The sequence below is a fragment of the Acidisoma sp. S159 genome, assembly GCF_009766125.1.
GTDB lineage: Bacteria > Pseudomonadota > Alphaproteobacteria > Acetobacterales > Acetobacteraceae > Acidisoma.
Map to the genome: position 1 here is coordinate 1 of NZ_LMUG01000007.1, position 55803 is coordinate 55803.

Here is a 55803-nt window from a genome sequence, read left to right on the forward strand (position 1 = left end):
CCATGCGACAGCGGAAAATGCGGCGATATCCGCGCCATTTGCCGGTTGCTGAGCAGAAACAGTTTGTCCATGACGGTACCCTCCCGCCATCTCCAGAATCACAATGCGCCGAGCCGAAGCAAGCAATTAATGGGTCCTGGCCCTAGTCTTTCACCTCGACCAACCCGGCACCCCGCATCTGAGACTCCGCAGCCGCGTCGGTTCACTCAAGTCAGTATGACAATCTTACCCTCGGCCCGGTTCTCATCCATGCAGCGATGCGCTTCAACGATATCGTCGAGTTTGAAGACTGGCCCTTGCTGGAACCGAAGAACGCCACTCTCGATCTTGCTGAGCAGATCTTCCCATGGCATGTCCAGCATGACATCGACGCGACTGCCATAGGTGGTGAGATAGGTGCCAGCGGGGATAGTGCTCATCGGCGAGAAGTGTTCTATCTCCCAGCTATCGCCCAGTCCACCGGCCAAGCATACGATACCGTGCAGCGCGGCGCAGGCCAGGCTATCCGCGAGACTGCTGGTGCCCACCAGGTCCAGCACCCCGCCGACACCGTCCGGGAAGATCTTCTTCAGCTCGGTGCTGATCGTTTCGTTATCGATCAACGCGTGATCAGCCCCATTTTTTCGCAGCAATGCAAGCCGCTGCTCGTTGCGTGTCGTGGCGACAACCGTCAAGCCTTCGTGCTTGGCCAGCGTGGCCGCGGCGAGCCCGATTGAGCTCGTGCCTCCCCGGATCAGTAGGGTGCCCCCTCGCGCGACCCGCAGCGAGCGGTGAAGTGCCCCCCAGACCGTCTGCAACATCTCCGGCAAGGCGCCAAGCGTCGTCCAATCGAGCTTTGTGCGAAGTCCGCGGATCTGCCCAGCCGGAACACAGACGAACTCGGCATAGCCACCATCAAAGTCCCGCCCCATGCCCCCCATCACCGTGGCTACGGTCTCGCCAATTGCGAATCCACTATCCGGCGCGGCGTCGACTGTGCCGGTCGCCTCGATACCGAGTATGCGGGGAAATCTTACGCCAGGAGAATCGCCTCGTCGCGTGTAGACCTCCGATCGATTCAAACCAAAGGCGTGAACGCGGATGCGAACCCAGCCTGGAGCAGGCTGAGGAACCGGTCGCTCCTCGATCCGGATTGCGTCGGGGCCGCCCGGAGTGTGAACGACCGCTGCCTTCATTCCGACCATTGCATCACCTTTTGGATCCGGCCGAAGCTGCCGCCTGTCGGGGAAGGAAGCCCGAACACTTAGAGCAAGGCAAGTCCGGCTCGCGTGGTCACAGCTTCGAGCCGCCGTCGACGCGGATCGTGTCGCCGGTAATCCAGCGGGCCGCGTCTGAGGCGAGAAAGGCGATCACATCGCCGATATCGTCCGGCTGCGCGATGCGCTTCAGGGCTTGCAGGCTGAGCGTGAAATCCCGGCCCGCATCCGTCTTCGCGAAGGACGACATGTCGGTCGCGACGACACCGGGTGCGACAGCGTTGACACGGATTCCCCGCTCGCCGAGTGCCGTGGCGAAGTGCTTTACCAGGGTGTCCACGGCTCCCTTGGTCGCAGCATAGGCCGAAAGCGTGCCGACAGACGCATGCGCCGCGAGCGAGGAAAGCAGCACGATGCTGCTCCCGGTACCAAGTATCGGCAGTAGTTGCTGCACCAGGAAGAACGGCGCTCGAACATTGACGGCGAATAGCCTGTCAAATTCCTCGACTGTGGCGTCCTCAATCGTCACCGATGCGGTGACGCCCGCATTGGCGACGAGAATGTCCAGCCGGTCACCGATGATTTTGCGGACCTGAACGGCGAGCTTGTGCGGCGCGTCCGCGACCGCGAGATCAGCGCCCACCGCGTCGGCGCGGCCTCCGCCGGCCCGGATTTGTCGCACAACTTCGTCTGCGTCAGTGGCGGAACTTCCATAATGGACGAGCACCTGAGCACCAGCCTTGGCGAGGGCGAGCGCGGTCGAGCGGCCTATGCCGCGAGAGGCGCCGGTGACGAGAGCGGTCTTTCCTGAGAGCCTAGTCATGATTGGGCCTCTTTCTGGCGATGTTTGCCGGACGTCAACGCGGCTTGGTTAAGCGTCCATACCTCGTGTCGTCCCGGTCGTTCCTTAGCGGAGACACCAGGGAGCCGATCCGCTACGTCGCGTGGACCAGCCCCTCGCGATGTCTGGACATAGGTTCCACTGGCGGTCTGGAAAAAGACTTTCTAAGGTGCCCCTCCGATACCTGACAGGCATGGGGCCGACCGGTGGAGCTTCGCCATCTTCGCTACTTTATTGCAGTCGCCGAGGAAGGCAGTCTGACGGTCGCGGCGGCACGCCGGCTGCACACGGCGCAACCGTCGCTTAGCCGCCAAATCAGGGACCTGGAATACGAGGTAGGCGCCCAGCTCCTGACCCGCAGCGCCCGCGGCGTCGAGCTGACTGCGGCCGGCCGGGCGTTTCTGGAGCATGCAAAGCTGGCCCTGGCGCAAACGGAAGCGGCGGTTGACGCGGCGCGGCGGGCGGAAAAACCTGCCAGGCCACTCTTCGCTCTTGGCTTTCTCACCGGTCAGGAGATGGAATGGCTGCCGAGGACGATGAACATCCTTAAGGACGAACTGCCAAACATCGACGTTACCATCTCGAGCCAGTATTCGCCCGACCTCGCCGACAGCCTGATGCGGGGCAGGATCGACCTCGCGTTCCTGAGGCCCGAGCCCCAGATGCCCGACCTGGAATATCGGATCGTTGCGAAGGAACCTCTCCTCGTCGTCCTGCCGAGCGACCACCGCCTTGCCTCACGCGCAGCCATTTCCATCCAGGACATCGCGCAAGAGACGTTCATCGGCATGTCCAAGACGGCGCCGACCCTGCAGGTGATCATCGACGACTACTTGAAGCGCTCAGGCGTCGACATCCATGCTGCGCATCAGATCGACAATCTCGGCATGGCGATGTCGCTGGTCGCTTCGACACGGGGTGTCACGCTGCTGCCAGCCTATGCGCGGAATTTCCTGCCTTGGTCCGTCATCAGCCGTCCCTTGGAAGGCGAGGCACCGACGATCGACCTCGTGATGGGCTATAGGAAGTCCAATACATCTCGGATCCTGAAACTGTTCCTAGCGCGAAGTGACGAGTTGATTTCGCGTGCGGCGCACGAGCTACCTCGCCCGAGCGAGAGCACCAGGATGACGGCCTGATTCTTTGGCTGCTCCGAATGGTGCAGCCAGCCTGCTGCCGACGGACGCGCAATTTACGATCCTCCGTCTTTCTCTCCATCATACATGGCATGCGCTGCCTCGATCTCAGGCAGATGGTGATACGCTCATAGCCCGAGAGCCTGGACCGGTTTGGCCAGTGAATGCCCTAGCTCAGTCAGCTTGTAATCCACAGGCGGCGGGATCGATGGCGTGACAGTTCGCCTGATCAATCCGTCAGGCTCCAAATTGCGCAGAGTAAACATCAGCATTCGTTGCGAAATATCCTCAACGACGCGCTTATCGCAAGACTCTTCAGTAGCAGTTACATTCGGTTACGTCTAATATCAACGCCTAAACGGCGAACTGCCTCACTGCGTGCGGGCCCGTCGCGTCCATGCGGCGAGCGAGTGGTGGACCCACCGAGGGCGGTTCATACTACTCGGTCTCGACAAGTCGTGCGAAGCACATTCGGCCGTGGCTGCCTAACCCAACGATGAACCTTCAGCAGGGAGCCGGCGGTATGGGGACGGACAAGTCTGGACACTACCCACTTGAGCACCGGGAAGGCGAGATTGAGCGTCTGCACGTCCAGGGGCTTGCTCTTATCCATGAGACGGAGGCGATGCTGGACCGCATTGGCGTCGGGCCGGGCTGGGCATGTCTTGATCTGGGCTGCGGCCCCGGCGGCATCACCCATCTCCTTAGCGCCCGCGTCGGTAGTGCCGGCCGCGTCGTCGGCCTGGACGCCGACGCTATCTTCCTCGACCATGCGCGTGCGCATCGGGCCGCTAATGTCGAATATATGCTGGCGGACGCCTATCGCTCGAGCCTCCCGGATGGCTCGTTCGACTTGGTTCATGTGCGCCTTGTCGCTGGCACGGCCGGCCTGCCAGAAGCGCTGATCAGCGACGCCATGCGTCTCGCTCGTGCAGGCGGCACGGTCGCGTTGCAGGAACCCGACATGACGACGCTCGATTGCTATCCCCCGCACACGGCCTTCGCCCAGTTGAAGGACGCCCTAATCAGGGCGTTCGCCATTTCCGGAGCCGACATCAACATCGCCCGGCGCCTGTTTGGTCTGGCTCGTGCCGCCGGCCTTCATGATGTTCATTACCGCCCCTTCCTCCTCGGCTTCCGCTCGGCGGATCCAATGAGCGATTACCTGCCTCTCACTGCGGAATCCCTACGGGGGACGATCGCGCGAGCAGGGCTGATGTCAGCCTCCGAGATGGACGAAGCGCTGGCGGGCTGCCGGCGTCACTTGCGCGACCCGGGCACGGTTTCGACTCTATTCACAGTTGCTCAGGTCTGGGGATCTACCCCGATCGCCTAGTAAAGCACCAGCAATCACCAACCATCGCGAGAGCGGGTTTCTATTGGCAAGTTGAGATCAGAACGTCGCGCGATGTGACGCAAGACTTTACTGGGTGGCGACAGCGCCGGGACCGGCTAACTTGGCAATATGCATCGATGCGCGGTTCCGCGAGTGTGGCCTGCCGTTCCACCCAAATGCAGCCACTCATCCCAACGAGGCCAAGTCCCTTGAAAATTCGTACGATGGCTACGTGACATCTCTCGCAAGGCGAAGGCCAGAGAACTGCCAACGAGCATTGGGCGGGAAGAAGTTGCGATAGGTGAGCCGATCATGTCCCGCCGGTGTCGCGCAGGACCGCCCGCGGAGAACCATCTGATTTATCATGAACTTGCCATTGTATTCCCCTAGCGCTCCGGGGGCCGCATGATACCCCGGATAGGGAAGATAGGCGCTTGCCGTCCATTCCCAGACATCCTGCCGAACACCGGCATGCAGCGGACGAGGATGTGGCCGCACGGTCTTTTGCTCTTCCGCGCCGCCGCCATACAACTTTCCAGCAACCTCCCACTCAAACTCGGTCGGCAGACGGTGCCCTGCCCACTCGGCATAGGCCGCAGCCTCGAAATAGCTCACATGGCAGACGGGTTCGTCCAGTCGAACGTCCTGCAATCCATGGAGTGTGAAGACCTGCCAAGCCTGGCCATTTCTGTACCAGTAGGCTGGTGCTTCCCATTGGCCCGCCTGCACCGCCGCCCATCCTTCGGACAACCAGAGTCCCGTATGACGGTAGCCGCCGTCCGCCATGAAGGCCAAGAATTCGCGATTGCTGACAGGCCGCTCGGCGATAGCAAAATCGCGCAATAGAACGTCATGCGCTGGCGTCTCGTTGTCAAATGCAAACGCACCGGCGGTTTCAGGCGACTGGTAGCCAACCTTGTAGATACCGCCCTCAATCCTCCACCACTCCACCGATGGCGACACCTCCGAAACGGAAGCGGGGGGCGCGGGCCTGTAGGCGGGATACAGGGGCGAACAGGAAAAAGCGTGCTTGATGTCCGTCAGCAGCAATTCCTGGTGCTGCTGCTCATGATGCAGACCTATGACGACGAGATTGGCGACCTCGGAGCTGCAGTTCGCAAGAAGTCGCGTCATTGCCGCATCGACATGCGCTCTGTAGTCTGACACCGCCTGTATACCTGGCCTGCTGAGAACGCCGCGTGATCCCCGCGGCGGGCGGGGGCCGACGGCCTCATAATAGGAATTGAAAACGTATCCGAATGCCGGATCGAAGACCTCGTAGCCCGGCAGATTCGGAAGCAGCACGAAGGTTTCGAAAAACCAGGTCGTATGCGCGCGGTGCCATTTGGTTGGGCTAGCATCCGGCATAGACTGGATAGTCTGGTCCTCGGGCGACAACGGCGCCGCCAGCGCCTCCGTCTCAGACCGCACGCGGAGATAGTGGCACTGCAGCCATTCAATGGGTTGCGCTTCATCACGCGCAAATGGCGGTAGCGTTTCGTCGCAAATGGCGGGCATCACTCGTCTCCTGATTCGCATGGCCAGATCATCACGCATGTCCTGCTGGGTGACAGGCTCTGTCCACCTAAATCATGCTTTGCTTCATTGTGGAATTCTAAATGCTGTTAGCTGTTCTATGCGAACAAGGGGACATCCTGAAACCCAAGGCCGAGCGTAGATTGATGAGCAGCAAGAAGCCAGCGCGCCGGCGATCACAAGAAAGCTTCAGAGCGTAGGCGGTATACAACGCCGGCAGTCATTGTGTCGATTGGGCCCTCAGCGCTGAACCCAAACCTTTATGCCTCCCAGAGGGCGTCGCAAATACGTCGAGAGACCCGAAATATGTCAACACACTCCGCCCGCCCGAGGGTACTAGATGCTGGCTTATGACTTCCGTCAGGTGCGTGTTTTTGCAGCCAGCTAGATCACGATTTCGTCATCAAAGAAGGTCCTGAGCGGCGGCTAGAGGTGCCCGCCGGCGTTCCTGCTGACCGGGCTTAGTATCAACGCCGCACATCGTCAGATCCAGGATGCGGCTCCCAACAATCCCACCTAGCGCATCCGCCGATGGAAGAGTCTGCTTAGCCCGGTCGCTGTCGGCGCCGCGAAGTCATCGAGCGCTTTTCAGAAGCGTCACTCGCGCTTTCGCCACGCGGGGAGCGCTCTCCTCGACCAGCCCGGCACCGCCGACCGCTTCCCGAAAGCGCTTGGCGGCGCAGCGCGGCACATCGCGTATTACGAAGACGGCGCCATCCGGAATAGACGTCGACCACGTGCTCGGCGACGTGAGGCATCGTGGCTTCCCAGCTAGAAACTGAATGCCCCGACCTGGGCGAGCGCCACGCAGATTCCTGAGCGATGCTGCGATCTCGCGCCCTACGAGATAGATCGGCGTCTCATGTGCTTCGAACACAGAACGAAAGGGCACGACCTCCCCGACCGTGATTTGAAGATCAATCACGTCTCCCTTGGCTGCGATCGTGCCGTCAACCGCCCATATGTCTAGACACACTGCGCGCAATGCCTGTTCCTGTTCGAGCGGAAAGACCCAACCGATTGCCGCGCCGAGCCACACCCCACCGATCTGCCTTGCGCGAAATGGCAACGTCGGATGATAGGGTGCCTTGAGTTCTAGTCGCGCCGACGCGGCGCTAATGACAACCATGTCAGGCTCTCCCCCGAACTGGGCGAATCCTAAGCGACGGCGAATCGCGTGCCAAACCCGAACTCGAAGCAATCTGATGAATTCGATGAATCAGCCGCGGCCGAGAAATCAGCAAAACGAATCAATGGGGACAACCCGATCGCAACGGCACCCGCTAGACAAAGCTTGACTCGATATTGTATATGCAACACAAGGTGGCTCATGAGAGAGAATAGCAGTCCTGTTGAGGGCGAGATCATCGCTGATATGAACAGCGGCTGCGTGCTCATGCGCGCCCGCCTGATCTCGAGAGTACTTACAGCCATGTATGACGAAGAATTGCGGCCCTTCGGGATTGGTTCACCTCAGTTCGCGTTACTCGTAATCATATTCGGGATACAGCCCGCGACCCGTGCGGCAATAGGCCGGTACCACCACCAAGATCGATCGACGCTGACGCGCAACCTCAAGATTCTAATTTCCGAAGGCTGGGCAGCGGAAGTTGAGGACGAAGGTGGGGGTCGAGGTCGACCAATCATTCTGACGAAGGCAGGCAAAACCCTTTTAGTGCGAGCGGCGCCAGCATGGCGGATGGCGCAGGCGCGAGGCAAGGCTTTGCTGACGGAAAACGGAACGACCGCCATCACGGAGATCGCCAATGGCATCATGAATTCGCCGCGCTAAGCATTTGCCTTGAATATTGCGTACGCAAAAGAGACAGCCCGAAACAGAAGGCCGTAACGAAATGGGTATCGAGCCGAGCTTCGACGAACACCTTGTCCCACGCGAGCAAGGAGAAGTCTATGCGCGAGACTATGCCGGCGCCGCCCCCGCCTTCGTATTGTTGCACGGATTTCCCGACAACCTCCATATCTATGACCAGCTGGTTCCGCATCTGGTTGCCGGTGGGCGGCGCGTTGTCACATTCGACTTCCTCGGATACGGCGCTTCCGATAAGCCGGCCGGCAATCGCTATGGTTTCAAGCAACAACTGGGGGATCTCGAGGCCGTTGTCGAAGCATTGGGTATCGATAAGATCGTTCCCGTCGCACACGATGCCGGCGGTCCCGCAGCGATCAACTTCGCCATCGACCACCCGGACCGCGTCGCCTCGCTATGTATTCTGAATACTTTCTACGCCGCGGCTCCGAGCCTTCGGCTGCCGGAACTGATCGAGCTCTTCGCGACCCCTGGCCTCAAGGCGCTTGCCGACGCGATTCTGCAAAGTCCCGAACAATTTGCCTGGCTGCTCAGGTTTCAGCAGAGAATATTCCTTGAGACCTTGCCGGAAGAGCACAAGGCGGCCTTCGAGGCTTTTCTTGCTCCTATCATCAACAATAATTTCAATTTCGGGCGAGCGGCCGGTTCCGGCCCGGCCTTCGCGCAGATGACAGCGCAGATTTTCGAGGAAGTCGCGCGAAACACGCTGCGCCTTGCCGAGATGGAGGCGCTTGATATTCCGGTCAAGCTGATCTGGGGAGGCGCCGATCTAGCCCTCAACACGGGTGTCGCCGACGATTTTAAGTCTCATTTCAAGCATGCCTCCCTCAGCGTATTGCCGGCAGGACATTGGCTGCAAGTCGACATGCCCGAAGCCGTCGCGAGGGAAATGCTATCGTGAAACGTGACATGAAGAGCTTAATCTGGCTGGGCAACTTCGCAGCTTTCGCAGGGGTTCTCGCGCTGGCAGGCCCCGCCGCCTCGTTCGCCCAGGCGGCAGCGCCGGTTGAGCCGCCGGCGTCCTCCGTCCCCTCGGTGCCCACCACCAAGATCCTTGCAATCGGCAACTTCACTGCCAAGGCGACACCGAAATTGTGGATGCCGATCCTGCCCTTGGAAGTCCGCGCGACCGTGCACCTATACCTCGATGGAAAGATCGACCAATGGTACATCAAGCAAGACCATAGCGGGGTCGTGTTCGTCATGAACCTCACTGACCCTCAAGAAGCCCTCGCGGTTCTTGACAAACTGCCGCTAGGCCAAGCTGGGTTGATGGCATTCCAGCTCATACCGCTCGGCCCGATCAGCCCGCTTCGCCTGTTGCTCTCCGGACCAGCCAGGTAATACCGACCGCGAGGGCCGCCACTACTGCCTCGCCCAAGCCTTGCTGCCGCCGCTGAGCAAGGCCGGCTGCCGCGCAGGTCAATCCAATTGCTCAACCGTGGTCTTCAGCGAGGAGATGAGACCATTGCCGGTGCGGATGCCATCGTCTGTTCTCCTACGACGCTATCGGGATTGGCTGCTTCGGCGCGCAGCCGGTTGCCCGTGCGGTCGGCCCTCAAGAAATCTCCCGGTCGGCGCCGTATTGGGCGTCGGTCACTTTCTCCATCCAATCGACCGCCCTGCCGTCAAGCGTTTCCGCGATTGCGACATGACTCATGGCCACCGTCGGTGACGCGCCGTGCCAATGCTTCTCACCTGGCTCGAACCAGATGATGTCGCCGGGGCGAATCACCTCAATCGCTCCGCCCTCACGCTGGGCCCGGCCCAGACCCGAAATCACCAGCAGCGTCTGACCCAATGGATGGGTATGCCAAGCCGTGCGTGCGCCGGGCTCAAAAGTGACCGTCACGCCGGTTACTCGTGCGGGCTCCGTCCCCTGGAACCGTGCATCGATCCGAACCGTGCCCGTGAAGTAGTCGCTTGGCCCCCTCGCTGAAGGGATCGACCCGCTACGCTTGATGTCCATAGTCATTCTCCTGGCTGGCCAGCCCACTCACCGATCGCTCTTACCAGAGCAGCTCTGCCGGTCCAATCACCGAGGTGTCCCTGTGTCGAGGCCAGCCGCGGCTATCCGAAGGAACAAGGGGCATACATCGAGGCTGACCGTTCAGTGGCCGGAAAGATGCCCGCGGTTTTTGGCACGCCCGGGTCGGGTGGGGCGGGCGCCAAGCTATGCATGCGTGATGAGAACCGTGAACTGACATTTTATCCAGTGCCGCGAAACTAGGGGTCCAGCCGAATAGAATTACGACTATTGTAAGAGAGCTCGATATTTCGTCGATAAATGCGGAGCTGGCTGGCACGAACGGCGTTGATGCGCATAGCGTCAGCGGCTACCTCGGGTGGTGCGACAATGCCGCGCCAACCCACGAAACGAACATCCTGTTGTCGCCACAACGATCTATGTGCCGAAGCGCTACTTCTCAATCGAAGAAGGCGCTCGCGGCTTGGAGCCATAGCATGAGCACGAGCGAGCCTTCGGCTTGGAAAACCCTTGGCCTGGGAATATCGGCGACATTGCTCTTCATTGGCTATGCTCGCGCGCAAGATACGACCTCCGGCGCGGCGCATGCCTCAGCGTCGGCGGCCTCTCCGGCGCTAGGGTCTTGGGAAAACACGATCAAGCTTTCGGCTCAGTTCGAAGCGTGCATCGCTGGCAACCCCGCGGGACCTTCCAACGGCCTAAACCTTGGTCAGCTCTATACCGACAAGGCCAATAAGTTCGAGCTTAACTCAACTACATTCGCGACGACGCCTTTCAGGCGGACGGCTACGGTGCCGCGCAATACGCATCTTACGCCCTCAACGACCATCTCACCTTGAATGGGTGGATCGAGGTGTAGCGGGACGACAAGGGATTCTTTGTCGCAGGCTTCCCAGGCAACCACAGTTTTGTCTATTCGGAACCCGGTATTCCCACAACGACGATCGCAGCCACGCCGACCACATACAGCGAATTCACCGTCGGCGTCACATACAAGCCTGGGCTACCAAGCGCGATCCAGACATTGATGCTTCGCCCCGAGTTTACGATACGATCGGTCATTGACCGGCACCACACCGTTCAATGACGGCCGCGACAGCGGTGCCATTACCCTAGCCGCCGATGCGATAGTCGGCTTCTGACAAGGAAGTAGCGAGTACTGATGCCATCATATCGACCGGCAGCTTGCCACCGTTAAGCGGCCATCTGCCTTACGGTTCTAACGATTTCGCTCGTTCGGTAAGGTTTGCGGAAGAAGAGGGGCGGAGGAGCGAGGCTGTTGAGGCGCTCTGTCAATTGCGGAGCATATCCAGACACGACGATCACAACAATTGTGGGATGAAGTTCGCGGGCACGCACCGCGACATCTATGCCGTCCATTTTGCCAGGCATCCGCACATCGGTGAGAACCACATCGATTTCGTCTGCGTCTACGAGTAGCAATGCCGCCGCATCACCAGTTTCGGCCTCTATAACATCAAAGCCCTCGTCCTTGAGAGCCTCCGCGGCCATTTCCCGGACTATAGGTTCGTCCTCGACCAACAGTACTCGCAACAAACCCATCGACGGCCTCCTATCAAGTAGCTCTCTCTCTACGTTCCTATCAAATGGCCATAATTGGACCGGCAAAACACGATAGCGACAGAGGAGCACGAATTGCCGTGAGGCTACCGTCAGGCTCCCCTCCGCTCGTGCCACGCGCCGGTTCCTACGGTCAACTTCGCGTGACCCTGTGCCGCAGTAACGCCGATTGCCGCTCGGACGCAGAGTCCGAAGGGACTTCGTATGCAAACGCTTCTGTATGACGATTCGGCTTTGAGGCATGAATAGCGGCAGACGCCAGAGGAACAGGCACGTGTCATCCGCGGTCGATACTTACGAACTGCTCGTCCAAAGCGTTGTGGACTATGCGATCTACATGCTTGATCCCAATGGACGAGTGGTGAGTTGGAATGCCGGTGCGGAGCGGATCAAGGGTTTTAGCGCTCAGGAGATCATCGGCGAACACTTCTCACGCTTCTATACGGACGAGGATAGAGCCGCAGGTGTCCCCGCGCAGGCGCTGAAGATTGCCGCCGAGAGCGGTCGCTTCGCCACTGAGGCCTGGCGGCGCCGTAAGGATGGCAGCCGCTTCTGGGCGATGGTGGTCATCGACCCTATCCGAAAGGGCGGCGAGCTAGTGGGCTTCGCCAAGATCACCCGCGACATGACCGAGCAGCGAACCGCACAGCTCGCAATGCTGGAAACTGAACGCGGTTTTCGTCTGCTCGTTCAGGGGGTGACGGACTATGCCATCTACATGCTGGACCCTGATGGCAAGGTCACCAACTGGAATGCAGGGGCCGAGCGCATCAAGGGTTATGCAGCTTCCGAGGTTTTAGGGCAGCATTTTTCCCGATTTTACACGCCCGAGGATTTCGACAGCGGCCTGCCATCGACGGCGCTGGAAACGGCGCGGCGTGTGGGCCGTTACGAAGCAGAAGGGTGGCGGCTCCGGAAGGACGGCAGCCGCTTCTGGGCCAGCGTTGTGATCGATGCCATTCATGACAAGGGGAGGCTCATCGGCTTCGCCAAGATAACCCGGGACCTCACCGAACGGCAGGAGGCGCAGCTTCAGTTGGAACGATCGCGCGAGCAGCTGTTCCAGTCGCAGAAGATGGAGGCCATCGGCCAGCTCACGGGGGGCCTAGCGCATGACTTCAATAACCTATTGACCGGAATCACGGGCAGCCTCGAACTGATGAAGGCCCGGCTGGCTCAGGGCCGGATTGGCGATCTCGACCGCTACATCACGGCCGCGCAGGGTGCCGCCAGCCGCGCGGCGGCACTGACGCATCGGCTCCTCGCCTTCGCGCGGCGACAGCCACTTGATCCTAAGCCGACCAGTCCGAACCGGCTGATTGCCGACATGGAGGAACTGGTCCGGCGCACGGTCGGGCCGGAAATCGTGGTGGAGACGGTGCTTTCGATCGGACTCTGGCCAACCTTGTGTGACCCGAACCAGCTCGAGAATGCGATTCTCAACCTTTGTATCAATGCCCGGGACGCCATGCCGAACGGCGGCCGGCTCACAATCGAAACCGCCAATACTTGGCTCGACGAGCGCGGCGCAGGCGAGCGTGACATGCAGCCCGGTCAGTATGTGGCGATTTGCGTGACCGATACGGGAACAGGAATGCTGCCTGAGGTCATCGCGCGAGCCTTCGATCCTTTCTTCACCACCAAGCCGCTCGGCCAGGGTACCGGCCTAGGCCTGTCGATGATCTACGGCTTCGCCAAGCAGTCCGGCGGACAGGTTCGGATTTATTCGGAGGAAGGCGCGGGCACCACGATGCGCATCTACCTCCCCCGGCATCGTGGTGAGGTGGACGAGGAAGTGATCCCACCCAGGCTCTCCGACGCGCCCCGAGCGCAGGCTGGGGAGACAGTGTTGATCGTCGATGACGAGCCGACCGTGCGCATGCTGGTCACCGAAGTGCTCGATGAACTGGGCTATGCGGCGATCGAAGCGGCAGACGGAACGTCCGGGCTGAAAGTGCTGCAATCGGACGTAAGGATCGACTTGCTGATTACCGATGTCGGTCTACCAAAGGGCATGAATGGCCGCCAAATGGCGGATGCCGCCCGGGAGGCCCGCCCGACGCTGAAGGTCCTTTTCATTACGGGCTACGCCGAGAACGCCGCGGTGGGCGATGGCCACCTGGAGCCGGGCATGTACCTGCTGACCAAGCCCTTCGCGATGGAAATGCTGGCCTCCAGAATCAAAACCATCATCACGGGGTCATAGCGTCATGCACGGGCAGTTCCTTACCGGTGGCTGGATAGGCAACTCGCCCAGCATTAGAGTTAGCTTGTAACTTGTTGAAATGGCTTCGATGCCACCGAAGATAGGAGCGGAGAATCAAATCAACGGCCATTTCTTGCAAATTTGCAGCAATCGCCCTATTTTATGCAAATCAGGAGTGACGCGATGCTGCAAACCCAGGAACGGATACGGCTTGCCCCTCAGGGCATCGATCCAGCCGCCGCTCTCCGCGGCTTCTTCGCCATCGTGCAGGCTTGGGGGCTGAGTGCAGAGGATGCACGCGCATTGCTCGGCGCGCCGGCCGAGCGGACCTTCTATGCTTGGCGCGCCGGGAACGCCGTGCGGGTGCCGATGGATACGCTGCGCCGCATCGGCTACGTCGCCGGCATCTACAAGGCGCTCGAGCTGGTCTATTCCGACCCGCATCTCGCGGATGACTGGATCAAGCGACCCAATCGCGCTTTCGGCGACCAGACGCCTCTGCAGCGCATGCGCGCTGGGGACGTCACCGATCTTGCGGCGGTGCGCGGCTATCTCGATGCCGCCCGGGCGCCGTGGAGCTGAACAACCGTGCCTCTCTGTCGGATCAACTGGCCGCAGGCTTGGCGGGTTATCGCCTCGCGCTATCCGCCGATTAACCTATTCGAGCGGCTGACCGCCGATCCCGCCGTTTGGGACGCGCTGATTGCCTTGGAGCAGCTCACCAACCCTCGGGTCCGCGATGAGATCGGAGAGATAGCCCTCGTGCCGCCGGACGAGCGCGTCAGCGGCCCCGGAGCGAGCTACCTGATGGCCGCCTTCACCCACATCAACCCGAAAGGCTCGCGCTTCAGCGACGGCACCTTCGGCGTCTACTACGCCGCAGCGGCAATGGAGACGGCGATCGCCGAGACCGTGTTCCACTTCGAGGCCTTTGCGCGCGACGGCGCCGACCCCCCGCGCAGCGAGGATATGCGCGTGCTCGTCGGAACTGTGGCGGCCGAGTTCGAGGACGCCGCCGCGCTGCCAGTCGCGCAGCGGCGCGCGATCCTGGACTCCGAGTCTTATGCGGCATCCCAGAGCTACGCAAAGAAGCGCCGGGCGGCCGCTGCAAATGGCATTGCCTATCCGAGTGTGCGACACGAAGGCGGTCACTGCCTCGGCGCGTTCCGGCCGCGTGCGGTCGGGATTCCCCACCAGGAGCGGCACCTGAAGTATCGCTGGAACGGTGAACGGGTCGATCGCTTTTTCGATTACGCCCGTGACGAATGGATTGATCTCTAACGCTCCGCAGCAGCGTCTAGGCGCTCGATCACGACGTCCGTACCCCGCCAAACAGCCTGTCGAAAAATCCCCGGGATCTCCGGGCCGTAGGCGTGACCGGCAGCGGCGGTGGCTCGGTGGTTTTGGCAAGCAACCTGAGCCACCCCAGCTGTTTCGTCATCGCCGGATCGCCGGGGTCCAGCTTCAGGTATTGCTCAGTCGCCACCAGCGCCAGACGTGTCTCCGAAACCTTGACCAAATCCTCAGCCAAGAAGCGCAGCCAATCGACGCGCAGAGTCGATGCATCGACTGGTTTCAGGACGTCCTTGGCTTCCTCTAGCTCACCAATCTCGACGAGGAGCCTGCCCAGCGTGACGCGTGAAGCATTCGTCCATCCGGCGGCCATGGGCGCTCGTCGGGCAACCTCAAGCGAGGCCTTGATCTGCTTGGTGTCGCGCAGCAGTTCGGCGAGTCTGAGCCATTGCGATGACTCCGTCGGCTCCAAGGTCCTCAGAGTGACATCGAGTGTGGCGCGTGCCCGCTTCATCAGCACCAGCCCAACCTCTGCCGTCGCAAGCATGATGCGGTTCCCGACGCTTGTCGGATCGAGCGCGACGGCGCGTTCAGCCGGCGCCAGGGCGGAAACCCGATCAGCGACCAGTGGCTTCGGCGTGCCCTTCTTGGTCTTGCACAAGCTCTCATAGATGCGGGCGACCCGGGTGTAGTGATGGCTCACGGCGGCGAGTTGGTTGGCATCGTCCATCGCGTGTCGCAGCGTCGCTTCAAGATGGTTGCGCACCGAGACTAGATTGCGATTCTTGAGATGACTCTCGATTAACTCCTGCCGCACCTCGAAAATCTCTGGACGTGTCTTTAATATTCGCTCGGCGAGCGCCTCGATGCGATGGTGGGCGCCAAGTTCCCGATGCAGAGTCATGAGGGCGCGAATGTCGCCGGCCCATTGCAGATCGAGGCTATCGGCCTCCTCCGCCTCCATTTTCGCCTCCACCCGGAAGCCCGCCTGTCTCCGCGCGCGGGCCAATCGGATGCGGACCCCAAGGTCAGTTGGGGCTTGGCTCTTCCGGCACTCCAGGAAGGCGATTGCCGCCGCCGCTTCGCCGCTGCCCACCAACCCATCCGCGAGGAAATCCAGATCAGCGGCATCATCCGTCGCCTGAGGCGTGATGGTATCGAGCAGCCCCCTCGCCTCGTTCTTTGCGTTGGTCGCGACCAGCACCGCGGCAATGCTGACAGGCGTGAGCAGGAGCAGTCCCGGAACCTCTCGTGCGCGCGCCATGAGATCGCGCGCGATCTCGGCTTCCTTGGCGCGCAGCAATTCTTGGAAAAGCTTGCGCTGAACCCCCGGCCGCCGCGACAACAGCGGCGCAGAGACGAGAAGGTATTCGACCGCTTCCCACTGACGCCCCGCCGCTCTTAGTTTCTGCGCATAGTTGGCCAGAATTCGGTGAGCCTCAGGTTGTAGCTCCGCCGCGAAAAGGGCGGTCTTCGCCGCCGCCTCGGCGAGGCCGCGCCCGGCGAGTACTTCCGAAAGACGCTCGTGATAGCTCGCGGACCGGTTGCGCGCACCTCTGATGCAGCGCCGCGCGCGCTTCGGCTCACCCGCCATAAGCGCGTCAATGACGCCCATCACATCGTCCTCCTCGCCGAATGCGGCGAGCGTTTCGTGCCCGATCATTGGGAAGAGAACGCGTTCCATCGCGGGAAATGCTGCCAGCCGGTTCGCATGCCAGCGGTCATGATGGGAATGCTGGTCGTAGATGACGTAGTTGCGCTGCGCGATATGCCGCGGCTCCAGCGGCATTCCGCTTCGAAAACTGGGATCAATCCTCGGCCAGAATTTGTTCGGCACCGAGGTTTGTCCCGGGTCGATCGTCGTGATCGGCGAGAAGGCGATTGCCACCTCGGCCTGCAGCTCGGCCGCGAAGCGCAGAGCGCCGTAGCCGCCCATGCCATGGCCGAAGCAGATCACATGGCTAAACTCGCCTTCGCCGATGACCGCTTGAGCCGCCGCCAGGATGCTGGCCATTGCCGTTTTGGGATACCAATTGGCGACTGTCGACATGATCCCAATAGCGGGCCGCCCGAGGCGCCTCAGCAAGCGATCCCCCGAGAAGCCTAGGCCCTTGGCCCGCTCATTCTCCGAGTTGAAAGTGATGTATAGGACATCGCCTTCTCCCGGCTGATAGATTGCGACGGCATGAGCCGTCTCGGCGATGAAGCGCGCTGTGGCGATTTTTCCGCGTTTGACGGAGGGAGACGGTGTATCAAGTATTGGACGCGGTTGGTCCCGCAGGTCCTTTTTCGCGGAACTCATCGGGAGTGCTCCATTGCGACAATGACACTCCAAGTCGTTTACTATTCGGATCGTTACGACACAAGAGCGTCTGGATCAGCCTAAATCCATGGGGTTCGCGCCGAGACATTGAAAGAGTCACGCCCGTCGAAGCTGGCGCCAACTTGCGCGCCGGTTGTCTACTCATGTCCCGGACCACGAGGCGCCTTGTCGACGCCGGCTTCAGGAAGACGACGCCAAGCGATGTCAGTTGATTAAATGGACCGTGCCGGAACATTCTCGAGCAACGGCCCCAAGCCTTCGGCAAAGGTGAGATGGGTAATGACGGCATCGCGTAGCTTCGTGTAGGGGAGTTCAGCAAGTATCGCCGTCTGAACTGCCGCCATTACCTCACCAGCCTCGGCACCGATCATGGCGAAACCTAGAATCCGATCGTCATCAGCCGCCACAAGCGCCTTCATGTATCCCTCGACCTGGTCGGTCGCGAGTGTCCGCAGGACTCGGCGCATCGGCAGGGTTGCCACGCGAACAGGGATGCCTCGTGCGCGTGCTTCACTTTCCGACAAACCGACACGCGCAAGCGGCGGCTCCGTGAACATGACATAAGGAATAAGCCGATCGTCGGTCCTGCGATTCCCACCGGCCATATTGTCCCGCACGATGCGGAAATCATCGACCGAAACATGCGTGAATTGCGGGCTGCCGGCGGATTCGCCGATGGCCCAGACGCCGTGCGCCGTCGTCCGTAGCCCTTCATCAACCTGAATGAGACCCCGCGCAGTCAAAGCGATTCCGGCGATATCGAGACCAACATTCGCCGTATTGGGCACCCGCCCCGTCGCGACCAATAGATGGCTGCCTTCGATGCTCCGTTCTTCGGATTTCGTCTCCGTCTTTACGCTGACGGATGCGCCGCTGTGGCCATCCACACGAATAGGGTGAGCGTTCAGGAGGATGTCGATTCCCTCTTCCTTGAGGATTCTGCTGACCTCTTCAGCCAGATCGGGGTCCTCGCGGCTCATAAGTTGCGCACCAGGCTCGATGACCGTCACGCGGCTGCCAAATCGGCGATACGCTTGCGCCATTTCGATACCGACATAGCCACCGCCAAGCACGATTAGATGCGACGGTACCTCATCGAGTTCGAGCGCCTCGATGTGAGTGAGCGCGTTAGCCTCCTTCAGTCCGGGAATATCGGGCATGGCGGCGTGCGAGCCGAGATTGACAACGACCTCGGTTCCGACAAGCACGCGCGAGCCGCCCTCGTTGAGCGCGACCTCGATCGTCTTCGGGCCGACAAACCGGCCGCTTCCCATGATGAGTTCGGCACCTGTTTGTCTGTAAAGATCAAGATGGGCACGGATTTCGCGCTCCACCATGTCCTGCTTGCGGCCGCGCACGGTCGCCATGTCGGTTCTCACCGTTTCTGCAATGGTGCCGAACTTCGCCGCATTCCGAACCATATGGGCTACGTGCGCGCTCCAAATTTCGTTCTTGGACGGCAGGCATGCTACGGCGGGGCAAGAGCCGCCGACCCATCGGCGCTCGACGACCGCAACTCTTTTGCCGGACTGTCCCAGATGCCAGGCAAGGTGCTTGCCGCCTTGGCCGCTTCCAATGATGACGACGTCAAACGTTTCAGGCTGAGACATGGCTATTTCCTCTCTTCTGACCCCAGTAAGGCCTAAACGGTCCGGCGCTTATGTCGCTGCCGGAAACGATGGATCGGATCTGCCGCGCCTCGATCAGATCGACTTGACCTCGCCGCCATCCATGCGCAGCGTCGAGCCGGTCATCCAGCGCGCGGCGCGCGACACCAGGAAAGCCATCAATTCGGCAATCTCCTCCGGCTCACCATAGCGGGCGATGCCTGCCTCCTTCGGAAAGTTCTCTGTCGCCTCCTCAACCGTCATGTCGTGCACAGGCGCCCAGTGCTCGAGATAGGAACGCCGCCGATCGGTCATCACGGGGCCAGGGAGGACGCTATTGACTTGCACGCTGTCGGAGATGCCGCGATCAGAGAAGGCCTTCGCCAAGGCGACAATTGCGGCATTGATCGTGCCGACGGCGGCGTAAGGCGCCTTCGGGAACAACGCCGAATTGCCGGACATCAGCACCACCGAACCCTTCGCCGCTTTCAGGGAGGGCCAAGCCGCAATAGTGAGTCGCCGGGCGCCGTGAAGTTTCAGGGCGAGTCCAGCGTCCCACTGCGCATCGGTCATCTCGAACAAATCGATTTGCGGCACCGCGCCCGCGATGTTGATCAGAGCGTCGATGCGGCCAAAGGCGGCCAGCGTCTGCTCTACAATGCTCTGCGCGGCATGAGGCTCGGCCAGATCCGCATCGACCACGAGCGTCTCCGCGTCAGCCGCCCTGGCGGCACTCGCTGTCTCCTCCAGCTTGTCGAGATTCCGCGCAACCAGAACGACAGCCGAGAAGTCGCGCGCAAGGCGGATCGCGGTGGCACGGCCGATGCCCTGGCTGGCCCCTGTGACGATGGCAACCGACTTGGACATTCCTGGTCTCCTTCTTTAAGGGCGACTAAAGGGTACTAAATCACCGATCGAAAAACTCGCGGATTGCCGCCGCGATTTCCACAGCGTGGGTTTCCAGCGCGAAGTGCCCAGTGTCGAAGAACCGTACGACAGCATCTGGCATGTCGCGCTTGAACGCCTCGGCGCCCGGCGGCAGGAAGAATGGATCGTGTTTCCCCCACACCGCCAGAAAGGGCGGCTTGTGCGTCCGGAAATAAGTTTGAAAGGTCGGATAGAGCGCGACGTTGCTCTTGTAATCGCCGAACAGGTCGAGTTGCACCTCATCCGCGCCGGGCCGGGCTAGATAGAAGTTGTCGAGGGAATAGCCGTCTGGAGAGACGCGCGTCGTGTCGGGGACGCCGTGGGTATACTGCCAGAGAACCGCCTCGGGCTTCAGGAAGGCGCGCAAGGCCTCGCGGTTGGCCGCTGAGGCGTCCTGCCAATAGGCCCGGATCGGGTTCCAGCCGTCGCTGAGCCCTTCCTCATAGGCATTTCCATTCTGTGAGATGATCGCAGTGATGCGGTCCGGGTGCCGGACAGCGAGTCGAAAACCGGTCGGCGCGCCATAGTCGAACACATAGACGGCGTAGCGGTCGAAGCCGACGACCTCGGTAAAGCGGTCGATCGTCTCCGCGATCCGATCGAAGGTGCAGCCGCGGCCCGGCATGGTGGAGTTTCCGAAGCCCGGCAGATCGGGAGCAATAATGTGGAAGCGGTCGGCAAGGAGCGGAATGAGGTCGCGGAACATGTGGCCCGCGCTAGGGAAGCCGTGCAGCAGCAGCAGCTTCGGCGCGCCCGGCGCGCCCGCCTCGCGGTAGAAAATCTTGGAGCTGTCCACATCGGCAGTACGATAGGTGATGGCGGTCATAACATTTTCCTTTTGCCTCACGCTAACCTAGCGAATATACATCAAGGGGTTAGCAGTGAGATCGGCTAGGGCGGTTCATTGCTCGCTTTGAGTCATTCGCGGTTACTCGCGCGAACCGTTGCAATCGCGTCGCGGAGCACGTCCAGCACGACCGCTGGCGCGGTCACGATTGGCATGTGATCGACAGCATGCGAATGCGAACGGGCCTTCATACGCTCGGCCATGAAGCGCTGAGTAGCCTGAACGATCATGCGATCCTGTTCGGCCACCAGGAACCAGCTCGGCCGATCCTTCCACAGCGGCCGTTTTACGGCGACGGTGATGCAGGCGGGAGATATCGGCCGCTGGACGGCCGCAAGCACCGCCAATTCCTCCGCCGTCGCGTTTTGCGCGAAAGCAGCGCCGAAAGCTGTATCGGGCAGATAGATGAGACCGTGTTCGTCAGGCGCGAGCTTTGGGGCAAGAGGATGCGGATCGGTTCGGTAGAACACGTCCGCAACGGTCTCGCCTTCGTCAGGAGCCAAGGCTGCGACATAGACAAGCCCCCTCACCTTTTCGCTGCGCGTGGCGCCGATTACGGCGCCAGCATAGGCGTGGCCGGTGAGGACAACCGGCCCCTGGACGCGCTCCAGCGCGCGATCGAGAGCTGCGACATCGTCTTGGAACGAGGTCAGCGGCAAAGGTGCCGCGCTTACCGCGATACTATCGGCCGCCAATGGTCTGATTATTTTCGCCCAGCTCGATCCGTCGGCCCAGGCACCATGGACGAGCACAACACTGACATCATTCGAGGACATTCTTGCTCTCCTTCGAAGGGGACCGGAAGGCCCGTAACCATCTTAATGACAGTGAGAGGGTTACTGAAGTGGAGGTAACTTGTCAAGTGGCCCTGAAGAGGTTAGTCTTTGTTAGTGTTTTTGATGGCTGGTCGGCGCATAGAACGCTCACTTTAGCAGAGGGATTTATCATGGAGGCTCGGCCTCCCGCCATTTTCGTCGGCGACTCTCCTGGGCTGGATTTCCTGAATTCAATCGCGACACCGGTCGATACCGCGGTGGACTGGATCGATGACGGCGAGGGGTTTCTGAGCTGGCTCGAACAAGGCCAGTTGGTGCCGCGTGATGTGCTCCGGGACATGAGAACGAACGCCCTGCCCGGCGAACTCGACCGGGTCGCGGATCAGGCGCGGAGCCTGCGGGAATGGTTCAGAGGCTTCGTGCGTCAGCATAAGGGTAACCCATTGACGGTCGAGGCGCTCGAGGAGCTGGGGCCGCTGAACGGTCTCCTCGAACGTGATGAGACCTTCAGCCGGATCGTTCGGCCGCCGACTGCCCAAGGGGCTTTCGAGCTTCGAACCATTCGCCGGTGGCGTAACCCCAATGCGCTTTTGCTGCCTATCGGAGAAGCGCTTGCGGGGCTCGTCTGCTCGCAGGATTTTTCACATGTGAAGGCATGCGAGGGCCCAGCCTGCACGCTGTTGTTCGCCGACCATACTCGGGGCTACACGCGACGGTGGTGCAGCATGGCGCTATGCGGCAATCGTGCGAAGCAAGCAGCGCACCGACAGCGGTTGAAAGCGCATCAACATTAGCTCGGCCGCTTGATGCGCTGCTCATCGCCGCTCAGCGGCGCTATGGGGAACCTTTTCTCATCTGGGCAGTTCGCGGCCACTCTGCTCGCGGACGATGTATTCGGCGTACCAATCTGGCCAGTTGTCGTCGTGCTGGCCGGTCCGTTTCTCGTGTTCGCCATGCGCTGCCGCCGCACGCCGTAGCGCGGCCGCGAGTTCAGGCGATGACGTGAAAGTTGTGTCGCCTGTTTCCACGCGTCCGGGCAAGCGTTGGGTGATCTCCTGCAGCGACCAGCCGGTGCCGTCCGGATCGCTGAACGAGGCCCAGGAGGCGTAGCTGCGCCGCTCCGGATCGGGGCCGCTGACGCGGCGTCCGTCCGCCGCATAGTGATAGACTTCACTGATATCGACACCGCTACCGGCGAGTTCGGCGCGTGCTGCCTCGATGTCCGACACGATCAGATAGTTGGCCGCCGTAATTCCTGAGCCGAAGATGGCCGAACAGGGCGAGCCCGGCGGTGTGAACTGGAGAACCCGGAACCCCTCACCCGCGATATCGGCGTCGAGCCTCCAACCTAAGTCGCTGTAGAAGCGCTTGGTGCGGTCGACGTCCGCGACGACGGTCGCGATGGCCTCGAGCTTCAAGTCGATCTTCCGTGCTCTTGGGGTCTCGACTGCAGCTTCGCCCTGATTGTCAGTGATGCTCATGCCCAGCTCCTCACGTTTGGGCGTCTGCAAGATAGCGACACCCGTCTATGCTTGGAAAGATATTCGCGCAAACGCGGGCAAATCGCTTGTTAAATGTTACTTAAGATCGTCAGCTATGCCGAGAGCTGAGCCCGCGGCCTTTGTTGAAGCCTGCCACAGAGTCCCTCTCGTAAGTCTTTAGTCCCGCAGACGGGGAATGGCGGATCGCAGGTCATCAGACCACGGCTCCGACGCGTCGTCCCAGCAGCAACCGCAGGAGCCGCCCATCCACGATAGCCAAACCGATGCCGATCAACGCCATGCCGCCCAGCGTGCGAAGTCCAACGGGCTCGTCCAGCGCCAGCCACCCAAGCAACAAGGCGGTGACGGGCAACAGGAAAGTCACAAGCAACAAATTGGTCGCCCCGGCCGCGCTCAGTATTTGGAAATAAATTGCGTAGGCCACCACCGTGCAGAGCACAGCGATTCCAGCCATTGCTCCCCATGAGGCGGCCATCGGCATAGGCAGCCGCCACGGTTGGTCGACCAGCGCCACCAGCGGGATCAACACGAGGGAACTCCCGGTGATCTGCCCCGTTGCCACCTTCAAGGGCGCCAGACCTTTGAACCGGCGACCAAAGATACCGGCAAAGGCGTAGGATATGGCGCCAAGCAGGCAGGCAAGTTGCCCCACGAGATTGGTGTGTCCCAGGCTCGACAAAGCATCCGGCCCGACAAGTACCGCAACGCCGGCGGAGCCTAGTAGAATGCCGCCTCCCTTGGCGGGTGTCAGCTTCTCGTTCGCTGTTAGCCAATGGGCGAGCAGGATGGTGAACAACGGAGTTGTCGCATTCAGGATTGAGGCGATACCACTGGTTACGCGTGTTTCGCCAAAAGCGATGAGCGTAAAGGGAATGACGTTGTTGAGAATCCCCATAACGGTGAAAGACAGCCATAGTCTAGGCGAGGCTGGCATGAAATCGCGGCGAAGTATGAGCCACAAATTCATGATCACAGCCGCGATGCCGACGCGCGCGAGTACCACCGTCAGCGGCGGCAGCGTCTCGACCAATATTTTGTAGAAGAAAAAAGAACTCCCCCAGATCATCGCCAGGACGAATAACAATGCCCATTCGCGATTTCCCATTGTGGGTGGCATTCCTGTTCCCAAGTCGCGATCCGGCATTTCGCGGTCCTCTCAAGCACGGTTGAGCATATTGAGCTGGTCCGCTGAGGAGCCGCACTCCGCTTCTTGCTTCGATACCGAAAGGCGAACGAAGAAATGCCGCCCGAGGCTAAGCCGTTCGTTCCTATTTCGGAACCACAAACATCATTGGAGCCGATAACCCTTCCGTTTTTCAGATCTTGACAGGGCCGCCATTCGTCCGCATCACTTCACCACATGGTGAAGTTTCAAGAGATGCAGCTCGACCGCACTTTCGCCGCTCTGGTAGATCCCACGCGCCGGGCGATCCTGGCACGGCTTGAACGGGAGGAGAGCCTGTCCATCGGCGAGCTCGCGCGCCCCTTCGCGATCAAGCTGCCGGCGGTGATGAAGCATCTCGACGTGCTAGGAACGGCGGGGCTCATAACGAGAACAAAGACGGGACGCACCGTCGCTGTGCGCCTCGCGCCGAAACCCATGGAGGAGGCGATGAACTGGCTGCGCCGGTATGAACGCTTCTGGTCGGCAAGCCTCGACCGCCTCGCCGCCTATGCCGAGGCCGAGGAGGCAAAAGCAAAAGCCAGACCGGATAAGACTGAGGAGAACAAGACATGACGAGCCTGACCCTGGTGCGCCGGATAGCGGCCCGCCCCTCGATCGTTTTCGATGCTTTGACGACACCCGATGGCATTGCCCTCTGGTGGGGACCGGACGAAGGTCCCGTCCTGCTTGCCGAAACCGATGTCCGCGTCGGCGGCCGCTTTCGCGTGCGGTTCCGGATGCTGGACGGCAGCGAGCATGAGAGCAGCGGCGAATATATCGAAGTCGTCAAACCCAGCCGCCTGGTCATGACCTGGCGCTGGATTCACGAGGGCGAGCCCGATGAAGCGGGCCAAGAATCGCGCGTCGAAATCGACCTGCGCCCGGTCGATACTGGCTCCGAACTTACCTTCACCCATTCGCGCCTGCAGACCGAGGCGTCGCGGGCCAGCCACGAGGATGGCTGGAACGGCGCAATCGACAAGCTGGTGCGGCATTTCGCGGCGAGCGGGGGTCCTGAAACCTGAGATCGCCGGCCGAACGGCTCCCCTCAGCGTCAAGACAAACACCGAGACAGTGACATGAACCCTACCATTACTACCTTTGCCTGGGTCCCTGAATTCGCGCGCGGTTATGTTCGCGACATGCGCCCGCGCTGGGCCTTCGAGGAAGTCGGTCAGCCTTACGAGGTCGACTTGATCACCGATTCGAAATGCCCTGAGCATCGCCGGTTTCAGCCCTTCGGCCAGGTGCCGACCTATCGGGACGATGATGTCGCGATCTTCGAGTCTGGCGCGATCGTGTTGCGTATCGCCGAATGCGCCGGCAAGCTGATCCCCGTGGAACCCGCCGCGCGCATGCGCGCGCTGCAATGGGTGGCGGCGGCGCTTAACTCCGTCGAGCCCTACGTCATGGCGCTCGCAACCAATGATTTCTTCGAGGCGGATCACGATTGGTCCAAGGCACGCCACCATAAGGTAGCCGATGATCTGAAGACACGGCTCGCCGATCTGGAGGCGGCGCTCGGCGACAGGCTTTGGCTGGATGGGATCGAGTTCACGGTCGGTGACCTGATGATGATCTCCGTGTTGGGCGCGCTACGCGGCACCCCGGAACTTGCCAGCTTCCCGAAGCTCTCCGCGTATGTCACACGCGGAGAAAGCCGGCCGGCCCACAGGAAAGCGATGGCCGATCACATGGCAACCTTCGACGTGCCAGTTCCCGCCTGAATTCGCTGAAGCATAAAGGGAGAGCAACAAAAATGTATTTCCAGGGATTCGTGGTCCCCGTCCCAACAAAGAACAGGGATGCCTATCTCGCAATGTCGGGGAAGGTGGCGCCGGTCTTCGCAGAACTTGGCGCGTTGCGTACCGTCGAATGCTGGGGCAACGACGTGATGGACGGCAAAGTCACCGACTTCAAGAAAGCTGTCCAGGCGAAGGATGATGAGACGGTGGTGCTTGCCTGGGTCTTGTGGCCCGACAAACCGACATGCGACGCCGCCGCCGCGAAAATGATGGCCGATGAGCGCATGCGTCCGGCCGGTCCGATGCCGTTTGATGGCCAGCGGATGATTTATGCTGGGTTCGAGGCGACTTTCGACAGTGGTGACGGCGGCGAGTTCGGCTACGTCGATGGCATGGTCGCGAGTGTTCCAGATGGCAATCGCCAGGGCTTCGTCGCCCAAGTGACTAAGGCTGCCGAGTTGTTTCACGAGAAAGGCGCGCTGCGCCTGGTTGATGGCTGGGGCATCGATGTTCCCGCGGGCAAGGTGACGGACTTCAAGCGCGCAGTACAGGCGAAGGATGGTGAGACGGTCGTATTTGGCTGGATAGAATGGCCCGACAAACCGACACGTGACGCGGGCATGGGCGCACTGATGCAAGACCCCCGTATGCGCGAAATCCCCCCCGCGTGGAACGGCCAGCTCGCGATCTTCGGCGGCTTCACGCCGATCCTCGACACCGCTCACGCATAGGGAGAGCCGTCATGGCGAGTTTCGACATGACCCAAAGAAAGATCGCGCCCTGCTTGTGGTTCAATCATGGCGAGGCGCGCAAGGCAGCCGAGTTTTACGCCGCGACATTCCCCGACAGCTCGGTAAACGCTAGCCTTGCGGCGCCATCGGACTACCCTGATGGCAAGCAGGGGAACGAGTTAACCGTCGAGTTTACCGTGCTCGGTATGCCATTCGTCGGGCTCAACGGAGGCCCGCAGGTCAAGTTCGATTGGGCGGTCAGTTTTCAGGTCTATACGGACAGTCAGGAAGAAACCGACCGCTACTGGAACGCGATCGTCGAAAACGGCGGCGAAGAATCGCAATGCGGCTGGTGCAAGGACAAGTTCGGTCTGTCCTGGCAAATCGTGCCCCGAGCGCTGCTCAAGGCCATGACCGATCCTGACAAGGCGGCGGCGAAGCGCGCCATGGACGCGATGATGGGCATGAGGAAAATCGATATCGCCGCCATCGAGCGCGCGAAGACGGGAGCGTCTGCCTCGTGAGCCTGCAACTTTTCGGCCACCCCTTCTCGTCCTATACGATGAAAGCACTCATCGCGCTGTACGAGAACGATACGCCGTTCGAGTTTCGAATCCTCGATCCGGATCATCCGGAAAACATGGCCGAGCTGACGCGGCGCTGGCCGGTCGCGAGGTTTCCACTCCTCATCGATGGTGAGGCGACAGTCTTCGAAACCAGCGCGATCATCGAACATCTCGCGGCATTTCACCCCGGCCGGGTGCCGTTGATCCCGGCGGACGCGAAGGCCGCCATGCCGGTACGGATGCTCGATCGCGTATTCGACAGTCATGTGATGGGTCCAACGCAGACAATCGTCTTCAACGCGCGTCGCCCTGAAGACGTCCGCGATCCTCACGGCGTCACGGAGGCCCGACAGGCACTCGATACGATCTATGCCTGGCTTGACGAGACGCTTGCCGGGCGCGAGTGGGCCGCCGGTGATGCTTTCACGCTGGCCGACGCCGCCGCCGCGCCTTCCTTGTTCTACGCCGACTGGACGCATCCGATTGCAGATAATTGCAGCACGCTCAAAGCCTACCGCGCACGTCTGCTCGCGCGCCCCTCGTTTGCCCGCTGCATCGATGATGCTCGGCCTTTCCGGCCATACTTCCCCCTCGGCGCGCCCGATCGTGACTGAGACTGAGGAGAACAATCATGACCACCGAGAACCTCGAACTCTCCGTGAGCCGCCTGATCGACGCGCCCGTCGGTACCGTGTGGAAAATCGCCACCGAACGTATGCCGGAATGGTGGTGCCCCAAGCCTTGGACGGTCGAGATCGTCGAGCAGGATTGGCGCGCGGGAGGCCGCTCCGCCATGGTGATGCGCGGGCCGAATGGCGAGGAGATGCAGCATGAGGGCGTGTTCCTCGAGGTCTCTCCCGGCAAGCGCTTCGTCTTCACGGATGCGTTCACGGCGGGCTGGCATCCGCATGGTCCGTTCATGGTCGGCACCATGGAGTTCGCCGATGAGGGCGGAAAGACCCGCTACACCGGCAGCGCGCGCCACTGGACCAAGGAAAGCTACGAGCAGCACAAGGCGATGGGCTTCGAGCAGGGCTGGACCCTTGTCGCGGAGCAACTCGCCGCATTAGCCGAGACAAAGCCGCCGGCACGCTGACGAATTAGAGCCGGATGTCATTGGTGAACCGCGCTAATTCCACAACGTCATGCTCGGCGAAGGCCGAGCATCCACGCTTTAGCCTGCGTGACGTAGGTGAGGCGTGGATGGCACGGGGTGCCCCGCACGCCTTCGCGTGCCATGACGGAACTTTTGGTCACGGTTTAATACTAAGTCGTCATGCTCTAAGATCTGTTGAGGGTCACTGCTGCAAGTATAAGCGCCTTGAACGCATCCACGTCGATCTCATCGCCCTCACGCAGGTCTATCGCGCGCCTCGTGTTGCCTTCCAGGCTCGAGTTGAACAGCCCTGAAGGATCCGCCAGCGAGGCGCCCTTAGCGAAGGTCAGCTTCACGACGCTTTTGTAAGTTTCGCCCGTGCAGATTATCCCATCGTGAGACCACACCGGCACGCCTCGCCACTTCCATTCCTCGACCACCTCGGGGTCCGCTTGCTTGATGAGCGCGCGGATGTGGGAGAGCGTCTTGCCCCTCCAGTCGTTCAGCTCCTTGATCCTCGCATCGATCAGCCGAGACGGGGATTCACCCTTGGTTGTTGCGCTTTCTTTCATCTCGCTTGTCCTCCTTCCGTCTTCTAGCCTGCGGCCGGTAGGACGGGAAGGTTAGGCACAGGGTCGAGGAACGGTGAGGTCTTAGGAGCGAGAACCAGAGCTCCCGCCTCGCTCTTCAGTGGCGATCGCGGCTTCAATGATGTCGAGTGCAGCCGCCATCTGCGCCTCGGTTACGATAAGCGGCGGTGTCAGTGTGAGCACATTGCCCATCGTGGTCTTGAAGTTGAGCCCAGCGTCGAGGCAGCGATAGAGAACCGCCTCCGCGGTATCCGTCGCCGGCGCTTTGGTCTCCCGATCCTCGACCAAATCGATACCCAGCAGCAGACCACGGCCCCGCACGTCGCCGATTTGCGCATGGCGGGCCTTCATGCCCAGTAATCGCTCCAAGGCGAAGGCACCGACGCGGCGGGCGTTCTCCACCAACTCCTCGTCCTCGATGATCTCGATGGTCGTCAGGGCGGCGCGGGCGGTGACGGGGTTCTTCTCGTGCGTGTAATGGCCGAAGGCATAGGCTCCGGCGACATCCAGGTCCTCGCGGCACAACGCTGCCGCAATGGGCAGAATACCGCCGCCGAGCGCCTTGCCCATGACCAGGATATCGGGCGTCACCTCGTCATGGTCGCAGGCGAACATCCGCCCGGTTTTGCCGAGGCCCGTCGGGATCTCGTCGAAGATCAGCAGCGCGCCATGGGCATCGCAAGCATCACGCACCGCGCGCCAATAGCCGGGCGGCGGCAGATAAGGCACGGCGCGCGCGGGTTCAGCGATGACGGCGGCGACATCGCCCTCGCGTTCCAGCACGTAGCGCAGATAATTCGCGCAGGTCATGTGGCAGAGGCCGAGGTCGGGGGCGCCATCGCGATCCGGATAGCCATAGGGGCAGCGATAGCAGGCAAAGGGCGCGACATGCTCCGTCCCCGCCAGCAACGGCCCGATGGGACCGGAGCGGAACAGCTGCTCGCCGCCGACCGAAGCGGCACCGAAGCCTGCACCGTGGAAGGAATCCCAGAACGAGATCGTCTTGAAACGGCCGGTCGCGGCGCGCGCGACCTTGAGCGCGACCTCAACCGCATCCGAACCGCCTGTGGTGAAGAGCATCTTGGAAAGCCCGCCGGGAGCGATAGCCGCAAGCTTCTCAGCCAGCAACACGGCCGGCTCGCAGGTGAAGCGGCGCGGGGCGAAGGGGAGTTCGTCCATTTGCGCCGCGATGGCCGCTTTCAGCCTGGGGTGGCCATAACCGATGTGATGGACGTTGTTGCCGTGGAAATCCATGTAGCGGCGGCCCGCGACATCCTCGATCCAAATCCCCTCCGCGCGGCGGATCGCGTTGAGACAGGGCGAAGAAACGGATTGGTGCAGGAAATGCCGCGCATCGCGATCGAGCAGCGCCCGCGTCTCGCCCGCGATGTTCCGCGCCGCCCATCCCGCGCGCCGGGGCGAGTGGTTGACGTCGCCCTCCGAAGCGAGCGGACGTGCGTCCCCCTTCATAACGGCGGCGTCTCGCCCCGCCCGAGCCGCGCTTCGATCGCATCGAGCACCGGCAACAGATCGGCAACGCTGTCGATGACATAATGCGCGCCCGCGCCGCGAAGCTTGGCGGCGGCGGCATCACGCAGCCGGGCTTGCTCGCCAGGCGCCGCCGCTTCCCATTCCGGCAACGAGAGTCCAACGCAATTGCCGCTGACGGAGACGCCGACCGTCCAGCTGCCAGCGGCGATCCCCTCCGCGATGCCGGGCTCCGTGTCATCCACCTTCACCACGGCGGCCGGGGGATAGACGCCGAGATCGGCGAAGCAGCGATACATCATGAGCGGCGTCGGGCGCCCGTCGGCGAGGTCTCCGGCGCAGACAAGATTGTCAGGCACATAGCCTTGCGCCTCGGCCAGGGGCAGCAAGCGATCCATGATCGCGCGCACATAGCCGGTGGTGGAACCGATCCGCAGCCCGCGCGCCCGCGCCGCCTGCGCCATCGCCAAAGCGCCGGGAACGAGATCCGCATAGTCGGCGACAACATCGGTGTTGAGCGGCACGAAGACCGCGTAGACCGCATCGATCGCCGCATCATCCGGCAAGGCGCCGTGGGCGACGCGCCAGCGTTCGGCGATGTTGGGCTCCGCCATGAGGGCCGCGATATGCGCGCGCTTGGGCAGGCCCATCGGCACGCGCGCTTCGGCAACCGAGAGCGGAACGTCGAAACGCCGATAAGCCTCGACGAATGCACCCATCGGGGCGCGAGAGCCGAAGTCGATCATCGTGCCAGCCCAGTCGAAGATGACGGCCTTGAGCTGTGTCATGCGAAGATCTCCCCGATAACCTCTTCGGCGATGGCGAAGGATGTCGAGGCGCCGGTGCCGCTCGTCACCATGACCAGGCGGATATCGTCCTCCGGCCGGTCGATCAGCACGAGGTCGGACGCCGAGGCATAGGTGCCAATCCAGCGCTCCGTCACGTCGTAGCCGACACCTGGGAAGACCGCCTCAAATTCCTCCAACACACGCTGGTCGAGCGCCGTATCGGAGAAGGGGTCCATGGTGTCGCCATAGACATGCGTATCGCCAACAACCAAACTGCCATCCGCGGATCGCACGACGATCAAATGCACGCCGCCCGCGAGATGCGCCGGCTGCTCGCGCGCCAATACGTGGCGCAAGGCTTCGGCTTCCGGCAGTTCAGCGTAGCCGAGATAACGCGTGAGCGAGAGATCCGTCATCACCGCGCAGTTCAGCGGCAGTGGCGCATGGGGCCGCAGCCGCATCATCTGTAGTTTCGAGCGTCGCACGCCATGTTTGGCAATCCGCTCGGGAAAAAGGGTCGCGAGGTCGTCGCCGGGACAGACCACAATGCGGGCGGCTTCGATTGCTCCGGCCGTCGTGGCGAGGCGTCCGCGCTGCACATTATGAACCGCTGTCGCGCGCAGGAATGTAACGCCATGCGCTTCCTGCAACCAGGCCGCGAGGCGCGGTATTGCTTCACGACTTTCGACCCGCCTGTCATGCGGGCTCCAAAGCACAGTCTCGACAGTGCCGCGCAACCAGGGGAACCGCTCGCGTCCGTGCTCGGCACTCAGCAGCTCGCATTCCGCGCCCATTTCGGTTTCGCTGAAGGCGGCGAGCACCGACGCCGCCTCCGGCCGGCGCGCGACGACGGCGAGGCCTTGATGCAGGATGGTGATCCCTGCTTGCGGAGCCACTTCTTCCCACACGTCCCGCGAACGCATGGCGCGGCGCCAGCAGGCACCGGCTTGCTGACCCGTCACCGTTACAAATCCAAAATTGCGGATGGATGCACCGACCGCGTGATGGTCGCGATCGACCACGACGACACTGAGGCCCCGGCGCGCCGCCGCCAGCGCATGGGCGAGGCCGAGAATGCCGGCGCCGACGATCGCGACGTCATAGGTCATAGTCGCCTCACGCGAAGAACCACGCGGAACTAGCGGCTTAGGAAGGAAACAGTCAAATCCGAGATGTTTCAAAATGATGACATCTCTCGGAGTCACGGTTCGAACCATTGCGACCCATGGGACGGGTCTCATAGAGAGCGGGCAACAATCCAGCGGGAGTGCGCGCATCATGTCGACCGGAATTGGCGCCCTTGCTCGCCGCGGCGGGCTAGCGCTCGGCGTGGTTGCCTTGGCCTTGGCGACAACCAGCCTCTCCAGCCGCGCCCATGCCGCCGGTGTCGTGGTGCTTTATACCGCCGACGGGCTTGAGGATTTCTACAAAAGCGTATTGCCCGCGTTCGAGCGGCAAAACGGCGTGCGCGTGGAAACCGTGACGGCAGGCTCCGGCGAGGTCGTCAATCGCGCGACGATCGAGAAAGATAGCCCGAAGGCCGACGTCATCGTGACCTTGCCGCCCTTCGTGCAGAAGGCCGCGAACACGGACATCCTGACGCCCTATACCTCGCCCGCCGACGCCCATATTCCGGTAGCCTCTCGTGCCGCTGATGGCCGCTACCGCACCTTCGTCGATAACTACTTTTCCTTCGCGATCAATCCCGACACGGTGAAGACGCCTCCACAGAGCCTCGACGATCTGCTGAAGCCGGAATTCGCCGGCAAGATCGCCTATTCCAATCCGGCCACGGCGGGTGACGGCATGGCGGTCGTGCTGCTGTCCACTTCCTTGCTCGGCGAGGACCAAGGTTTCGCCTTCCTCAAGAAGCTTGAGCCTTCGGTAAAGTTCCACACAAAGGGCACCGGCTATCTCGATGTGTTGTTGAGCCGCCAGGAAATCTCGGCGGCTAACGGCGATCTGCAGATGGACCTCGCCGACGCAGCGGGCGGCGGGCTTTCGCTGCAACCAATCTTCCTCGCGGCGCATGACGGCGGCAAACCGACGACCTTCGCGCTGCCCTATGCGATAGGGCTCGTCACTCACGCGCCTCATGATGCCACGGGCCGCAAGCTCATCGACTACCTGCTCTCGGTTCCTGTGCAGGAGAAGGTCGCCGACGTTTACGGCTTGCCCGCGCGGGATGACGTGAAGCTGTCGGGCCCCAATGCCGCGACGGTCGAGAAGGCGACAGCCGGCGTGGTTCTGATCCCGGTCGATTGGGTCAAGGTTGCCGCCAACCAGGCGGCCTGGACGCAGCGCTGGAAGTCGGAAGTCATCGGCGGCGCCGACAAGCCGCTGGCGGTCGTGAAGCCGGCGACCTGACGCGGATGGCTCAACCGGCGGCTGGGGTCGAGATCGAGGGGCTGACTGTCCGCTTTGGCCCCAAGACTGTCTTGTCGGATCTCGACCTCGCCATCGCGCCCGGCGAATTCCTCACCGTCCTCGGCCGCAGCGGCTGCGGCAAGACGACGCTGCTGCGCTTCGTCGCGGGTTTCACCCAGGCGGCGAGCGGACGGCTACGGATCGGCGGAAAGGATCTGACCGCCGCGCCGCCGCATAAGCGCAACCTCGGCCTGCTGTTCCAGAACTACGCCTTGTTTCCGCATATGTCGGTCTTCGACAACGTCGCATTCGGCCTGACCGCGCGCGGGGTGGCGGCGGCTCAGATTCGCATGCGCGTCGAAGCGGCGCTGCGGCTCGTGCAGATGGAGGCCTCGCTGCGTCTGCCGCCGGCCTCCCTCTCGGGCGGCATGCAGCAACGCGTGGCGCTCGCCCGCGCGTTGGTCATCGAACCCGACGTGCTCCTGCTCGACGAACCGCTCAGCGCGCTCGACGCCAATCTGCGCGCGTCCGTCAGGACGGAGCTGAAAGCGCTGCACGAACGGCTGCCGCATCTCTCGATCATCTGCGTGACGCATGACCAGGAAGACGCGATGGTCCTGTCCGACCGAACGCTGCTGATGCGCGAGGGCAGGATCGCCCAGCTCGGCACGCCGCAAGAACTCTACGACAGCCCGAGGGATCGCTTCGTCGCGGGCTATTTCGGTGCCGCGAATTTCCTTCCGACCTCGCTCGTGCCCCGTATCAACGGCCATGCGGCGGATCACATGATCTGCCTGCGACCCGAACAGATGCGCCTGGCGCCGCTCGGTGGCGGAGTAATTGAAGGCACCGTCAGCAATATCGAATGGCGCGGCGCCTCCATCGCGCTCTCGGTCGTGCCCGATGGAGTGCCGGCGGATCCGATCCTCATAGCCCTGCCGCGTGGTGAGACGGTGCCCGAGCGGGGTGCCCGCACAGGCATCATCTTCCGCCATGAGGACGCCGTGCTTGTCGGCGTCTGACGCAGCCGCGATCACCGTGACCCGCGCCTCCACCTGGCGCTGGGGAGCATCATTAAACCTCGCGGCGGTCACCCTGCTGGTCCTGCTGCCCCTGATCTTCTACCCGTTGCTGCGCCTGCTACTGCTGAGCGTGACCGGAGACCACGGATTAAGCCTCGACGGGTTCACGAGTTTCTTCGGCGGCGGCACGGTCTGGAGCGTATTCGGCACCACGATGCTGATCGTGTTTTGCAGCGCCGGTCTGGCCTCCCTGCTGGGCATCGTATTGGCGGGACTATTGTTTTTCTTTCCAGTCCCCGGCACCGGCATTCTGGTGCGATTTCTCGAGCTCTTCGTCGCCTTTCCTTCGTTCCTGGTCGCCTTCTCGATGATCTTTCTCTACGGCAGCCAAGGCGCGATCAGCCTGGCGCTGATGCATGTATTCGGCCTGGCCCACCCGCCACTCAACTTCCTCTTTGGCTTCGGTGGCGTCGTGCTGGCGGAGGTCATGTTCTACACACCCTTCGTCGTGCGTCCGACAATGGCGTCGCTCTCACTCCTCGACCGCCGGCTGATGGAGGCCGCGAGCAGCCTGGGGGCGCCCCCGGCCATGGTGCTCCGGCGGATCGTCCTGCCGCTTGCGCTGCCCGGCATAGCCGCCGGCGTCATCCTTTGCACCTTGCTCACGCTCAACGAATTCGGCATTCCGCTGGTGCTCGGTAGCGTCAAGCTCGTGACCTTGCCGGTCGCGATCTACAGCGCCGCGACGGTCGACCTCAATCTTCACGCGGCCGCCGCTATGGCAGTCATCATGCTGGCGATCTCGCTCTGCCTGTACGGGCTCTATCGCCACCTCGCGGGCAGGCAGCTTCGTCTTGCTCGCTGACCGGACCCGCCATTGGCGGCTGCTCGCCGCGGCCATCGCGACACTGGCTTGTGCCTGGCTCTTCATCCTGCCGGTCGCGACCGTCTTGCTGTCGAGCTTCGCCAAGCGCTGGGGCGGCACCGTTCTCCCGACAACCCTCACGCTACGCTGGTTCGAACGCCTCGGCGCCGACGACTGGTCCGCTCTGGCGACAAGCCTCGAGGTCGCCGCGGCGGTTGCCGTGCTCGGCACTGTCCTTGGCCTCTGGCTGGCGCTGACACTTGAGGAACGAGGCCGAGAGCGTGGCGGCGCCTTGCTCGATCTGCTCGTCATGGTGCCCAATGGGATCCCAAGTGTCGTGCTCGGCCTGGGCATCCTCATCGCCTATCACGACGTGCCGCCCGGCTTCTCCGATTCCGGCCTGATCGTCGTGGCCGCGCAACTCGCGCTGGTATTGCCCTTCTGCTACCGCAGCGCCGCCTCTGCCCTTCGCCGCGAACTTGTCGTGCTGCGGGAAGCGGCGAGCAGCCTGGGCGCTCCGCCGGCGATGGTGCTGCGCCGGATCGTGCTGCCCCAGATGGCACCGGCCATCCGCTCCAGCCTCGCCATCGCCTTCGCCATCTCGATCGGCGAGCTGGGCGCCACGATGACGGTTTATCCGCCCGGCTTCGCGACGGCGCCTGTGCTTATACTGGGTGAGGTCGAGCGCGGCTACTACCTCCCCGCCTCCGCTCTGTCAGTGCTTCTCCTGGGCTGCGCCCTGCTCGTCCTCATCGGCATCGCCTTGCCCTGGGGCCGAGCTCTGGCGTGGTCACGCACTGGCCGCCCCTCCCCGGCCGCGAAGCTCGCAAGCCGGTAGCGTACGATGAGCAAGTGGTGAACTGGTACTAACCGGCACCGAGAGAACCGTCATGGCACGCGAAGGCGTGCGGGGCACCCCGTGCCATCCACGCCTTGCCTTTGTCGAGCAAGCGAAGGCGTGGATGCTCGGCCTTCGCCGAGCATGACGCGGTGGCATGAGCGCGGCTTAAAAAACGAGCCTGCCGGCGAGCACTCGGCCCGATCAGCCTGAATGAGTGCCGCCACGCCGTCTGGAAATCAGCCTCAGCCAAGGCGCCGAATGGAAGGCGCTCATCAGCACATACATCAGGACCATGCCGTTCAGCAGTGACGGGCCCGCCATGGCCGAGCAAAGCATCTGCGGCTGACCGCCGCCGAGAACACCGGTAAGCAGCGCCATGAGGGCGAAGGCGGGCGCGGCGGCGAGGCATAGCCAGTCGGCCAAACCGAACCCGGCCGCCTTGCCGCCTTCGCAAGCGGCCGCCTCGCACCGCGGAGCCGATCCGGCCCACGGGAACGCGAATGTCTCGGTCGAGTGTGTCGTCATCGCCGCTAACTCCCGGCTGTTGTCGCGAGTTAGACTGCCCCTGAGCTGTCGAGGCGCGGGAGTGACAAGTGTGGCGGGATTCGGTTGGACTCGCTGATCACGGCCGCCGCCCGCGCCCTCGCGGCAGGTGATCCCCTCGGGGCATTGAAACGAATCGCCCTGCGTGAGGACGCGCCCGCACTCGCCCTCCGAGGCATCGCAATGGCCCAGCTCGGCGATCTCGTTCGAGCAAAGGCCCTCCTCCGGCGTGCCGCCCGCGCCTTCAGCCCAAAAGAAGCTGTGGCCCGCGCAAGATGCGTCGTCGCCGAGGCCGAGATCGCTCTCGTGTCGCGCGACCTCGCCTGGCCCGCGAAGACGCTCGAGGCAGCGCGGGCGACGCTCGAGGCGAATGGCGACCGGGTGAACGCCGCGCATGCGCGAACTTTGGCGGTGCGCCGCCTGCTCCTGATCGGTCGCCTGGACGAGGCCGAGCGCATGCTCGCCGAACTCGACTCGACATCCCTGCCACCTGCGTCGAGGGTCGCCCACGAACTCGTTGTCGCCGGGATCGCGATGCGGCGCCTGCGGACGAAAGCCGCGCGCGCGGCGCTCGTACGCGCCGAGCAGGCGGCAATCGAGGCCGGCATTCCCGCGCTGACGGCGGAGGTCGAAAGCGCATCGCTCGTGATGAGGACGACCGCGGCACGCCTGATCGCGAAAGGCGCGGAACGGCCACTTCTGCTTGAGGAGGTCGAAGCACTGCTGGCGTCGGAGGCTCTCGTCGTGGACGCCTGCCGCTATGTCGTGTGTGACGCCCGCTCGACGGTCTCGCTCGCGACACGCCCCATCTTGTTCACGCTCGCTCGGGCATTGGGAGAAGCCTGGCCCGGAGACGCACCAAGGAACGCGCTCATCGCACGCGCCTTCCACTCAAAGCACCCCGATGAAACCCACCGCGCCCGGCTGCGGGTTGAGGTCGGGCGGCTTCGGGAAGCGCTTCGGACGCTGGCGGAGGTCAACGCGACGAAGGAAGGCTTCACACTGACGCCGTATCGCGCCACGCAGGAAATCGTCGTATTGGCGCCGCCCGTCGAGGAGCCGCATGCGGCGGTCCTCGCTTTCCTCTCCGATGGCGAGTCCTGGTCGAGCTCGGCGCTGGCGATCGCGCTCGGCGTCAGCGCGCGCACAGTGCAACGGGCGCTCGATGCGCTTGCGGGCACCGGCAAGGTGCAGTCCTTTGGCGGCGGTCGCGCGCGCCGCTGGATGACCCCGCCGATGCCGGGCTTCCCGACAATCTTGTTACTCCCCGGCCCCCTGCCGAGTAGCTAGTTTGACCGCATGAAACGATCCGCAGCCGAAATCCTCCGCGAGTATGGCCCTTTTCCGGGAACCGATAGGGTGAACGGCGTCACCTTTGACGGTCAGCACATCTGGTTCGCCGCTGGGGACACGCTCAAAGCGGTAGATCCGGTGAGCGGCGAGGCGGTTCGGTCGCTCGATGTCGCTGCACATGCCGGAACCGCCTTCGACGGCGAACATCTCTTCCAGATCGCTGAGGATCGCATCCAGAAGATTGATCCGAAGACCGGTCAGGTGCTCGCCACCATCCCGGCGCCTGGCGAAGGCAGCGATTCAGGACTTGCCTGGGCCGAAGGAACACTTTGGGTGGGCCAGCCCAGGGAACGGAAGATCCACGAAATCGATCCCGAGACCGGGGCAATTCTTCGCACCATCAAATCCAACCGCATCGTCACCGGTGTCACGTGGATCGACGGCGAGCTCTGGCACGGGACCTGGGAGGGCGAGGAGAGCGAATTGCGGCAGATCAATCCTCAGACGGGAGAGGTTCTGGAAAGTCTCGAGATGCCGCAGGGCACTGGCGTCTCCGGGCTCGAATCCGATGGCGGCGATCGGTTTTTCTGCGGCGGCGGAAGCAGCGGAAAGGTCCGGGCCGTCCGCCGGCCGAGCGCAGGCTCCACGACGGCCAGCCGCTCCACGGAAAAGTAGTCAGGCGTCAAAGCTGTTACCCCAGGGCGCGGTATAGCTCACGCTCAAAGCCACCCAGGACGTTCAAGCTACGCGCATCGCCAAATGGCAAAATCTGAGTGAGGAACAGCGCGGCGAGTTCTCGGCTTGGATCCAGCCAGAAATAGCAGTTGGCGAGGCCGCCCCACGCAACACTGCCCGCACTGCGACCATTGGGTCCAGGCTTATGCGTAATCATGCCGCTCAAGCCCCATCCCTTCGGCATGCCCGGATAAAGTTCGAAATCATTCGACAATGTAGGCTGCGCGGTCCGCATCGGGTTGACCAGAAGTTCGCTGATCTGATTCTCACCCATGAGTTTCACAGTTGCTGGGCTCAAAATCTCGATCGAACCAACTCGCCCTTCATTGAGGAATAGCGACAGGAAACGGAAAAACTCCGGTGCGGTGCCGTAAAGGCCTCCGCCACCCGCCTCGTATTCGCCAGGGCGGCTGGAGCGGCTGGTGGACTCGGTCGGCCGGAGAGTTCCGTCCTGTTCACGTTGATAGACTGATGACAGGCGGCCGGCATGCTGAGGCAGGATACCGAAACCCGTGTCGTGCATACCCAAAGGCTGGAAGATATTGTCGTGGAGATAGCTGCCCAACGTCATGCCGGTGACGGCTTCGATCACCTTGCCTGTCCATTCGAGTCCAATGCTGTACCGCCATTGTTCACCGGGCTCGGAGAGAAGTGGCATGTTGAGAGACGCGTTGGTTCGACTTGCTAGACCCGGAGTTCCGGTCATCGCCTGATAGCGAAGGAGAGGCGCATCCCAGATTTCGTGGCCAAGCCCCGATGTGTGACTGAGCAAACGCCGCAGCGTGATCTGTTGCCGCGCCGAGCGAAGGATCGGCGCGCCATCCTCCGCAAACGCCTCCAGCACCTGCGGCTTCGCCAGATGCGGCAGGACCCGGCCGATCGGCTCATCCAGATCCAGTATTCCGCGTTCGACAAGCTGCATCGCGGCAACGGCGGTCACGGTCTTGGTGAGAGAGGCGAGCATGAAAACATCGTCGATGGCCGACTCTCTGCCGGTCTCGCGGTCGCGCCAGCCGAAAGCGCCCTGGTACAGCAATGAGTCAGCCGTACCAGCCATGGCGACACCGCCGACCAAGTCGCCATTCGCAATGGCGGCACGAAAAAGTTGGTCCAGCGAATGTCCGAGCTGATCGATGGAAATACCTTCGATCGGTGAATGCGAGATGGCCATCCCGAGAATCTCCCTTCAATTATTTTTCTTGCCTGGGCGCAGACGACTAACTCGACATCAGATCTTCCGTCGACTGGCTTAACCTCCGAAGCACGCTAGAGCAGGATGTGTCTGGTTTGAACCATCCTCATTTTACCTCGTCGGTCACGGCAGTACTGAATCATCACGCGCTAGGAGGAGGGTTTGAAGTAAGGCGTGCCGTCCTTATGCACGAAACGCCCGTCGGCATTGGTGCTCATCATATCGATGTCGGAGCATATAGTAATGTCGGCCGGCGAGCGTGTGCCAACCTCGAGATAGACTGCCGTCATGCTCGCTCTATTGACCATGTGATGGCCGTTGCCGGAGCCCTTCGGAAAGGCCGCGCAGTCTCCTGCGGCAAGCACTGTCTCGCCGTCATCTTCGATCAACGTCAGCTCGCCTTCCAGGACATAGAGAAATTCATCCTCATGCGAATGCCAATGTCGCTGGCTCGACCAGTTGCCGGGTGGCAGGCGCATGAGATTGACGCCGAAATCCGTCAGCCCGCCAGCATCGCCCAGCCGCTGCCGCACGCGAGCGGCACAGACTGCGTCGAATGGCGGCGGGTACCCTGAGCCTTTCCGCTTCGCCACCTCGCTGATTTCAATTTTAGGCATGGCAATCTTCCCACAATCGGTAACCAAGCTTATGCTTGGTCAAAGCATAGCCCGATCTTGTGAAATTCTCAGAGCCCTGCCTAGCAATATCGGCAAACGACCGCTTTGCACCAAAAGCGGCGAAGGACCGTCAGATGGGACGGATTGCCGCATTCGCGTATGACCACGTCAACCCGATGCGGAAAGGCCCCTCGTCATGGCGTCCGAGACCCAGCGCTCTCCTCAATCCTATCCCGACGCCCCATCAACGATGATGGCCTGCCGCGTGCATCGCTTCGGCCCCCCTGAGGTCATGGCACTCGAACAAGTCGAAACACCAACTCCCGGTGCGGGGCAGGTTCTCGTTCGAGTACAGGCCGCCGGGGTGGGGCCTTGGGATGGTTGGATCCGAGCCGGCGAAAGTGTGCTGCCGCAACCCCTGCCGCTGACGTTGGGGTCCGATCTATCCGGCATCATCCAGGCGGTCGGGCCGGATGTCGTGACACTTCAACCTGGAGATGCTGTCTTCGGCGTCACGAATGCGCAGTTCACCGGCGCCTATGCGGAATACGCCCTCGCGTCCGTCTCAATGATCACGCACCGCCCGGCCACTCTAGCGGCTATCGATGCAGCCTCCGTCCCGGTGGTCGCCGTCACGGCACAACAGGCGATCGAGCGGGCAGGCACCATCGCTAACCGCAAGGTGCTCATTCATGGCGGCGCCGGCAGCGTGGGCGCCTATGCGGTCCAACTTGCCCGTCGTGCCGGCGCCCAGGTGATCGCAACCGCCGGGACCAACGATCTCGGCCACGTTCGGGGACTCGGCGCCACTGAGGTCGTCGACTATCGTTTGGGTCGCTTTGAGGACGTCGCAAGCGAAGTCGATGTGGTGCTGGACTTCGTTGGCGGCGAGGCTCAGCGGCGCTCCTTTGAGGTATTGCGATCAGGCGGCACGTTGATTTCAGCGGTCTCGGACCCCGACCAAACCCTAGCTCAACGGCGCGGCGTGACGGCGGGATTCTTCCTGGTCGAGGTTACCACCGAGCGTCTGTCGTCGCTCTCGGCGCTGATTGAATTGGGGCAGCTGTCCATGAATATCGGCACGGTCCTGCCCCTCGCTGAGGCGCGGGCGGCGCATGAAATCCTGGAGGGCACGCGCCCCCGTATCCGTGGCAAAATCGTCCTGCAAGTTGGTGAGTAGTAGGCCGCCTCTTGTCAGCCACCTCTCCTCCGACCTGGGCTTGAGCCGTGTTCAAATAGCTGAAGGTATGTATTGAACCGATCCTGCCTCCACCAAATTTCCTGCCGACAAGCCAGCGAGCCTGGCTTTGCGGGGGGAACATGTTCAATCGAGAAGAGATCCGCCACTTGATGGCGGCCCAGGTCGAACTGCCCGTTGAGCGCTTAACGGATCAGGCCCGGCTCGCTGAAGATCTCAACCTCGACAGTTTCGAGAGACTGACCCTTCACATGGCGATGGAAATGGAATGCCAGGCCGAGTTCGAGCCAGACGACAGTGTCATCACCACGGTGGGCCGCATGCTCGACGCGATAGAGGCGGCAAATGCCCGGACGGCAGTACACTCGGTTCCATCGGCAACGGTTACGCCGCTGAGGCAGGCCTAGCTGCGGTGTTCGGCGGTCCCGTGGCTTGACCGACGCTATCGCCGGGCGAGCAGCTGGTCGGCTTGCTCCGGTGTGAGATAGCCGGTGCGCGGCGCCGGTATCGTGCGTTGATAAGCACGAATGACCTTGCGGGTTCTCTCCCCGGGAATCCCGTCAACGTCTCCAATCCAGTAGCCGCGCCTGGCAAGCGCCTCCTGAACCCTTATCCATTTCGCCCGAGAGCTTCCGTGTCCCTGGGGCACCGGCGCGGCCTGGGCCACGTTGACTGTGATCTGACGCGGTATGGCTGCCTTAAGCTGGTCCAGAGATGTCGCGATCGCGGTCAACTGCGGGACGATGCTGGGTGCAGGCGCGGGAGGCTGAACCGCCGGAACTTCCGGTGTGCGGCTCGCCTGAATTAACGTCGCTGCTTGTTGGTCAACGCGAGCACTCACGGAATCAATTCGGTCTTGCAGCGCCCTGACCTGAGTTGTGGTGGTATTGCCACCTCCCCCATGCCAAGCAATGACTGCCAGAGCGAAGAAGACCAGAGCAAGCACGCCAGTCAGGGATTGAACGCCAAGGAGCCAGCCAAAAGGCCTGGTTGACCAGGGTGCCCCTCGCCGGTCCGCAGGCTGCTGCCCACGCCGATAGGCTGTTCCAATTGCCAGAAGACCCGTTGCGACGCTCACGACCGTCAGGACGGTCGAGACGACCAGGAACAGAAGGGTTTCCGTGAACCCGGAACTAATGGAGGACCGAAACAGGAGGATGAACGCAGCAAGTGCTACAAAAAACGCGCCGCCGACGCCGATCAGGCTTTTCGCGGCATCGACGGCGATCAGAACTGCGACGCGCGCGTCATCCGGCTGACCGCGCAGGAATGCCTTGAGGTTCGCGATATATCCGTAGGGATCGTTGACCCCAAGTGCTTCGGGATCGTTTTCAACAACCCTTACGGCTTCAGGAAAGGAGAGAGCCATCGGCGACCAGTCCCTTACACCAACTAACGAACTGTCTGCGCTACCGTGTTGATCCGGCGAAAGATCGCAGCCTAACTGTGAGTAATTCGAAACGCAACCCAAAGAACTACTACGCCGAAAGAGTTATGCTCGACAGAATAACATCCAAAAGGCGTAGGTCTGAGCGAGGTTAGTGCTGCGATTCGCCAGAAGGATTGCCAAATGATCCGTTAAGTAGGCTGGCCCGCAAACCGCTCTTCGGTTTCACGTCCCGGCAGATCGGGCCCGCAATCGGCCCATGGCAGGCGGCTTTCAACGCCATAATGATGGTCCGGCTTGAAAGCCGATGGGTCGTCGAGGCTGCCAACGGTCATGGAACGCACTGGCTCCGCATCGGTCTCAATAAAAAGCGGCGAGCCGCACGCAGCGCAAAAGCCACGTGTCGCGATGGGTGACGATCGATAAATGGTCGGCGCGCCTCTCGTCCAGGTCATGGTACTCCGAGGCACCTCGAACAGCATCGCGTAACCGCCACCGGTCGCTTTGCGGCACATCGAACAATGGCAATAGCTGCCGTCAATGACGGAAGCGTTCAGCGTCGTATCGTCGCCCGTTGCAATCTCGTAGCGCACCGCTCCACATAAGCAGCCGCCTCTTAAGCTCGCCGCCATCGATACCTCCCGGCCGATCGTCGCGCTTGAAACCACAATCCTGACTTTACTGTACCGATCTACGTTTTTGTAAATCTCCACAGGCCAGACTCTCTCCGCACTCTAATTGTCAGGAGCCGCGACGATGGTCTGCGTATGGCGTCACGCTTGGTCAGAGAGCGCCCTGCCCGTCTGGCCCATCGCGGTTCAGCAGCTTCACAGTGAGCGTCACCACCTGAGCGATTTTGAACGGCTTTCGCATAAAGGCTGTATAACCCGAGCAGCGTTCAGCCACGGTTGCTTCGGGCATGGAACTCATCAGCACCACAGGAACCTTCGCGACGGATGGGTCGCCGGCCATGGCGCTCAGCACTTCGGCTCCATCCATCACGGGCATCATATAGTCGAGAAACACCAGATCCGGCCGCTCCTTCGCCATCATCGCAAGCCCCTGCCGTCCGTTGATGGCGGTCAGCACGCGATGGCCTTCATCCGTGAGTACAGCATCGATGAGTTCGGCGATGCCGAATTCGTCATCCACCACGAGAACAATCCCCGTCACAAAAGATCGCGCCCTTCCCGCGGTTGAGTGATGCCGTCTTGTTCGTCCTCCCTTAGATTGGCAAGCCCGACCATAATCCTCTCGGCGCTGTCGGCGGTTGCCTCAATGACTAGCCCCTGATCGCTGGTGACGTATTCATGAAGCGACCCGTCAAACTGACTGTCCCTGACTTTGAGAACGGAGATCAAACGGCGGAGGCGTGCACCTAGTTCCGCAAAGCGGAGCAAAACCAAGTTCTCGGCCAAACTCGACAAGTCACCGATCGGCGTCCTGATCGAAGGTCCCATGATATCGGGAACCTCAAGCGTATAGACAGTCGTCACGCCAAGCACGCGCATCTCGTTCATCAGCGCGGTCAGAAAATTGCCGATGCGATTGGGTTCGATCCCTGAGGCCTGCCTGAAGGCACCTAGCCCATCAATGAAAAGCTTCTTGACCTTGCGGCGCTGCACCGCCTGAAGAAGGCGCTCGCCGTAAGCATCGAGCAAATCTTCGGTGGGCGGCTGCCATATCACCTCCACTGCGCCCTGATCGATCAAGCCCCGTAGCGGCCGGCAGACCCCTGCGATCTTGGCATCGAGGCGCGCGGGAGTTTCGTAGAAGCCAAAGAGAAGGCCCGGCTCAGCTTCGCTACACCTTGCCAGAAACTGAAGTCCCAGTGTCGTTTTACCGGTGCCCGACGGCCCCATTATCATGGTCGTCGAGGAAGTCGGGAGGCCGCCGCCCAACATGACGTCGAGTTGATCGAGGCCACTCGATACTCGCCCGGTGCCGCCTACATCAGGCCGCGAAGGCCGCGCGAGCAAAGCCTCGATTCTTGGATGGACCACGATCCCTTTGCCGGTGATCTTGAAGGCGTGGCGACCGCGCAGTGAAGCACTTCCGCGAAACTTTATAACCTGCAGGGAACTTTCGGCCGACCAACCGACGAGCTGGTCCGTGAACTCTATGATCCCGTCGACCATCGTGTGCTCGGGCGTAACCTGGGTGCCCCGACTGCTCGTGAGCAGAAACATCGTGCAGTCGGTCGCGATCGCAATAGCCTGGAGTTCATGAACGAACTGGTTAAATGCTTCTTCGTCCTCCGCCGCCCGTCGCGCCGACACGATACCATCGAGTACCAGGATGGAAGCGCCGCGCGTCGTGATTTCTCGGCGCAAGAGTGCCAGAAGGCCCTTGAGGCCCTCGTCATGCAGCACCTGTAGACAGTTAAAGTAAGTGAGCTGATCCGGTATTTTGGAGATGTCGAAAAATGACATAATGCTCAAGTGCTGCATCATGCGCGCGTGATATTCAGCTAGGAGAGTAACATACAGCGCTTGGCCGCCGCCAGCGACGTGATTGAAGCAGATCTGATTGCCGAAGGTCGTCTTGCCGGTGCCCGGCTGCCCTTGAATGATATAGAGGCCCCCCGCGAGGAAGCCACCGCCCAAAATGATGTCGAGACCGGTTACGCCGCTCGATAGACGTTCAAGGCCGCTATCACCGCCTTCTTTCATGCTAGACTCGTATCCGAGTAACGGGGCAGGGTCACGGTGAAGAGCGAGCCTTCGCCTTGGGCGTCATCCACCACGATCGTTCCCTCCATTGCCGCGACAAGCTGTCCCACCACCCACAGGCCGACTCCGAAGCCACTGCGCCGCTCTTTCGGCCCGACCGCTCGCTCGAAACGTTCAAAGATACGAGCCCGGTCACCTGAGGATATGCCAGGACCGTAGTCCCGCACCGTCAGCCTGACCAGTGACCCAAGATTCTCGGCACTTACGATTACTGGCCGGGACGGGGCATACTTGATCGCGTTGGAAATTAGATTGTCGAGGATCTGCTCAAGGGCTAGCCGGTCCCAAGCCCCGGGAAGGGTTTCGGGTACATCTACTGCGATGGAGCAACCGGAATAGCGCGCCGGCTCGGAAAAAGTCTCGACCGTCTCACGAACCAAGTCAGACAGATCGCAGGGCGTGAACGAAAGCTGGAATCTGCCGCTGGTGATCCTGGACACATCCAGCAGCGTCCCGGCCCGTTTGATGAAATGGTCCATCGCTGTTCGGATGCGCCGGACACGGTGTTCGACTTGAGCGGATGAGTATTTTCCAGCTTGCAGTGCGGCCAGGAGAAGGTCGATTTGGCCGACGATCGGCGTCATCGGGTTGCGCAGCTCGTGCGCCGCCACCGCGATGAAGGTATCGCGGGCAGCAATCGCCTCCATCAGCTCGGCGTTCTGCTGCCGGAGCGCCTGTAAAGCAGCCTCGGTGTTTTCCATTCCCGGAGGCTGAGCTTCCGGTGAACTCATAAGGAGCGGTCTTGCCACCACGTTGCCATCAATCCCAATATGACGCCGCAGAGGACATGCGCAAGTTTGGCGCTCACCTGCCCGAAGGCGTCGGTGTCACCATGGCAGCGGTGATTAGCCGAGAGAGCGGCGGAAGAATGTAACGATGTCGCGATTGAACTCGGTATGGAACGCCGCGCGGTCGAAGCCCAGCCGGTCGGCACAGATCAGCGGCGCCCTTGACGCGAGGCGCGGGCCGCAGGGCGGCAAGAAGTCGAAATGTCCCGCGCCGGGGACGACGTGGTATTCCGGCGCCTGCGGCAGAGCCAGGCGCACCGCCTCATCGTACCAGGGATTTGGCTGGTGGGTGTCGTCGGCCGCGCGCCAGAGCTGAATCGGGATGCGCACATTCTTCAGCCCCGCGCGGCCAAAGGCGAAGCCGAAGGCCGGGGCTGCGATGACGGCGGCCCTGACGCGCGGGTCGGGGGTCCAGGCGTCAGCAGGGGCATCGCTTCCGAGATGCCAGGGATTGACGCCACCCTGCGTCAAGGCCCGACAGAGATCGTGTTGAGGATGTGACTGGCAGTAGGGCCCGGCTCTGGACAGATCCGGAACTCCGCCTGCAGCCACCAGAACGGCAAAGCCGCCATTGGAGAAGCCGAGCGCGCCGACCCGGCTACCGTCCAGCCGGCCGTGTTGAGGCCATTCGTGCAGCATGTAGGTGACCAGCCGACGAAGCTGGGCAGAACGGCGCCAGAATCGCAAGACCTGGCTCTGATCCTTGTAGGTGTCGCCAGCGTGGCTGACGGCCGCGGCGACAAACCCCGCATGGGCCAAAGCGAGGGCAGTGTCATAGCGGTCTTTGTATGAACCGCCGCCCCCGTGCGAGAGTTCCACCAGCGGCAAGCCTTGTCCGACAATCGACGCGCCTGGAGCCACCGTCTGGGTAAAGGGTCCCAAGGCGTGTGCCGCCGCCGGCGCGTCGGTGGGGTACCAGATCCCGGCCGTCAGGGGCGGCTCCGTGCCGTTTGCGATCTTGACCTCCTCGAAGCCTACATTGGCGGTAGCGGCCAATGCGGGAGCGAGTAGGAGCGCGAAGCCCGCGAAGATAAGTGCGGCAAGTCTCACGAGTGGATTCACTGCTGTTGCGCCGGCGATGGCTCACCGGCACGGCGGCACAGAAACCATGTGCCCGTTCCTAACGGCAATCCCCGAGAAAAGATCCGACGGGGTCGCTTCGTGTCGCGCTGGATCCACCCCCGGCGCCGGTTGCCTATCTTCATTGCTTGTCATTGGCGAGCGACGTGAGGATCTTGTAGGCGATGCTTACCCTCTCGCCGTTGGGATAATTCTTGTTTGCCAAAATAACGATCCCCAGATGTTTCCGCGGCACGAATGCCACATAAGTGCCAAAGCCATTTGTTGAGCCGGTTTTATTGATCCAGGCGTCCTCCTCCGGCTTCTGTGGCGGCTTGATTTCGGAGACAGGCGTCGCATTTAAGCTCATCGCCGATGAATTGCCGTCCAACAGTGTCTGCAATGCAACCGGATATGGATATTGTTCCCATATCAGATCCTGAGTCATTGCGCCGGCCTTAAAATAGCCGGTGTGCGTTTCTTCAATCGCCCGCTGAACCTGCGGATCCAATTTGACCAGATCCATATTGGCTTCCACGAAACGGATCAAGTCGGAAGCCGTGGTCTTTATGCCGTATGCCTCAGAGGACAGCTCGCCCGTCGCCATTCGTATCGGGGCATTGTCCTTTGTATAGCCATGCGCGTAGTCAGGCATGCGGGCAGCCGGAACATCAATGTAGCTGCTCGTCAGGCCGAGTGCCGGAAACAGCCAATTTTGTGTCAGCGGGATAAAGTCCTGGCCCATGCTCTTCGCCGTTATCAGGCCGAGCGTTCCGATGCCGGGATTGGAATAGGTTCGATATGTTCCCGGCGGGTAAGCGGGCCGCCACTCCCTGAAATACTGCATGAGTTGCGCATCGTTCGCGATTGCATCCGGCACCTGCAATGGGAGTCCACCAGGAGTATGCGTGCCCAGATTGAGAAGGCTCACTTCACCGAACTTGCTTCCATGCAAAGACGGCAGGTGTTTGCTCACTTTGTCTGTGAGAGACAGGTTGCCCTGTACCTGCGCATAGGCCGTCAGCGTCGCGGTAAATGTCTTGGTGACCGATCCGAGTTCGAACATTGTATCGCGCGTGACAGGCTGGTGGCTTTCCATAGAAGCCACGCCATAGTCGAACACATACGGCTTGCCTGCGATGGTGAGAGCGACCGCCATGCCCGGGATCCCGTCTTTCGCCATCACTGGCCGAATCTCCGAATCCACCATACTTTTTAATTTGCTCTGCGAATCACCTGCCGCGTGGCTGGTGGCCGCGCACGCGCATGTGGCGAAGGTTGCCACAACAAGGCTTGTGGCCTTCAGTTTCATGTGTTCGATCTCCTCCAGTTCCGTGGGATGCCGGCGAGCCTGCTCGTCATCTGTCAGCGGGCGGAAACTGCGCGATGGGCAGCGCAACCGGCAAACCATCATTTCTTGCAAGAGACCTAAGAAAAACTAATGGTAGTGGGCATGGCTCTGTCGCAACTCCCTCTCAACGCCTTACGCGCTTTCGAGACTTCGGCTCGGCAATTGAGCTTCACACGGGCCGGGCTCGAATTGCGTGTCACCCAGGCGGCCGTCAGCCAGCAGGTCAAGACCCTTGAGGAAATCTTGGGTGTCCCCTTGTTCCGCCGCCTGCCGCGCGGCCTCGCGCTCACTGAGGAGGGCGAGGCGCTGCTACCGGTGCTGACCGATGCCTTCCGCCGCATCGCCGGCACGCTGGAGCGTTTCGAGGGTGGGCGACTGCGCGAGATCCTGACATTGGGCGCCGTCGGCACCTTCGTCACCGGTTGGCTCCTCCCCCGCCTGCCAAGCTTTCAAACCGCCCATCCTTTCGTGGACCTGCGGCTGATGACCAACAACAACCGCGTCGATCTCGCCGGTGAAGGATTGGACTGCGCCATCCGCTTCGGCGACGGCGCCTGGCACGGAACGGAGGCGACGCAGCTTTTCGCCGCCCCTCTCTCGCCGCTTTGCGCCCCGGCTTTGGCGCGGACTCTCCGGTATCCCAAGGACCTGGCGCGGAAAACGCTCCTGCGCTCCTACCGCGTCGACGAGTGGGAGCGTTGGTTCGCCATGGTGGACCTGCCCGCGCCGGCTATTCGCGGATATGTCTTCGACTCCTCGCTGACAATGGCGGAAGCCGCGGTTCAGGGCACGGGTGTCGCCCTGCTTCCCGCGCGAATGTTCGAGCGCGACTTGCGCCAAGGGCGCCTGGTGCGGCCCTTCGCCGCGGAGGTCGAATTGGGCGACTACTGGCTGACCCGCCTGAAGTCGCGCGGCGAAACCACAGCAATGGCCACCTTTCGGGCGTGGCTACTGGCCGAGGCCGAGATTGCCGCCGCCGCATAGACAAGATCCATGTAGGGGAACCACTGCGCTCTGCTCACCAACCATAAAGAACATCTCCTTGCGGAAAGGACTGCTGCTTCTCTTTTCAGCACCCGCAATCACACTTGAACGATCTTTGACCGGAAACCGTGCGATCAGTTCCCGCGGTGATCGTATCGGCGTGTCTGGCGCCACGCGCTGATGCGGCCGGCTGTCAACTGGAGGTTGCACGAAAGGTTGATTTCAACTTCTGGGGGAAATGTGGATAGTCGAAGCTGCTTCGATAAGGCCAGCGAATTCGACCCTCGCTGGGGCGGGGTGCCCGTAGTCCAGCTCATGGGGTGCTGGGAACCGCGAGGCGACCAGCAATTGGCCGCTCACCCTCCATACGCCGAAGGCGTCCGGGTCCTCTCTCTGAATGGTCTGACCCGGACGCCGAAACCCAGCTATAGCTCGCACAATCCCGGCACGAGCCTGCGCCACGGATGGCTGGCAAGCGGCAAGGCTTTCGGTGACACTACCCAGCATCCGGTTTGCGCAGAAAGCCATGGCATCGTTATATCCAAATGGGAACACCGCCATCGTAACGGCGATGAGGTGAAGCAGGGGGCTTAGACATGGCCAAAGTTCTGTGCGTTCTTTATCCGGATCCCGAGGCGGGCTACCCGCCCCACTACGCCCGGGACGGAATCCCGACGATCAGCGGCTACGCCAATGGACAGACCGCCCCGGCACCAAACAACCTCGGCTTCACGCCAGGAGAGCTTGTGGGCTCCGTCTCCGGCGAACTAGGCCTGATGACCTATCTCGAAGGCTTAGGTCACGAGCTTGTCGTCACCAGCGACAAGGATGGCCCGGATTCGGAGTTCGAGAAACATCTACCGGACGCCGAGGTAGTCATTTCGCAGCCCTTCTGGCCCGCCTATCTGACGCGCGAGCGGATTGCCAAGGCCAAGAAGCTGAGGCTTGCCCTTACCGCTGGCATCGGCTCCGATCACGTTGACCTGGATGCTGCCGCGCGGGCGAAGGTGACTGTCGCCGAAGTCACAGGCTCCAACAGCATCAGTGTCGCCGAGCATGTTGTGATGATGGTGCTCTCGCTTGTGCGCAATTACCTCCCATCACACGAATATGCCGTCAAAGGCGGTTGGAACATCGCCGATTGCGTCTCTCGTAGCTACGATGTCGAGGGCATGCATTTCGGCACGGTGGCCGCAGGGCGTATCGGCATCGCGGTGCTACGTCGGCTGCACCCTTTCGGCCTGCATCTCCACTACACCGACCCGCATCGGCTCAGCGAAAAGGTCGAGAGCGAGCTTGGTCTTACCTACCATCCGGATGCCGTGTCCCTGGTGAAGGCAGTGGATATCGTCAATCTGCAGATGCCGCTCTATCCGTCGACCGAGCATTTCTTTGATGACAAGATGTTCGCGCATATGAAGCGTGGCACCTATCTCGTCAACACTGCACGCGGCAAACTCGTTGACCGCGACGCTGTGGTGCGCGCCCTTGAGTCGGGACAGCTGGCCGGATATGCAGGCGATGTCTGGTATCCTCAACCTGCCCCGGCCGATCATCCGTGGCGGACGATGCCCTTTAACGGCATGACCCCGCATATTTCCGGCACTTCCCTGTCGGCGCAAGCTCGCTACGCCGCAGGAACGCTTGAGATCCTTCAAAGCTTCTACGAGGGTAAGCCTATTCGGGAGGAGTATCTCATCGTAGATGCAGGGGCGCTTGCTGGCACCGGTGCGAAATCCTACAAACTGACCTGAGGCACGGCTGCGTGTCCGGCCTTAAAACCAGGGTCGCCGCCATGACGTCAACGACATGTATTCGCGCTACCGCGCAGCCCGGAACTCCCAGCGAGAAGCCCTCGATCCGGATTGCGGATCCGGGATTTCCGGTCGTTGCGCAGCACATGTATATGCTCATGCTACGAAATATTACGACGGACGGCTATGTCGTGAACGACCCCTATACCGGGCAGGCATCCCAGCCCGGCTGTGTCATCGCCGCTCCCTCTTACCGCGGCCATACGCCGAACACCGACCAGGATTATGTCTTCAACTGGATGCGTGACGCTGCCATCACGATGTTCGAGATCGCCGCGGCAGATCTCTCGGATCAGGCAATTGGCGGCGTACAGACACTGACCGACTACGTGAATTTTGCCGCGCTCTGCCAGAGCAAGGCGCAGCCGACCCTTGGCCATGCCTGCTTCACCGTCGGCGGTGACCCGCGCCCCTGGACCGAGCAAAGTGATGGCCCGGCGCTACAGACGCTTGCCATCCTCCAGGCCTATACCAAGGTGGATGCGCCGACTCAGGCGACCGCGCGTGCCGTCATCCAAACCAATCTCGACTATCTTCTCGCGCAATATCAAAACCCGACCTTCAATCTCTGGGAAGAGCATCAGGGGCTTTCATTTTTCGCGCGTTCCGTCCAACTCCGTTGCTTTCAAGCAATCAGCGCGAATACACTCGGCATCGCGAAACCAGCGGGACTCGCAGCCGCCATCACCTGGTTGCAGGATGCTCTGGGCAGGCATTGGAACGGCTCCTACTACATCAGCATGCTGGCGCCTCCCGCGCCCGGCAGTGCCCTTAGTCCGCTTTTGCCGGAGAGTGTTGGCTATGATACCAATATCGACATCGTTTGCGCCTGCCTTTACGGGGCTATTCCTTGCATCGACACGCAGCTGCTGGCGACAGCGGCGTTGTTGCGCAGTCAATGGGCGGACCCGAACTCCGCCGCCTATTACCCGATCAACGGGGATGACGCAGGGCGCGGCCTCGGCCCGATGCTCGGCCGCTATCCCGGCGACGTCTATGATGGCGACATGGCCAATCAGCAGCGCGGCGATCACCCCTGGGCGCTCTGCACCTGCAATCTCGCAGAGTTATACTACAGGGTCGCCAATAGCATCGTCTCCAGTAACACCATTCCCTTCGACGACAAGTCAGCTGCGTTCTTCACCGCGCTCGCGGCGCCGAAAGGCACGAGCGTGGAGGAGACCGCGCAGGTCCTGCGCGATGCCGGCGACAAAATGCTGCGGGCAGTGCTCTTCCATAGCGACCACCTCGAACTTAGCGAACAATTTGATGGCGCCAATGGCTTTGAGAAGAGCGTCAGCAACCTGACCTGGAGCTACGCCGCCTTCCTCTCGGCCGTGCGCAACCGCTGACCGCGAAGCAGGACTCCGCCGCGGCGGAGAGTCCCGAATAACGCCTCCAGCTCTCCGCAGGCCTCACCGGCTTCCCGCCCGTCCGCAAGACCGGCGCGGCGCTAGCGTCTCCCGTTGTTGTAGCGCGACGATGCCACCGAGTTTCAGGATCGCTTTCGCGTCTCTAGCCAGGCAGCCCAGCCACCGAAGCTTGTGATGTCGATTGCGTCCGTTAGCTCTGTATGTTCGGCGATGAAGCCATGACAAGGACCGTCGTCCAACTGCACAGTGCCGAGGCCGAGCGGTGGCGCAATGCTCACAAGCAAAGCCGCCAGCGCTGAGGTAGGAAGTGCCCAAACTTCGCCCGGCAATCCGACCCCTCCCCGCGAAACGCGGCATAGGGCCGGGCGCGGGAGGGGACCCGACAAGGCAAGCATGCGGTAAGTGGGTGCGGTCAGGCATGCCCTTTGTCGCGTCGCACCAAGGGCCAGGAGCGAGGGGTTAAGGGGCTGCCCGCTTAGATGCGCGCCGAAGACCGCAATATCGATGGTCGGATAAGCGGGTTGCGGCTCTGGCCCGGCCGCGTTGGAGGTTCTGTCGAATCCGTCTGTCATCGAGGCAATCACTCCGCTGCGGTAAATGGGCCGAGGACGAGGCTGTCCGCGCTTATATACCGGCGGCCCTGGCATGGTGACCCTTGCCGGCGGAGATTTCGCTCGTCATGCTGTGCATCCATGAGAATGGAGCGGGACGTGACGCGGCCAAGCATTGAAAACACACTGAGATTCCTTTGATCCTCCCTCAAATGCTGCAGATTGCCGCTTTGCGGACTGCCTATGACAAAGGAGAGCTGACACCCGCGCAGCTTGTTGAGGAGGTGTTGGGGCGCGTTGCGGCCTATGCGGACCCCGCTGTCTGGATCAGCCGCGTGGCGGACGTAGATGTGCGGTCGCGCGCCGCCGCTTTGACCGCCGATCCAACGGCGCCGCGGCTGCCTTTATACGGCATCCCCTTCGCGGTGAAGGACAATATCGACGCTGAGGGGTTGGATACGACCGCCGCATGCCCCGCCTTCGCCTATCGTCCGCGCCAGAGCGCGACCGTGGTGCAAAGATTGCTGGATGCGGGCGCGATTCTGATAGGCAAGACCAATCTGGATCAGTTCGCGACCGGGCTGGTCGGCGCGCGCTCACCCTATGGCGCACCGCGCTGCGTTTTCGACGATCGCTATGTTTCCGGCGGATCGAGTTCGGGCAGCGCCGTCGCTGTCGCCGCTGGGCTTGTGTCGTTCGCACTCGGCACGGATACCGCCGGTTCAGGTCGCGTGCCGGCTGGCTTCAACAATCTTGTGGGGATTAAACCCACGCGTGGCTTGCTGAGTACCACCGGCGTTGTGCCTGCCTGCCGCTCGCTGGATTGCGTGAGCGTGTTTGCCGCGAGTGCCGGGGATGCCTGCGATGTCAGCAAAGTTGCGGCAGGGTTCGACGTCACTGACGCCTATTCGCGCCGCGGTGCGGCTCATCCCTTACCATCGCGCGGCCTCCGGTTTGGCATTTTGCTCCCAGCCGACCGAGAGTTTGGCGGCGATGCCGAGGCGGAGGCGCTTTACGACTCCGCGATAGCACGCCTGACAGCGCTCGGTGGAGAGGCAATACCCTTCGACTATGGACCGTTTCGGGAAGCCGCTTCTTTGCTCTATGGCGGCCCTTATGTTGCCGAGCGACTTGCGCCGATCCGCGAATTCTTCGGGGCACACGCAGAGGACATGGATCCGACGGTGCGCGACATTATCGGCGCCGCTAATGCTTTCTCCGCCGCCGATGTCTTTTCGGCTCAGTACAGGTTGCAGGCTCTCATCCGTGTGACGGCGCCGGAATGGCAGCGTTTCGATGTGATGTTGCTGCCGACTTCGCCCACTATCGTGTCAATCGAGGCCTTGGCCGCGGAGCCTGTTCGGCTTAACAGCCTGCTTGGCACCTACACGAACTTCGTCAACCTTCTCGATCTTTGCGCGATCGCGGTGCCGGGCGGTTTCCGTGCCTCGAATGGTTTGCCCTTCGGAGTGACGCTGATCGCGCCGGCCTTCGCGGATACAGCGCTCGCTGGGGTGGCGGACAGATTGCATCGCGGTCTTGGTGAGGGTGCGGGCTTGAGCCGCGAAGCACTCGCGGCCTCCCCCCTCGTCACGTAGCGCGCGGGATGAAGCCTAGCCGCGTTTACTCAGCCGGCTCGGCATGCATGACTTCCTCGAGCGTCGGGTGCTCGGCATTTACCGGAGCACGCATGAGGACGACGAAAAGAACACCCAGGATCGCATAGCCCAGGGCGACGCCAGGGGAATTCGCGAAGCCGAGCGCGGTGCCGTTGATGAAACCAAAGAAGGCGAGTACCGCACCAATAAAGGCGTAGATGGCGGCACGATCAAATTTGCGATCGATCACAAAAGCGGCGATCGCACCAAGGACAAGACCTGCAAGCGTCGCGCCGCCACCAAAGAGCTGCATGCCGTGATAAACCACGCCGTTCATGCCGAGCTTCGCCATGCCGACCTTCTCGGCCGAGGTGCCCGCCGCCGACAACGCGCCATCAATCT

The 55803-nt window shown here is 61.8% G+C and carries 59 protein-coding genes and 1 pseudogene (1 of these 60 only partly in view); 29 read left to right on the forward strand and 31 right to left on the reverse strand.

Annotated features, from left to right (window positions below; genetic code table 11):
• Nucleotides 1–206 precede the first annotated feature (206 nt).
• Nucleotides 207–1184 carry a zinc-binding alcohol dehydrogenase family protein gene (locus tag GSQ92_RS01830; RefSeq protein ID WP_159012892.1) on the reverse strand — a complete coding sequence of 326 codons (978 nt, stop codon included), beginning with the start codon at nt 1182–1184 and terminating at the stop codon, nt 207–209.
• Between the two features lie 88 nt (nt 1185–1272).
• Nucleotides 1273–2019 (reverse strand): SDR family NAD(P)-dependent oxidoreductase, encoded by a 747-nt coding sequence (locus GSQ92_RS01835; RefSeq protein WP_158804185.1) that lies wholly within the window; start codon nt 2017–2019, stop codon nt 1273–1275.
• A 224-nt stretch (nt 2020–2243) separates the two neighbouring features.
• Here GSQ92_RS01835 and GSQ92_RS01840 point away from each other — a divergent pair, with 224 nt between their 5' ends.
• Nucleotides 2244–3176, forward strand: coding sequence for a LysR family transcriptional regulator (locus GSQ92_RS01840; protein WP_158804184.1), 933 nt, complete (start codon nt 2244–2246; stop codon nt 3174–3176).
• 125 nt (nt 3177–3301) lie between these two features.
• On the opposite strand, the pseudogene GSQ92_RS01845 reads toward GSQ92_RS01840, so the two are convergent.
• Nucleotides 3302–3460: pseudogene (locus tag GSQ92_RS01845) on the reverse strand (winged helix-turn-helix transcriptional regulator); the annotation flags it as partial.
• A 236-nt stretch (nt 3461–3696) separates the two neighbouring features.
• Between GSQ92_RS01845 and GSQ92_RS01850 the strand changes: the two are divergent.
• Complete coding sequence (locus GSQ92_RS01850; RefSeq protein ID WP_159012893.1) at nt 3697–4509, forward strand: methyltransferase domain-containing protein; 813 nt, start codon at nt 3697–3699, stop codon at nt 4507–4509.
• Between the two features lie 228 nt (nt 4510–4737).
• Here GSQ92_RS01850 and egtB read toward each other — a convergent pair whose 3' ends face one another.
• Together egtB and GSQ92_RS01860 are read right to left on the reverse strand one after the other, a co-directional pair.
• A complete protein-coding gene (gene egtB / locus GSQ92_RS01855) occupies nt 4738–6027 on the reverse strand; it encodes an ergothioneine biosynthesis protein EgtB (protein WP_159012894.1) in 1290 nt (429 codons plus the stop codon).
• Nucleotides 6028–6619: 592 nt separating this feature from the next.
• Nucleotides 6620–7174 (reverse strand): hypothetical protein, encoded by a 555-nt coding sequence (locus tag GSQ92_RS01860; protein WP_159012895.1) that lies wholly within the window; start codon nt 7172–7174, stop codon nt 6620–6622.
• A 48-nt stretch (nt 7175–7222) separates the two neighbouring features.
• Between GSQ92_RS01860 and GSQ92_RS01865 the strand changes: the two genes are divergently transcribed.
• From GSQ92_RS01865 to GSQ92_RS01875, 3 genes are all read left to right on the forward strand, one after another.
• Complete coding sequence (locus GSQ92_RS01865; protein WP_216856715.1) at nt 7223–7837, forward strand: MarR family winged helix-turn-helix transcriptional regulator; 615 nt, start codon at nt 7223–7225, stop codon at nt 7835–7837.
• Between the two features lie 61 nt (nt 7838–7898).
• Nucleotides 7899–8774, forward strand: coding sequence for an alpha/beta fold hydrolase (locus tag GSQ92_RS01870; protein WP_159012896.1), 876 nt, complete (start codon nt 7899–7901; stop codon nt 8772–8774).
• An 8-nt stretch (nt 8775–8782) separates the two neighbouring features.
• Complete coding sequence (locus GSQ92_RS01875; RefSeq protein WP_216850293.1) at nt 8783–9217, forward strand: hypothetical protein; 435 nt, start codon at nt 8783–8785, stop codon at nt 9215–9217.
• A gap of 214 nt (nt 9218–9431) precedes the next feature.
• Here GSQ92_RS01875 and GSQ92_RS01880 read toward each other — a convergent pair whose 3' ends face one another.
• A complete protein-coding gene (locus tag GSQ92_RS01880) occupies nt 9432–9842 on the reverse strand; it encodes a cupin domain-containing protein (protein ID WP_159012897.1) in 411 nt (136 codons plus the stop codon).
• A 494-nt stretch (nt 9843–10336) separates the two neighbouring features.
• Here GSQ92_RS01880 and GSQ92_RS01885 point away from each other — a divergent pair, with 494 nt between their 5' ends.
• Nucleotides 10337–10699 (forward strand): hypothetical protein, encoded by a 363-nt coding sequence (locus GSQ92_RS01885; protein ID WP_159012898.1) that lies wholly within the window; start codon nt 10337–10339, stop codon nt 10697–10699.
• A gap of 73 nt (nt 10700–10772) precedes the next feature.
• Here GSQ92_RS01885 and GSQ92_RS01890 read toward each other — a convergent pair whose 3' ends face one another.
• Entirely contained in the window at nt 10773–10922 is a 150-nt protein-coding gene (locus GSQ92_RS01890; protein WP_159012899.1) for a hypothetical protein, read from the reverse strand.
• A 132-nt stretch (nt 10923–11054) separates the two neighbouring features.
• Nucleotides 11055–11402 carry a response regulator gene (locus tag GSQ92_RS01895; protein WP_158804176.1) on the reverse strand — a complete coding sequence of 116 codons (348 nt, stop codon included), beginning with the start codon at nt 11400–11402 and terminating at the stop codon, nt 11055–11057.
• 313 nt (nt 11403–11715) lie between these two features.
• Between GSQ92_RS01895 and GSQ92_RS01900 the strand changes: the two genes are divergently transcribed.
• The 3 genes from GSQ92_RS01900 (at nt 11716) to GSQ92_RS01910 (ending at nt 14928) form a co-directional block, all read left to right on the forward strand.
• Nucleotides 11716–13647 (forward strand): PAS domain-containing sensor histidine kinase, encoded by a 1932-nt coding sequence (locus GSQ92_RS01900; protein WP_254065753.1) that lies wholly within the window; start codon nt 11716–11718, stop codon nt 13645–13647.
• Between the two features lie 183 nt (nt 13648–13830).
• Nucleotides 13831–14229 (forward strand): MbcA/ParS/Xre antitoxin family protein, encoded by a 399-nt coding sequence (locus GSQ92_RS01905; RefSeq protein WP_159012900.1) that lies wholly within the window; start codon nt 13831–13833, stop codon nt 14227–14229.
• Nucleotides 14230–14355: 126 nt separating this feature from the next.
• Nucleotides 14356–14928 (forward strand): RES family NAD+ phosphorylase, encoded by a 573-nt coding sequence (locus GSQ92_RS01910; protein ID WP_254065752.1) that lies wholly within the window; start codon nt 14356–14358, stop codon nt 14926–14928.
• A 28-nt stretch (nt 14929–14956) separates the two neighbouring features.
• Here the strand turns inward: GSQ92_RS01910 and GSQ92_RS01915 are convergent, their stop codons facing one another.
• The 5 genes from GSQ92_RS01915 to GSQ92_RS01935 form a co-directional block, all read right to left on the reverse strand.
• Nucleotides 14957–17242, reverse strand: coding sequence for a lipopolysaccharide assembly protein LapB (locus tag GSQ92_RS01915; RefSeq protein WP_158804173.1), 2286 nt, complete (start codon nt 17240–17242; stop codon nt 14957–14959).
• 233 nt (nt 17243–17475) lie between these two features.
• Nucleotides 17476–18873 carry an NAD(P)/FAD-dependent oxidoreductase gene (locus GSQ92_RS01920; protein ID WP_158804172.1) on the reverse strand — a complete coding sequence of 466 codons (1398 nt, stop codon included), beginning with the start codon at nt 18871–18873 and terminating at the stop codon, nt 17476–17478.
• A 93-nt stretch (nt 18874–18966) separates the two neighbouring features.
• Nucleotides 18967–19737 carry an SDR family oxidoreductase gene (locus GSQ92_RS01925; RefSeq protein ID WP_159012901.1) on the reverse strand — a complete coding sequence of 257 codons (771 nt, stop codon included), beginning with the start codon at nt 19735–19737 and terminating at the stop codon, nt 18967–18969.
• A 40-nt stretch (nt 19738–19777) separates the two neighbouring features.
• On the reverse strand, nt 19778–20623 hold the full coding sequence (locus GSQ92_RS01930) for an alpha/beta fold hydrolase (RefSeq protein WP_158804170.1): 846 nt from the start codon (nt 20621–20623) through the stop codon (nt 19778–19780).
• 92 nt (nt 20624–20715) lie between these two features.
• Nucleotides 20716–21420: an alpha/beta fold hydrolase gene (locus tag GSQ92_RS01935; RefSeq protein ID WP_159012902.1), complete on the reverse strand. Its 705-nt coding sequence runs from the start codon at nt 21418–21420 to the stop codon at nt 20716–20718.
• Nucleotides 21421–21590: 170 nt separating this feature from the next.
• Between GSQ92_RS01935 and GSQ92_RS01940 the strand changes: the two genes are divergently transcribed.
• Complete coding sequence (locus GSQ92_RS01940; protein ID WP_159012903.1) at nt 21591–22214, forward strand: CGNR zinc finger domain-containing protein; 624 nt, start codon at nt 21591–21593, stop codon at nt 22212–22214.
• A gap of 57 nt (nt 22215–22271) precedes the next feature.
• Here the strand turns inward: GSQ92_RS01940 and GSQ92_RS01945 are convergent, their stop codons facing one another.
• Both GSQ92_RS01945 and GSQ92_RS01950 read right to left on the reverse strand, forming a co-directional pair.
• Nucleotides 22272–22901, reverse strand: coding sequence for a VOC family protein (locus GSQ92_RS01945; protein ID WP_158804167.1), 630 nt, complete (start codon nt 22899–22901; stop codon nt 22272–22274).
• Between the two features lie 214 nt (nt 22902–23115).
• Complete coding sequence (locus GSQ92_RS01950; protein WP_254066539.1) at nt 23116–24066, reverse strand: DMT family transporter; 951 nt, start codon at nt 24064–24066, stop codon at nt 23116–23118.
• 234 nt (nt 24067–24300) lie between these two features.
• On the opposite strand from GSQ92_RS01950, the gene GSQ92_RS01955 reads away from it, so the two are divergent.
• The 7 genes from GSQ92_RS01955 to GSQ92_RS01985 are packed head-to-tail and all read left to right on the forward strand — an operon-like array spanning nt 24301 to nt 28225.
• Nucleotides 24301–24660 carry a helix-turn-helix transcriptional regulator gene (locus GSQ92_RS01955; RefSeq protein WP_254066540.1) on the forward strand — a complete coding sequence of 120 codons (360 nt, stop codon included), beginning with the start codon at nt 24301–24303 and terminating at the stop codon, nt 24658–24660.
• Nucleotides 24657–25112, forward strand: a complete 456-nt coding sequence (locus GSQ92_RS01960) for an SRPBCC domain-containing protein (protein ID WP_159012904.1) — start codon at nt 24657–24659, stop codon at nt 25110–25112. Before GSQ92_RS01955 ends, GSQ92_RS01960 begins: the two co-directional genes overlap by 4 nt.
• Before the next feature lie 54 nt (nt 25113–25166).
• A complete protein-coding gene (locus GSQ92_RS01965; RefSeq protein WP_158804164.1) occupies nt 25167–25814 on the forward strand; it encodes a glutathione S-transferase family protein in 648 nt (215 codons plus the stop codon).
• Between the two features lie 32 nt (nt 25815–25846).
• On the forward strand, nt 25847–26563 hold the full coding sequence (locus GSQ92_RS30725) for a DUF1428 domain-containing protein (RefSeq protein ID WP_158804163.1): 717 nt from the start codon (nt 25847–25849) through the stop codon (nt 26561–26563).
• A gap of 11 nt (nt 26564–26574) precedes the next feature.
• The gene (locus GSQ92_RS01975) at nt 26575–27087 is read left to right on the forward strand and encodes a VOC family protein (protein WP_254065749.1); all 513 of its coding nucleotides are present in this window, start codon (nt 26575–26577) and stop codon (nt 27085–27087) included.
• A complete protein-coding gene (locus GSQ92_RS01980) occupies nt 27084–27743 on the forward strand; it encodes a glutathione S-transferase family protein (protein ID WP_216850291.1) in 660 nt (219 codons plus the stop codon). Before GSQ92_RS01975 ends, GSQ92_RS01980 begins: the two co-directional genes overlap by 4 nt.
• A 17-nt stretch (nt 27744–27760) precedes the next feature.
• Nucleotides 27761–28225 carry an SRPBCC family protein gene (locus tag GSQ92_RS01985; RefSeq protein ID WP_158804162.1) on the forward strand — a complete coding sequence of 155 codons (465 nt, stop codon included), beginning with the start codon at nt 27761–27763 and terminating at the stop codon, nt 28223–28225.
• Nucleotides 28226–28410: 185 nt separating this feature from the next.
• On the opposite strand, the gene GSQ92_RS01990 is transcribed toward GSQ92_RS01985, so the two are convergent.
• From GSQ92_RS01990 to GSQ92_RS02005, 4 genes are all read right to left on the reverse strand, one after another.
• Entirely contained in the window at nt 28411–28797 is a 387-nt protein-coding gene (locus GSQ92_RS01990; RefSeq protein WP_159012905.1) for a DUF1801 domain-containing protein, read from the reverse strand.
• 81 nt (nt 28798–28878) lie between these two features.
• Nucleotides 28879–30285 carry an aspartate aminotransferase family protein gene (locus GSQ92_RS01995; protein ID WP_159012906.1) on the reverse strand — a complete coding sequence of 469 codons (1407 nt, stop codon included), beginning with the start codon at nt 30283–30285 and terminating at the stop codon, nt 28879–28881.
• Nucleotides 30282–31091, reverse strand: coding sequence for a phosphonoacetaldehyde hydrolase (gene phnX, locus GSQ92_RS02000; protein WP_159012907.1), 810 nt, complete (start codon nt 31089–31091; stop codon nt 30282–30284). Before phnX ends, GSQ92_RS01995 begins: the two co-directional genes overlap by 4 nt.
• A complete protein-coding gene (locus GSQ92_RS02005; protein WP_159012908.1) occupies nt 31088–32200 on the reverse strand; it encodes a TIGR03364 family FAD-dependent oxidoreductase in 1113 nt (370 codons plus the stop codon). Before GSQ92_RS02005 ends, phnX begins: the two co-directional genes overlap by 4 nt.
• A 169-nt stretch (nt 32201–32369) precedes the next feature.
• On the opposite strand from GSQ92_RS02005, the gene phnS reads away from it, so the two are divergent.
• The 4 genes from phnS to GSQ92_RS02025 are packed head-to-tail and all read left to right on the forward strand — an operon-like array spanning nt 32370 to nt 36183.
• Nucleotides 32370–33458 (forward strand): 2-aminoethylphosphonate ABC transporter substrate-binding protein, encoded by a 1089-nt coding sequence (gene phnS, locus GSQ92_RS02010; RefSeq protein ID WP_159012909.1) that lies wholly within the window; start codon nt 32370–32372, stop codon nt 33456–33458.
• 5 nt (nt 33459–33463) lie between these two features.
• Entirely contained in the window at nt 33464–34480 is a 1017-nt protein-coding gene (locus tag GSQ92_RS02015) for an ABC transporter ATP-binding protein (protein WP_159012910.1), read from the forward strand.
• Nucleotides 34467–35345 carry a 2-aminoethylphosphonate ABC transporter permease subunit gene (gene phnU / locus GSQ92_RS02020; RefSeq protein WP_216850289.1) on the forward strand — a complete coding sequence of 293 codons (879 nt, stop codon included), beginning with the start codon at nt 34467–34469 and terminating at the stop codon, nt 35343–35345. The genes GSQ92_RS02015 and phnU overlap by 14 nt, the downstream gene beginning before the upstream one ends.
• Nucleotides 35335–36183, forward strand: coding sequence for an ABC transporter permease subunit (locus GSQ92_RS02025; RefSeq protein ID WP_216856717.1), 849 nt, complete (start codon nt 35335–35337; stop codon nt 36181–36183). Before phnU ends, GSQ92_RS02025 begins: the two co-directional genes overlap by 11 nt.
• A 204-nt stretch (nt 36184–36387) precedes the next feature.
• Here the strand turns inward: GSQ92_RS02025 and GSQ92_RS02030 are convergent, their stop codons facing one another.
• Nucleotides 36388–36711, reverse strand: a complete 324-nt coding sequence (locus GSQ92_RS02030) for a hypothetical protein (protein ID WP_216850286.1) — start codon at nt 36709–36711, stop codon at nt 36388–36390.
• Nucleotides 36712–36795: 84 nt separating this feature from the next.
• Here GSQ92_RS02030 and GSQ92_RS02035 point away from each other — a divergent pair, with 84 nt between their 5' ends.
• Together GSQ92_RS02035 and GSQ92_RS02040 are read left to right on the forward strand one after the other, a co-directional pair.
• Nucleotides 36796–38019, forward strand: coding sequence for a helix-turn-helix domain-containing protein (locus GSQ92_RS02035; protein WP_159012911.1), 1224 nt, complete (start codon nt 36796–36798; stop codon nt 38017–38019).
• A gap of 69 nt (nt 38020–38088) precedes the next feature.
• A complete protein-coding gene (locus GSQ92_RS02040) occupies nt 38089–38697 on the forward strand; it encodes a DUF5074 domain-containing protein (protein WP_254065748.1) in 609 nt (202 codons plus the stop codon).
• A gap of 16 nt (nt 38698–38713) precedes the next feature.
• Here the strand turns inward: GSQ92_RS02040 and GSQ92_RS02045 are convergent, their stop codons facing one another.
• The gene (locus tag GSQ92_RS02045) at nt 38714–39928 is read right to left on the reverse strand and encodes a serine hydrolase (RefSeq protein ID WP_159012912.1); all 1215 of its coding nucleotides are present in this window, start codon (nt 39926–39928) and stop codon (nt 38714–38716) included.
• Between the two features lie 170 nt (nt 39929–40098).
• A complete protein-coding gene (locus GSQ92_RS02050; RefSeq protein ID WP_158804151.1) occupies nt 40099–40566 on the reverse strand; it encodes a cupin domain-containing protein in 468 nt (155 codons plus the stop codon).
• 196 nt (nt 40567–40762) lie between these two features.
• Here GSQ92_RS02050 and GSQ92_RS02055 point away from each other — a divergent pair, with 196 nt between their 5' ends.
• Nucleotides 40763–41746, forward strand: coding sequence for an NADP-dependent oxidoreductase (locus GSQ92_RS02055; protein WP_216856718.1), 984 nt, complete (start codon nt 40763–40765; stop codon nt 41744–41746).
• A gap of 140 nt (nt 41747–41886) precedes the next feature.
• On the forward strand, nt 41887–42171 hold the full coding sequence (locus GSQ92_RS02060) for an acyl carrier protein (protein WP_158804150.1): 285 nt from the start codon (nt 41887–41889) through the stop codon (nt 42169–42171).
• Between the two features lie 35 nt (nt 42172–42206).
• Here the strand turns inward: GSQ92_RS02060 and GSQ92_RS02065 are convergent, their stop codons facing one another.
• From GSQ92_RS02065 to ampC, 7 genes are all read right to left on the reverse strand, one after another.
• The gene (locus GSQ92_RS02065; RefSeq protein ID WP_158804149.1) at nt 42207–43133 is read right to left on the reverse strand and encodes a peptidoglycan-binding protein; all 927 of its coding nucleotides are present in this window, start codon (nt 43131–43133) and stop codon (nt 42207–42209) included.
• Between the two features lie 209 nt (nt 43134–43342).
• Nucleotides 43343–43864 (reverse strand): GFA family protein, encoded by a 522-nt coding sequence (locus GSQ92_RS02070; protein WP_216856719.1) that lies wholly within the window; start codon nt 43862–43864, stop codon nt 43343–43345.
• Nucleotides 43865–43934: 70 nt separating this feature from the next.
• Nucleotides 43935–44324 (reverse strand): two-component system response regulator, encoded by a 390-nt coding sequence (locus GSQ92_RS02075; RefSeq protein WP_159012913.1) that lies wholly within the window; start codon nt 44322–44324, stop codon nt 43935–43937.
• Nucleotides 44321–45823 carry an ATPase domain-containing protein gene (locus tag GSQ92_RS02080; protein ID WP_158804146.1) on the reverse strand — a complete coding sequence of 501 codons (1503 nt, stop codon included), beginning with the start codon at nt 45821–45823 and terminating at the stop codon, nt 44321–44323. Before GSQ92_RS02080 ends, GSQ92_RS02075 begins: the two co-directional genes overlap by 4 nt.
• Complete coding sequence (locus GSQ92_RS02085; RefSeq protein WP_158804145.1) at nt 45820–46584, reverse strand: sensor histidine kinase KdpD; 765 nt, start codon at nt 46582–46584, stop codon at nt 45820–45822. Before GSQ92_RS02085 ends, GSQ92_RS02080 begins: the two co-directional genes overlap by 4 nt.
• A gap of 144 nt (nt 46585–46728) precedes the next feature.
• On the reverse strand, nt 46729–47721 hold the full coding sequence (locus GSQ92_RS02090) for a hypothetical protein (RefSeq protein WP_216856720.1): 993 nt from the start codon (nt 47719–47721) through the stop codon (nt 46729–46731).
• Between the two features lie 151 nt (nt 47722–47872).
• Nucleotides 47873–49042: a class C beta-lactamase gene (gene ampC / locus GSQ92_RS02095; RefSeq protein WP_159012914.1), complete on the reverse strand. Its 1170-nt coding sequence runs from the start codon at nt 49040–49042 to the stop codon at nt 47873–47875.
• Between the two features lie 141 nt (nt 49043–49183).
• On the opposite strand from ampC, the gene GSQ92_RS02100 reads away from it, so the two are divergent.
• The 3 genes from GSQ92_RS02100 to GSQ92_RS02110 all read left to right on the forward strand — a co-directional run bounded on the left by GSQ92_RS02100 (nt 49184) and on the right by GSQ92_RS02110 (nt 53231).
• Nucleotides 49184–50065 (forward strand): LysR family transcriptional regulator, encoded by an 882-nt coding sequence (locus GSQ92_RS02100; protein WP_158804143.1) that lies wholly within the window; start codon nt 49184–49186, stop codon nt 50063–50065.
• A 596-nt stretch (nt 50066–50661) separates the two neighbouring features.
• Nucleotides 50662–51819: an NAD-dependent formate dehydrogenase gene (locus GSQ92_RS02105; protein WP_159012915.1), complete on the forward strand. Its 1158-nt coding sequence runs from the start codon at nt 50662–50664 to the stop codon at nt 51817–51819.
• A gap of 41 nt (nt 51820–51860) precedes the next feature.
• A complete protein-coding gene (locus GSQ92_RS02110; RefSeq protein ID WP_159012916.1) occupies nt 51861–53231 on the forward strand; it encodes a glycoside hydrolase family 15 protein in 1371 nt (456 codons plus the stop codon).
• A 143-nt stretch (nt 53232–53374) separates the two neighbouring features.
• Here GSQ92_RS02110 and GSQ92_RS02115 read toward each other — a convergent pair whose 3' ends face one another.
• Nucleotides 53375–53824, reverse strand: a complete 450-nt coding sequence (locus tag GSQ92_RS02115; protein ID WP_158804140.1) for a hypothetical protein — start codon at nt 53822–53824, stop codon at nt 53375–53377.
• A gap of 191 nt (nt 53825–54015) precedes the next feature.
• Between GSQ92_RS02115 and atzF the strand changes: the two genes are divergently transcribed.
• Entirely contained in the window at nt 54016–55401 is a 1386-nt protein-coding gene (gene atzF / locus GSQ92_RS02120; protein WP_159012917.1) for an allophanate hydrolase, read from the forward strand.
• Nucleotides 55402–55426: 25 nt separating this feature from the next.
• On the opposite strand, the gene GSQ92_RS02125 is transcribed toward atzF, so the two are convergent.
• A protein-coding gene (locus tag GSQ92_RS02125; RefSeq protein WP_158804139.1) for a regulator crosses the window boundary here: on the reverse strand, nt 55427–55803 show its 3' portion. 1201 nt of this gene lie beyond the right edge of the window; the window shows 377 of its 1578 coding nt (coding positions 1202–1578); its start codon lies beyond the right edge, outside the window; its stop codon occupies nt 55427–55429.

Bases quoted from the DNA above. Each gene is read 5' to 3' on its own strand.
- GSQ92_RS01830 (WP_159012892.1), bottom strand. From the start codon at position 1,184: ATGGTCGGAATGAAGGCAGCGGTCGTTCACACTCCGGGCGGCCCCGAC.
- GSQ92_RS01835 (WP_158804185.1), bottom strand. From the start codon at position 2,019: ATGACTAGGCTCTCAGGAAAGACCGCTCTCGTCACCGGCGCCTCTCGC.
- GSQ92_RS01850 (WP_159012893.1), top strand. From the start codon at position 3,697: ATGGGGACGGACAAGTCTGGACACTACCCACTTGAGCACCGGGAAGGC.
- egtB (WP_159012894.1), bottom strand. From the start codon at position 6,027: ATGCCCGCCATTTGCGACGAAACGCTACCGCCATTTGCGCGTGATGAA.
- GSQ92_RS01860 (WP_159012895.1), bottom strand. From the start codon at position 7,174: ATGGTTGTCATTAGCGCCGCGTCGGCGCGACTAGAACTCAAGGCACCC.
- GSQ92_RS01870 (WP_159012896.1), top strand. From the start codon at position 7,899: ATGGGTATCGAGCCGAGCTTCGACGAACACCTTGTCCCACGCGAGCAA.
- GSQ92_RS01875 (WP_216850293.1), top strand. From the start codon at position 8,783: ATGAAGAGCTTAATCTGGCTGGGCAACTTCGCAGCTTTCGCAGGGGTT.
- GSQ92_RS01880 (WP_159012897.1), bottom strand. From the start codon at position 9,842: ATGGACATCAAGCGTAGCGGGTCGATCCCTTCAGCGAGGGGGCCAAGC.
- GSQ92_RS01885 (WP_159012898.1), top strand. From the start codon at position 10,337: ATGAGCACGAGCGAGCCTTCGGCTTGGAAAACCCTTGGCCTGGGAATA.
- GSQ92_RS01890 (WP_159012899.1), bottom strand. From the start codon at position 10,922: ATGACCGATCGTATCGTAAACTCGGGGCGAAGCATCAATGTCTGGATC.
- GSQ92_RS01905 (WP_159012900.1), top strand. From the start codon at position 13,831: ATGCTGCAAACCCAGGAACGGATACGGCTTGCCCCTCAGGGCATCGAT.
- GSQ92_RS01915 (WP_158804173.1), bottom strand. From the start codon at position 17,242: ATGAGTTCCGCGAAAAAGGACCTGCGGGACCAACCGCGTCCAATACTT.
- GSQ92_RS01920 (WP_158804172.1), bottom strand. From the start codon at position 18,873: ATGTCTCAGCCTGAAACGTTTGACGTCGTCATCATTGGAAGCGGCCAA.
- GSQ92_RS01925 (WP_159012901.1), bottom strand. From the start codon at position 19,737: ATGTCCAAGTCGGTTGCCATCGTCACAGGGGCCAGCCAGGGCATCGGC.
- GSQ92_RS01930 (WP_158804170.1), bottom strand. From the start codon at position 20,623: ATGACCGCCATCACCTATCGTACTGCCGATGTGGACAGCTCCAAGATT.
- GSQ92_RS01935 (WP_159012902.1), bottom strand. From the start codon at position 21,420: ATGTCCTCGAATGATGTCAGTGTTGTGCTCGTCCATGGTGCCTGGGCC.
- GSQ92_RS01940 (WP_159012903.1), top strand. From the start codon at position 21,591: ATGGAGGCTCGGCCTCCCGCCATTTTCGTCGGCGACTCTCCTGGGCTG.
- GSQ92_RS01945 (WP_158804167.1), bottom strand. From the start codon at position 22,901: ATGAGCATCACTGACAATCAGGGCGAAGCTGCAGTCGAGACCCCAAGA.
- GSQ92_RS01950 (WP_254066539.1), bottom strand. From the start codon at position 24,066: ATGCCGGATCGCGACTTGGGAACAGGAATGCCACCCACAATGGGAAAT.
- GSQ92_RS01955 (WP_254066540.1), top strand. From the start codon at position 24,301: ATGCAGCTCGACCGCACTTTCGCCGCTCTGGTAGATCCCACGCGCCGG.
- GSQ92_RS01960 (WP_159012904.1), top strand. From the start codon at position 24,657: ATGACGAGCCTGACCCTGGTGCGCCGGATAGCGGCCCGCCCCTCGATC.
- GSQ92_RS01965 (WP_158804164.1), top strand. From the start codon at position 25,167: ATGAACCCTACCATTACTACCTTTGCCTGGGTCCCTGAATTCGCGCGC.
- GSQ92_RS30725 (WP_158804163.1), top strand. From the start codon at position 25,847: ATGTATTTCCAGGGATTCGTGGTCCCCGTCCCAACAAAGAACAGGGAT.
- GSQ92_RS01975 (WP_254065749.1), top strand. From the start codon at position 26,575: ATGGCGAGTTTCGACATGACCCAAAGAAAGATCGCGCCCTGCTTGTGG.
- GSQ92_RS01985 (WP_158804162.1), top strand. From the start codon at position 27,761: ATGACCACCGAGAACCTCGAACTCTCCGTGAGCCGCCTGATCGACGCG.
- GSQ92_RS01990 (WP_159012905.1), bottom strand. From the start codon at position 28,797: ATGAAAGAAAGCGCAACAACCAAGGGTGAATCCCCGTCTCGGCTGATC.
- GSQ92_RS01995 (WP_159012906.1), bottom strand. From the start codon at position 30,285: ATGAAGGGGGACGCACGTCCGCTCGCTTCGGAGGGCGACGTCAACCAC.
- phnX (WP_159012907.1), bottom strand. From the start codon at position 31,091: ATGACACAGCTCAAGGCCGTCATCTTCGACTGGGCTGGCACGATGATC.
- GSQ92_RS02005 (WP_159012908.1), bottom strand. From the start codon at position 32,200: ATGACCTATGACGTCGCGATCGTCGGCGCCGGCATTCTCGGCCTCGCC.
- phnS (WP_159012909.1), top strand. From the start codon at position 32,370: ATGTCGACCGGAATTGGCGCCCTTGCTCGCCGCGGCGGGCTAGCGCTC.
- GSQ92_RS02015 (WP_159012910.1), top strand. From the start codon at position 33,464: ATGGCTCAACCGGCGGCTGGGGTCGAGATCGAGGGGCTGACTGTCCGC.
- GSQ92_RS02030 (WP_216850286.1), bottom strand. From the start codon at position 36,711: ATGACGACACACTCGACCGAGACATTCGCGTTCCCGTGGGCCGGATCG.
- GSQ92_RS02045 (WP_159012912.1), bottom strand. From the start codon at position 39,928: ATGGCCATCTCGCATTCACCGATCGAAGGTATTTCCATCGATCAGCTC.
- GSQ92_RS02050 (WP_158804151.1), bottom strand. From the start codon at position 40,566: ATGCCTAAAATTGAAATCAGCGAGGTGGCGAAGCGGAAAGGCTCAGGG.
- GSQ92_RS02055 (WP_216856718.1), top strand. From the start codon at position 40,763: ATGGCGTCCGAGACCCAGCGCTCTCCTCAATCCTATCCCGACGCCCCA.
- GSQ92_RS02060 (WP_158804150.1), top strand. From the start codon at position 41,887: ATGTTCAATCGAGAAGAGATCCGCCACTTGATGGCGGCCCAGGTCGAA.
- GSQ92_RS02065 (WP_158804149.1), bottom strand. From the start codon at position 43,133: ATGGCTCTCTCCTTTCCTGAAGCCGTAAGGGTTGTTGAAAACGATCCC.
- GSQ92_RS02080 (WP_158804146.1), bottom strand. From the start codon at position 45,823: ATGAAAGAAGGCGGTGATAGCGGCCTTGAACGTCTATCGAGCGGCGTA.
- GSQ92_RS02085 (WP_158804145.1), bottom strand. From the start codon at position 46,584: ATGGAAAACACCGAGGCTGCTTTACAGGCGCTCCGGCAGCAGAACGCC.
- ampC (WP_159012914.1), bottom strand. From the start codon at position 49,042: ATGAAACTGAAGGCCACAAGCCTTGTTGTGGCAACCTTCGCCACATGC.
- GSQ92_RS02100 (WP_158804143.1), top strand. From the start codon at position 49,184: ATGGCTCTGTCGCAACTCCCTCTCAACGCCTTACGCGCTTTCGAGACT.
- GSQ92_RS02105 (WP_159012915.1), top strand. From the start codon at position 50,662: ATGGCCAAAGTTCTGTGCGTTCTTTATCCGGATCCCGAGGCGGGCTAC.
- GSQ92_RS02110 (WP_159012916.1), top strand. From the start codon at position 51,861: ATGACGTCAACGACATGTATTCGCGCTACCGCGCAGCCCGGAACTCCC.
- GSQ92_RS02115 (WP_158804140.1), bottom strand. From the start codon at position 53,824: ATGACAGACGGATTCGACAGAACCTCCAACGCGGCCGGGCCAGAGCCG.
- atzF (WP_159012917.1), top strand. From the start codon at position 54,016: ATGCTGCAGATTGCCGCTTTGCGGACTGCCTATGACAAAGGAGAGCTG.